The 43,561-nt window shown below is 33.4% G+C and carries 43 protein-coding genes (1 of these 43 running past the window's edge); 27 read left to right on the forward strand and 16 right to left on the reverse strand.

The features are described 5' to 3' along the window. From NAT47_RS10570 to NAT47_RS10605, 8 genes are all read left to right on the forward strand, one after another. Positions 1-348: the 3' portion of a fumarylacetoacetate hydrolase family protein gene (locus NAT47_RS10570; RefSeq protein ID WP_250582569.1), read on the forward strand. 264 nt of this gene lie to the left of the window's left edge; the window shows 348 of its 612 coding nt (coding positions 265-612); its start codon lies off the left edge, out of view; it ends in the stop codon at positions 346-348. Positions 349-350: 2 nt separating this feature from the next. Beyond that, positions 351-695, forward strand: a complete 345-nt coding sequence (locus NAT47_RS10575) for an Hpt domain-containing protein (protein ID WP_250582571.1) — start codon at positions 351-353, stop codon at positions 693-695. Between the two features lie 23 nt (positions 696-718). Further along, complete coding sequence (locus NAT47_RS10580) at positions 719-1,966, forward strand: CinA family nicotinamide mononucleotide deamidase-related protein (protein ID WP_250582572.1); 1,248 nt, start codon at positions 719-721, stop codon at positions 1,964-1,966. 79 nt (positions 1,967-2,045) lie between these two features. Beyond that, positions 2,046-2,288 carry a 50S ribosomal protein L28 gene (rpmB, locus tag NAT47_RS10585; protein WP_008253904.1) on the forward strand — a complete coding sequence of 81 codons (243 nt, stop codon included), beginning with the start codon at positions 2,046-2,048 and terminating at the stop codon, positions 2,286-2,288. A gap of 20 nt (positions 2,289-2,308) precedes the next feature. Continuing rightward, the gene (gene rpmG, locus NAT47_RS10590) at positions 2,309-2,491 is read left to right on the forward strand and encodes a 50S ribosomal protein L33 (RefSeq protein WP_008253902.1); all 183 of its coding nucleotides are present in this window, start codon (positions 2,309-2,311) and stop codon (positions 2,489-2,491) included. 8 nt (positions 2,492-2,499) lie between these two features. Beyond that, positions 2,500-2,652, forward strand: a complete 153-nt coding sequence (locus tag NAT47_RS10595; protein ID WP_250582574.1) for a DUF4295 domain-containing protein — start codon at positions 2,500-2,502, stop codon at positions 2,650-2,652. Positions 2,653-2,777: 125 nt separating this feature from the next. After that, positions 2,778-3,758: a signal recognition particle-docking protein FtsY gene (gene ftsY, locus NAT47_RS10600; protein ID WP_250582576.1), complete on the forward strand. Its 981-nt coding sequence runs from the start codon at positions 2,778-2,780 to the stop codon at positions 3,756-3,758. An 11-nt stretch (positions 3,759-3,769) separates the two neighbouring features. Then, entirely contained in the window at positions 3,770-3,952 is a 183-nt protein-coding gene (locus NAT47_RS10605; RefSeq protein ID WP_250582578.1) for a hypothetical protein, read from the forward strand. A 21-nt stretch (positions 3,953-3,973) separates the two neighbouring features. On the opposite strand, the gene NAT47_RS10610 is transcribed toward NAT47_RS10605, so the two are convergent. Continuing rightward, the gene (locus tag NAT47_RS10610) at positions 3,974-5,035 is read right to left on the reverse strand and encodes a serine hydrolase domain-containing protein (RefSeq protein WP_250582581.1); all 1,062 of its coding nucleotides are present in this window, start codon (positions 5,033-5,035) and stop codon (positions 3,974-3,976) included. A gap of 108 nt (positions 5,036-5,143) precedes the next feature. On the opposite strand from NAT47_RS10610, the gene NAT47_RS10615 reads away from it, so the two are divergent. Beyond that, on the forward strand, positions 5,144-5,560 hold the full coding sequence (locus NAT47_RS10615) for a lipocalin-like domain-containing protein (protein WP_250582582.1): 417 nt from the start codon (positions 5,144-5,146) through the stop codon (positions 5,558-5,560). A gap of 1 nt (position 5,561) precedes the next feature. Further along, positions 5,562-5,858 carry a DUF721 domain-containing protein gene (locus NAT47_RS10620; RefSeq protein ID WP_250582584.1) on the forward strand — a complete coding sequence of 99 codons (297 nt, stop codon included), beginning with the start codon at positions 5,562-5,564 and terminating at the stop codon, positions 5,856-5,858. Positions 5,859-5,942: 84 nt separating this feature from the next. On the opposite strand, the gene NAT47_RS10625 is transcribed toward NAT47_RS10620, so the two are convergent. Then, a complete protein-coding gene (locus NAT47_RS10625) occupies positions 5,943-6,362 on the reverse strand; it encodes a nucleoside-diphosphate kinase (RefSeq protein ID WP_250582586.1) in 420 nt (139 codons plus the stop codon). A 188-nt stretch (positions 6,363-6,550) separates the two neighbouring features. Continuing rightward, on the reverse strand, positions 6,551-8,140 hold the full coding sequence (gene bshC, locus NAT47_RS10630) for a bacillithiol biosynthesis cysteine-adding enzyme BshC (RefSeq protein WP_250582588.1): 1,590 nt from the start codon (positions 8,138-8,140) through the stop codon (positions 6,551-6,553). A gap of 107 nt (positions 8,141-8,247) precedes the next feature. Here bshC and NAT47_RS10635 point away from each other — a divergent pair, with 107 nt between their 5' ends. The 4 genes from NAT47_RS10635 to NAT47_RS10650 all read left to right on the forward strand — a co-directional run bounded on the left by NAT47_RS10635 (position 8,248) and on the right by NAT47_RS10650 (position 14,078). Further along, entirely contained in the window at positions 8,248-10,467 is a 2,220-nt protein-coding gene (locus NAT47_RS10635; protein WP_250582590.1) for a B12-binding domain-containing radical SAM protein, read from the forward strand. 91 nt (positions 10,468-10,558) lie between these two features. Next, a complete protein-coding gene (locus NAT47_RS10640) occupies positions 10,559-11,044 on the forward strand; it encodes a biotin/lipoyl-containing protein (RefSeq protein ID WP_250582591.1) in 486 nt (161 codons plus the stop codon). Positions 11,045-11,054: 10 nt separating this feature from the next. After that, positions 11,055-12,494 (forward strand): acetyl-CoA carboxylase biotin carboxylase subunit, encoded by a 1,440-nt coding sequence (locus NAT47_RS10645; protein ID WP_250582646.1) that lies wholly within the window; start codon positions 11,055-11,057, stop codon positions 12,492-12,494. 42 nt (positions 12,495-12,536) lie between these two features. After that, a complete protein-coding gene (locus NAT47_RS10650; protein WP_250582592.1) occupies positions 12,537-14,078 on the forward strand; it encodes an acyl-CoA carboxylase subunit beta in 1,542 nt (513 codons plus the stop codon). Between the two features lie 12 nt (positions 14,079-14,090). On the opposite strand, the gene NAT47_RS10655 is transcribed toward NAT47_RS10650, so the two are convergent. The 5 genes from NAT47_RS10655 to NAT47_RS10675 all read right to left on the reverse strand — a co-directional run bounded on the left by NAT47_RS10655 (position 14,091) and on the right by NAT47_RS10675 (position 18,210). Then, the gene (locus NAT47_RS10655) at positions 14,091-14,429 is read right to left on the reverse strand and encodes a DUF6787 family protein (RefSeq protein ID WP_250582593.1); all 339 of its coding nucleotides are present in this window, start codon (positions 14,427-14,429) and stop codon (positions 14,091-14,093) included. A gap of 4 nt (positions 14,430-14,433) precedes the next feature. Further along, positions 14,434-14,865 (reverse strand): DUF6146 family protein, encoded by a 432-nt coding sequence (locus tag NAT47_RS10660; RefSeq protein WP_250582594.1) that lies wholly within the window; start codon positions 14,863-14,865, stop codon positions 14,434-14,436. Between the two features lie 75 nt (positions 14,866-14,940). Next, positions 14,941-15,897, reverse strand: a complete 957-nt coding sequence (locus NAT47_RS10665; protein ID WP_250582596.1) for a D-2-hydroxyacid dehydrogenase — start codon at positions 15,895-15,897, stop codon at positions 14,941-14,943. A 56-nt stretch (positions 15,898-15,953) separates the two neighbouring features. Then, on the reverse strand, positions 15,954-17,024 hold the full coding sequence (serC, locus tag NAT47_RS10670; RefSeq protein WP_250582598.1) for a 3-phosphoserine/phosphohydroxythreonine transaminase: 1,071 nt from the start codon (positions 17,022-17,024) through the stop codon (positions 15,954-15,956). Positions 17,025-17,136: 112 nt separating this feature from the next. Further along, a complete protein-coding gene (locus tag NAT47_RS10675) occupies positions 17,137-18,210 on the reverse strand; it encodes an acyl-CoA reductase (RefSeq protein WP_250582600.1) in 1,074 nt (357 codons plus the stop codon). A gap of 110 nt (positions 18,211-18,320) precedes the next feature. Here NAT47_RS10675 and NAT47_RS10680 point away from each other — a divergent pair, with 110 nt between their 5' ends. From NAT47_RS10680 to NAT47_RS10725, 10 genes are all read left to right on the forward strand, one after another. After that, positions 18,321-18,671 carry a 4Fe-4S dicluster domain-containing protein gene (locus NAT47_RS10680; RefSeq protein WP_250582602.1) on the forward strand — a complete coding sequence of 117 codons (351 nt, stop codon included), beginning with the start codon at positions 18,321-18,323 and terminating at the stop codon, positions 18,669-18,671. Positions 18,672-18,793: 122 nt separating this feature from the next. Continuing rightward, the gene (locus NAT47_RS10685) at positions 18,794-19,993 is read left to right on the forward strand and encodes a hypothetical protein (protein WP_250582604.1); all 1,200 of its coding nucleotides are present in this window, start codon (positions 18,794-18,796) and stop codon (positions 19,991-19,993) included. A 141-nt stretch (positions 19,994-20,134) separates the two neighbouring features. Continuing rightward, positions 20,135-21,229: a redox-regulated ATPase YchF gene (gene ychF / locus NAT47_RS10690; protein ID WP_250582606.1), complete on the forward strand. Its 1,095-nt coding sequence runs from the start codon at positions 20,135-20,137 to the stop codon at positions 21,227-21,229. A 108-nt stretch (positions 21,230-21,337) separates the two neighbouring features. Further along, complete coding sequence (locus tag NAT47_RS10695; RefSeq protein WP_250582608.1) at positions 21,338-22,006, forward strand: hypothetical protein; 669 nt, start codon at positions 21,338-21,340, stop codon at positions 22,004-22,006. After that, entirely contained in the window at positions 22,003-22,674 is a 672-nt protein-coding gene (locus NAT47_RS10700) for a TIGR02117 family protein (protein WP_250582610.1), read from the forward strand. The genes NAT47_RS10695 and NAT47_RS10700 overlap by 4 nt, the downstream gene beginning before the upstream one ends. A gap of 159 nt (positions 22,675-22,833) precedes the next feature. Next, positions 22,834-24,687, forward strand: a complete 1,854-nt coding sequence (locus NAT47_RS10705) for a DNA topoisomerase IV subunit B (protein ID WP_250582612.1) — start codon at positions 22,834-22,836, stop codon at positions 24,685-24,687. 41 nt (positions 24,688-24,728) lie between these two features. Next, positions 24,729-25,829, forward strand: a complete 1,101-nt coding sequence (locus NAT47_RS10710; protein ID WP_250582614.1) for a PDDEXK nuclease domain-containing protein — start codon at positions 24,729-24,731, stop codon at positions 25,827-25,829. A gap of 45 nt (positions 25,830-25,874) precedes the next feature. Next, on the forward strand, positions 25,875-26,369 hold the full coding sequence (locus tag NAT47_RS10715; protein WP_250582616.1) for a hypothetical protein: 495 nt from the start codon (positions 25,875-25,877) through the stop codon (positions 26,367-26,369). A gap of 28 nt (positions 26,370-26,397) precedes the next feature. Beyond that, positions 26,398-29,106 (forward strand): DNA gyrase/topoisomerase IV subunit A, encoded by a 2,709-nt coding sequence (locus NAT47_RS10720; protein ID WP_250582618.1) that lies wholly within the window; start codon positions 26,398-26,400, stop codon positions 29,104-29,106. 108 nt (positions 29,107-29,214) lie between these two features. After that, positions 29,215-30,888: a formate--tetrahydrofolate ligase gene (locus NAT47_RS10725; protein ID WP_250582620.1), complete on the forward strand. Its 1,674-nt coding sequence runs from the start codon at positions 29,215-29,217 to the stop codon at positions 30,886-30,888. A gap of 155 nt (positions 30,889-31,043) precedes the next feature. Here the strand turns inward: NAT47_RS10725 and NAT47_RS10730 are convergent, their stop codons facing one another. The 7 genes from NAT47_RS10730 to NAT47_RS10760 all read right to left on the reverse strand — a co-directional run bounded on the left by NAT47_RS10730 (position 31,044) and on the right by NAT47_RS10760 (position 35,274). Next, the gene (locus NAT47_RS10730) at positions 31,044-31,817 is read right to left on the reverse strand and encodes a TerC family protein (protein ID WP_250582622.1); all 774 of its coding nucleotides are present in this window, start codon (positions 31,815-31,817) and stop codon (positions 31,044-31,046) included. A 34-nt stretch (positions 31,818-31,851) separates the two neighbouring features. Beyond that, complete coding sequence (locus NAT47_RS10735) at positions 31,852-32,238, reverse strand: DNA topoisomerase IV (RefSeq protein WP_250582624.1); 387 nt, start codon at positions 32,236-32,238, stop codon at positions 31,852-31,854. A 30-nt stretch (positions 32,239-32,268) separates the two neighbouring features. Next, entirely contained in the window at positions 32,269-32,505 is a 237-nt protein-coding gene (locus NAT47_RS10740) for a DUF6095 family protein (protein ID WP_250582626.1), read from the reverse strand. After that, positions 32,506-33,324, reverse strand: a complete 819-nt coding sequence (murQ, locus tag NAT47_RS10745) for an N-acetylmuramic acid 6-phosphate etherase (protein ID WP_250582628.1) — start codon at positions 33,322-33,324, stop codon at positions 32,506-32,508. A 4-nt stretch (positions 33,325-33,328) separates the two neighbouring features. Then, on the reverse strand, positions 33,329-33,709 hold the full coding sequence (locus NAT47_RS10750) for a PH domain-containing protein (RefSeq protein ID WP_250582630.1): 381 nt from the start codon (positions 33,707-33,709) through the stop codon (positions 33,329-33,331). 66 nt (positions 33,710-33,775) lie between these two features. Beyond that, positions 33,776-34,510 (reverse strand): ZIP family metal transporter, encoded by a 735-nt coding sequence (locus NAT47_RS10755; RefSeq protein ID WP_250582632.1) that lies wholly within the window; start codon positions 34,508-34,510, stop codon positions 33,776-33,778. Further along, positions 34,510-35,274, reverse strand: a complete 765-nt coding sequence (locus tag NAT47_RS10760) for a class I SAM-dependent methyltransferase (RefSeq protein ID WP_250582634.1) — start codon at positions 35,272-35,274, stop codon at positions 34,510-34,512. The genes NAT47_RS10755 and NAT47_RS10760 overlap by 1 nt, the downstream gene beginning before the upstream one ends. 145 nt (positions 35,275-35,419) lie before the next feature. Here NAT47_RS10760 and NAT47_RS10765 point away from each other — a divergent pair, with 145 nt between their 5' ends. Together NAT47_RS10765 and NAT47_RS10770 are read left to right on the forward strand one after the other, a co-directional pair. Then, the gene (locus NAT47_RS10765; RefSeq protein WP_250582636.1) at positions 35,420-36,583 is read left to right on the forward strand and encodes a THUMP domain-containing class I SAM-dependent RNA methyltransferase; all 1,164 of its coding nucleotides are present in this window, start codon (positions 35,420-35,422) and stop codon (positions 36,581-36,583) included. A 60-nt stretch (positions 36,584-36,643) separates the two neighbouring features. Beyond that, on the forward strand, positions 36,644-36,877 hold the full coding sequence (locus NAT47_RS10770) for a hypothetical protein (RefSeq protein WP_250582638.1): 234 nt from the start codon (positions 36,644-36,646) through the stop codon (positions 36,875-36,877). Positions 36,878-36,960: 83 nt separating this feature from the next. On the opposite strand, the gene NAT47_RS10775 is transcribed toward NAT47_RS10770, so the two are convergent. Beyond that, the gene (locus NAT47_RS10775) at positions 36,961-37,500 is read right to left on the reverse strand and encodes a PsbP-related protein (protein ID WP_250582640.1); all 540 of its coding nucleotides are present in this window, start codon (positions 37,498-37,500) and stop codon (positions 36,961-36,963) included. Positions 37,501-38,234: 734 nt separating this feature from the next. On the opposite strand from NAT47_RS10775, the gene NAT47_RS10780 reads away from it, so the two are divergent. Next, positions 38,235-43,561, forward strand: a 5,327-nt coding sequence (locus NAT47_RS10780; protein WP_408610609.1) for a beta strand repeat-containing protein, incomplete at its 3' end; no start/stop codon positions are given.

The following is a 43,561-nucleotide window of genomic DNA, read 5'->3' on the forward strand; positions in this document are numbered from 1 at the left end:
CGAGATGTTCAAAATAAGTTGAAAGAAAAAGGCTTGCCTTGGGAAAAAGCAAAAGCATTTGATCATTCTGCTGTAATTGGAAAGTTTGTCTCAAAAAATGATTTTACTTCATTAGATAATATTAACTTTGAGTTAAAATCCAATGGGACTACTGTTCAAGAAGGTAATACTAGTTTAATGTTGTGGAAAATTGATGAGTTAATAGCCTATGTTTCTCAATATTTTACTTTAAAAATTGGAGATATTATTTTTACAGGAACACCAAAAGGTGTTGCTAAAGTTGCTGAAGGAGATGTTTTAGAAGGATTTATTGAGGGTAAGTCTATGTTTAAAATTCAAATTAGATAGTTATGGCCTTACAATATAACCTAGCTAAAGTTTATGAAATTTCACACAATGATTTTCAATTTGCGCAGCAAATTGTTACTTTGTTTATTGAGGAAATTCCTGCAGAAATAAAAATTATCAAAGACGCAATTGAGGATAAAGATTATGAAACTACCTATTCTTCCTCTCATAAAATAAAGCCAACATTGGATTTATTGGGCATGGATTTAGCATATGAAGAAAATATAGAAATTATGAATTGGGCTAAAGCGAAAGGGAAACGTAAAGAAATTAAAGAAGTTTTTAAATCATTGAAAGATCGAATCGACTTAACCGTAAAAGAAATTAAGAAAGATTTTAAACTTTAACCCCAAAAAAATCCCAAATTAAAATGAAAGCTGCTATAGTTACCATTGGCGATGAAATTCTTATAGGCCAAATTGTAGATACGAATTCTTCTTACATTGCAAAAGCGTTGGATAAAGTAGGAATTGCTACACATGAAATGTTGTCAATTTCTGACGACAAACAGCATATCTTAGATACTTTTCATACACTACAAAATAAAGTAGAAGTAGTTATTGTTACGGGTGGATTAGGTCCAACAAAAGACGATATCACAAAGAAAACGTTTTGCGATTATTTTGAAGATAATTTAGTTGAAAATGAATCAGTATTGGTGCATGTGAAATCTATTATCGAAGGAATTTACAAGCGTCCCATAACTCAAATGAATAGAGATCAAGCGCTAGTTCCAACTAAGGCAAAAGTGCTTTTCAATCAAGTTGGAACGGCGCCAGGAATGTGGATGGAGAAAGAAAATACCGTTTTTATTTCGTTGCCAGGAGTTCCTTATGAAATGAAATATTTGATTGATAATGAGGTGGTTCCAAATTTAGTTCAAAAATTTGAGCGTCCTTACATCGTGCATCAAACCATTATGACTTATGGTCGAGGTGAGAGTATGATTGCGGAGCAAATTGAAGCGTGGGAAAATAATTTACCTGATTTTATTAAATTAGCCTATTTACCAAGTCCTGGAAAAGTTCGTCTGCGTCTAACAGCAAGAGGAACTAATGAAGAAGTTTTAAAATCTGAAATTAAAAGTCAAGTTGAAAAATTAGATTTGTTAATTCATGATATTATCGTTGGATACAATGAAGACGAACCTATTGAAGTGGTTCTAGGGCGACTTCTGACGGAGAAAAAAGCAACTATTTCAACAGCTGAAAGTTGCACTGGTGGAAAAATTGCTTCGATGTTGTCATCCGTTCCAGGAGCTTCAAATTATTTTAAAGGGAGCGTGGTGAGTTACGCAACCCAAACTAAAATTGATGTTTTAGAGATTGATGAAAATTTGATTGCTAAACATGGAGTTGTTAGTGCAGAAGTGGCTAAAGAAATGGTAATATCAGTTCAAAAACTAATGAATTCTGATTTTGCAATAGCTACTACTGGAAATGCGGGTCCAACGAAAGGTGATGAGGATGCAGAATTAGGGACTGTTTTTATAGGAATTGCGACACCTAATGAAGTTTTTGTAGAAGAATTTAACTTTGGTCAACCTCGTGAAAAAGTTATTGATAGAGCGCTTAGCAAAGGACTTGAACTAATTTACAAAGAAATTTTAAAAAAATAGTAAAAGATAGTTGTGTATTTGAAATGGATTTTGTTTCTTTGCACCCTGATTTTAGATAACGAAATAAAGATTAGAAATAATGTCAAGAGTTTGTGAACTTACAGGTAAAAGAGCGATGGTAGGAAACAATGTTTCTCACGCTATGAATAAAACAAAGAGAAAATTCTCTGTTAACTTAGTTAAGAAACGTTTTTATATTCCTGAAGAAGATAGATGGGTAACGTTGAAAATTTCAACTGCTGCTTTAAAAACGATTAATAAAAATGGAATTGCTGCTGTATTAAAAAATGCAAAAGCTAACGGATTTGTTAAATCTGTATAATCCTTAAAACATAGATCAAAATGGCAAAGAAAGGTAATAGAATCCAAGTTATTTTAGAGTGTACAGAGCACAAAACTTCAGGAGTTCCTGGAACATCTCGTTACATCACTACTAAAAATAAAAAAAACACTCCAGATAGATTAGAGATTAAAAAGTTTAATCCAATCTTAAAAAGGGTAACTGTTCACAAAGAAATTAAATAAGATAAGTCATGGCAAAGAAAACCGTAGCAACTTTACAAACCTCTTCTAAAAGATTAACTAAGGCTATTAAAATGGTTAAGTCTCCAAAAACTGGTGCTTATACTTTCGTTGAAGCAGTTATGTCTCCAGAAGAAGTTGATGAATTCTTGAAAAAGAAATAATTCATTTTACATTATATAGATGAGCTACTTTCGTTTGAAAGTAGCTTTTTTATTTTTACATTTGTAAGACAAATCAATTTTATTACAAATTGATAACTGTTAAAAACTTAAACCCTAATTTTAGTATGAGTTTTTTTAAAAAAATATTTTCTTCTGATAAAAAAGAGCAAAGCTTAAGTGAGGAAGCTAAACAGACTTTAGATAAAGGATTAGAGAAAACAAAAACATCTTTTTTTTCTAAGCTTACTAAAGCCGTAGCTGGAAAATCTAAAGTGGATGCTGAGGTTTTGGATAATTTAGAAGAAATTTTAGTTTCTTCTGATGTTGGTGTGAATACCACCTTGAAAATCATCGAACGAATTGAAGAACGCGTTTCAAGAGATAAATATCTAGGGACTGATGAATTAAATGGTATTCTAAGAGAAGAAATAGCAGGTTTGTTATCTGAAACTAATTCAGGTAATGCTACTCAATTTGAAATCCCAATAGGTACAAAACCATATGTTATAATGGTGGTTGGTGTGAATGGAGTTGGTAAAACCACTACAATTGGTAAATTAGCGTATCAATTTAAAAAATCAGGATATAATGTTGTTTTAGGTGCAGCAGATACTTTTAGAGCTGCAGCTATAGACCAGTTACAAATTTGGGCAGACAGAGTAGGGGTGCCAATCGTAAAACAACAAATGGGAAGTGATCCTGCATCTGTTGCTTTTGATACTTTGCAAAGTGCTGTGGCTCAAAATGCAGATGTGGTAATAATTGATACTGCGGGTCGTTTGCATAATAAAGTAGGTTTAATGAACGAGCTTTCTAAGGTGAAAAAAGTTATGCAAAAAGTGGTTGAAAATACGCCAAATGATGTACTTTTGGTTTTAGATGGTTCTACAGGTCAAAATGCTTTTGAACAAGCTAAACAATTTACTGCAGCCACTGAAGTTTCTTGCTTGGCTGTTACCAAGTTGGATGGAACTGCAAAAGGTGGTGTTGTAATTGGAATTTCTGATCAATTTCAAATTCCTGTTAAATATATTGGTGTTGGTGAAGGTATTGAAGATTTACAAGTGTTTAATAAATTCGAATTTGTAGATTCGTTTTTTAAATAAAATTTATTGTAGTGAAAGAACTTTTAAAATATAAAACAGTTCAGCTCTTTTTAGTTGCTGTTGTTATGGCTTTAGTAGCAATACCTTTTGAAGGTTATGATTTTGTTTTTCTTACCCTTAGATTAGCCTCTTTTGCTATTTTTATGTACTTGCTAATTAAATTTACAAGTAGTAAAAATAAAGTAAAGAAATAAAAGAAAATGAATGAAATGCTGTTAATTAATAACAGCATTTATTTTTTCCCAAAGTTCAGTGTCAAATCCAGATACGGCAAAGCTGGGATTGGCAGGATTAGAAGCTTCTCCCATTCTAACAATAACTAGTTTTTTGCTCGGAACCACGTATATTCTTTGGTCTGCAGCTCCCATGGCGGCATACATTTCAGCAGGAGCGTTGGGAACTATCGAACCAGTAAATGAAGTTTGACTTCCAGGTAACATAAAGTTTGATTTTCCATTTAACCACCACAAATATCCGTAAGATGGATTAATATTTTGTGAGGTTGAAATACTCTCGTTGAAATATGTTTGATTTATGATTTGTTCGTTACTCCATTTTCCTTTATTTAAGGCTAACAATCCAAAACGCGCCATACTTCTAGTATTGCTATGATAAATTTTGTAGATCACTCCGTTGTTCCAAAAGCCATCCATTCCAATTTTATTTTTCAATTTGACATTAAAATAATTTTCAAATGTTTGACCGCTAGAAGTAGCTACAACATCCATTAATTTTTGAAAAACATTGTGATACGACCATCGAGTTCCTGCATCTGCTAAATAAGTTAGATTTGGAGTAATTATCAATTCGCTTTCATCATTTATGCCCGATGTCATAGTTAATAAATGGCGAGAAGTGATTAAATTTTCTTTAAGTAAAGGTTCACTTGTCCATCCAGTACCAAGATATTGAGAAACTTTTGTGTTAATATTCAAGAGGTTTTCTTGCTGGGCTATTCCTATAATACTTGCTGTAAGTGTTTTACCGGCGCTGTTCCATTGCCACGTATCATTTGCTGTATGGCCGTTAAAATACTCCTCCATTACAATTTTACCATGATGTAAAATGATAAATCCTTTTGTGTTTTTGAGTTCTAAATAATCGAATAGAGGTTGTACTTGCGATTGATTCCATCCTAATGATGATATACTTTTAGTTTCCCAAGTGTTAGTATTTGTAGGCGGGAAATATAAAGTGTCTGAAATAACCTCGTTATCTTCATTTGAACTACAGCTTGAAATAAAAATTAGAAGGATTAGATTGAAAAATTTCTTCATTGATGATTCTTTTTTAGAACATTTTTAAATTAGACCATAAATGTAACGAATAGTTTAAACAGTTTAAATTTTAGTTGTAATTTTAGACTTCAATTTGAATGTACTAATATGAAAAGAATACTTTTATTAATTGTTTTAAGCTCAATACTTTCCTGCAAGCAAAAAATCAAAGAGGCTGATATTTCTTATTTGAATGGCTATTGGGAAATTGAAAAAGTAGAACTTCCTGATGGCGATAAAAAAGAATATAAAGTTAATGAAACGATTGATTTTTTTAAAATTGAAAACAAGAAAGGTTTTAGAAAAAAAGTAATGCCTCAATTAGATGGAACGTATTTGACTAACGACCTTCAAGAAAATGTATCTATACTATTAGAAGACGGTGATGCTACACTTCAATATAAAACGAATTATGCTTCTTGGAAAGAAGAAATAATTGAACTAACTAAAGATAAATTAGTTGTGAAAAATCAACAAGACATGGAGTACCATTACAAACGACCTGCTAAATTTTCTGTTAAATAATATGGCAAAGCGATTTAACGAAGAAAGTCCTATTAGCGATGTTTTAAAACAATTTATTTCTCAAAATAAGTTGGAGGCTGGTATGGATATTGTCAACGTTCGTGATGCATGGAAAAATGTAATGGGACCCGGAGTTAATAATTATACTACCGAAATTCAATTAAAAGGAACTACACTTTATGTAGCTTTGTCTTCTGCTGTACTAAGAGAAGAATTAAGTTATGGAAAAGAGAAAATCATCAAAATGATTAATGAAGAGGTTCGGAAAGATTTGATTACCCAATTAATTTTAAGATAAAAAAAATCTCGTTTCACAATAGAAACGAGATTTTTTTATTATTTACAACCGACTATACTGTCAACTGCGACTGAACACTGAATACTAAAATTGCTCTCTTCCAGCAAAATGGAAAGCACCTTCAATAGCAGCATTTTCATCAGAATCTGAACCGTGAACTGCATTTTCTCCAATAGAAGTTGCGTATTTTTTACGGATAGTTCCTTCGGCAGCCTCAGCTGGATTAGTAGCACCAATCAATTTTCTAAAATCCTCAACAGCGTTGTCTTTTTCTAAAATAGCCGCCACAATTGGACCTCTAGTCATAAATTCTACTAACTCACCAAAAAATGGTCTTTCGCTGTGAACTGCGTAAAATTTCTGAGCATCAGCAACAGTTAATTGTGTTAATTTCATTGCTACAATTCTGAAACCACCTTCAGTAATCATATTTAAAATTCCACCGATGTGTCCTTTTTCAACAGCATCTGGCTTAATCATAGTAAATGTTCTATTTGTTGCCATTTTAATTTATTTATTTAATTTGGGTGCAAAAGTACGCTTTTTGTTTGAAATAGAGTTTCTGATTCTAAAAAATTTCAGGATCGAATCGTTCGGGAGTTTTTGTAATCCATATTCCTGCTTTCCGCACTACACGGTAGTTCGCTCCCATCAGGGCTAAAAGTGATTTTCGGCATTCTTGCAATTCTGATTTACAAAGAAATAATCGTAAATTCGTGTTCCAAAGGTTTTAATTTCTTAAATAGAACTGAAATTAATGTGTCTCCATAAGACTCATAAAAATCGGCAAAGTTATTTTTTCGCTCCTGTAAACTTTTCGATGGAAAAAGCGCATTTTGAATCGAAATGATTTGCTCTAAACGCGTATTTAAATTTCTTTTTTCAGCTTTTAATAAACGCTTTTCTAAAGTATCTAATCCCTTCAATTGTTTTATTTCCTGAGCTTTTACGGCTCCTATAAAAGATTTATCAGTTTGATTTGCTATGGTGTACAAATTTTCAAATTGTTTTTTTAGAAATGTTTTTTGTTCGCTAAAATCAATAGTAAAACTGGAATATTCTTTTGTTTTTTTATTGATTAAATCTTCTTGCTTTTGGAAAACATCTGCCCAATTCAAACCTAATTTATCTAATTTTTCATGCTGCTTTTCGGTAGCTAGTAAAACAGAATTTCGAAGTAATAAAATTGGAAACGTAACGTGATTCGCTTCAAAATTAGATTTCAATTCTAACCAATAGGCCAATTCACCTCCGCCGCCAATGTAGCAAAGATTAGGTAAAATTACTTCTTGGTACAAAGGGCGTAAAATTACATTCGGACTAAAACTCTTAGGATTGTTTTCTAGTTCGGTTAGTATTTCACTTTCTGAAAATGATAATTGCGTGTTATTGATTTTGTAATTTCCATTTTCAAAAACAATACGTTCTCTCAAATTATCTTGAATGTAAAACAAGTTAATTTCTCTTGGATTTACCTGAACATTATATTGTTCTAATATCGGAAGTGTTTCGTTTACCTTTTTAAAAGAAGTTTGCTGTAATAATTCTTTTTTAGCATACGGAATGAATAGATTTTTTAGTTCCAAATCATCACCATCAACTATAATCAAGCCTTCATTTTTGAATAATTCATTCGCTAAAAAACGAGTGGCATCTGCTAAATTAGTATGCTCTAAATAGGATTTTTTAAATAATTCACGAAGATAATTCGCATTGTTTCCTAAACCTAATTCACTTGAAAATTGTTCGAATACTACTTCTAATCCAGAAGTATTTAATCTACCAACCGGACCTTTACTCTCCTTTTTCCACTGGATTTTCTTGCCTTTGAAATTGAAAAAATTGATTTCATCAAAATCATGATCTTCAGTCGCCATCCAATACACAGGAACAAAATTATGTTTTGGATAAGCCGTTTTTAATTCTTTCGCTAAATTAATTACCGAAACAATTTTATATATAAAATACAAAGGACCAGTAAACAAATTCAACTGATGACCAGTGGTAATGGTAAAGGTTTTTGAATCTTTTAAAAGTTCAAGATTAGTTGAAGTAGTTTTAGAAATATCAATTTTTTCATATTGATTTGCTAATGCTTTTACTAAAATTTCACGGTTTTCAATTGGGAAATTATTACTTTTTTCCTCTATTTGAAGTCCAAAATTTTCCATTGTTGGAAACCGATTGTACAACGTTTTTAATTCAGCCTTTTGGTCTAAATAATCTACGATTAGTTTTGAAAAATATCCCGAATTTTGATACGTAATACAGTCGCTTGGCATTTTGACAATTTTTTTGCTAAAATAGTAAATTTCTACATTTTCTAATCGTATTTAACAAGGAGTTAGGATTTGATAAAAAGCCTTACTTTTGCAAAAACAAATCAACTTTGAAAGACATTCTTTTAATCACACCGCCTTTTACCCAACTGAATACACCGTATCCAGCAACGGCTTATTTGAAAGGTTTTCTGAATACCAAAAATATTTTGGCTTACCAAACGGATTTAGGTATTGAAGTGATTTTAGATATGTTCTCCAAAAAAGGTCTAACCGAGATTTTTTGTCACATCGAGCGTAGTCGAGATGCAGATTCTCCCAACTCCCAACTTCTAACTTCTAACTCCCAAAGAATTTATTCGCTAAAATACGATTACATCAAAACAATCGATGTTGTAATTGCTTTTCTTCAAGGGAAAAATCCATCATTGGCAAGACAAATCTGTTCAGGGAATTTTTTACCTGAAGCGTCTCGTTTTGATCAATTAGATGACATGGAATTTGCTTTTGGTTCGATGGGAATGCAAGATAAAGCGAAACATTTAGCCACTTTATATCTTGAAGATTTATCTGATTTTATTGTAGAATGTGTCGATGAAAATTTCGGATTTAGTCGCTATGCAGAACGTTTGGGACGAAGTGCAAATTCGTTTGATGAGTTGTATGATCATTTACAAAATGAACTGACTTTCATTGACGAAATCACCATCCAAATTCTTAAGCAACGAATTGAAAATGTACAACCTAAATTAATCTGTTTTTCCGTTCCATTTCCCGGGAATTTATATAGTGCATTCCGTTGTGCTCAATTCATAAAAGCTAATTTTACAAATATCAAAACCGCAATGGGCGGCGGTTTTCCAAATACAGAACTTCGTGAATTAAAAGACAAACGCGTTTTTGAGTTCTTCGATTTTATTACTTTAGATGATGGAGAATTACCTATCGAACTATTAATTAATCACGTTTTAAATTCCCCTCCTTTGGAGGGGTTAGGGGAGGCTAAACGAACTTTTCTTTTAGAAAATAACCAAGTCGTCTATAAAAACAATTCCACTCGCCACGATTACAAACAAAGTGAAGTAGGAACTCCGGATTATACCGATTTATTGTTAGACAAATACATTTCTGTAATCGAAGTAGCCAATCCTATGCACAGTTTGTGGAGCGATGGTCGTTGGAATAAGCTTACTATGGCGCATGGTTGTTATTGGGGGAAATGTACTTTTTGTGATATTTCTCTCGATTACATTAAGTTGTATGAACCTATCGCAGCCAAAATTTTAGTAGATAGAATGGAAGAGCTAATCACTCAAACGGGCGAAAACGGATTCCATTTTGTAGATGAAGCGGCTCCTCCAGCTTTAATGCGAGAAGTGGCTTTGGAAATTATCAAACGAAAATTAGTGGTGACCTGGTGGACCAACATTCGTTTTGAGAAAAGTTTCACTGCTGATTTGTGTTTGTTACTAAAAGAATCGGGTTGTATTGCGGTTTCAGGTGGATTGGAAGTTGCTTCAGACCGACTTTTAGAGCTAATCAAAAAAGGAGTAACTGTCGAACAAGTAGCGCAAGTAACCCGAAATTTCACCGAATCCGGAATTATGGTTCATGCCTATTTGATGTACGGTTATCCAACACAAACCATTCAAGAAACGGTGGATAGTTTGGAAATGGTGCGTCAATTATTTGAATTGGGTGTTTTACAAAGTGGTTTTTGGCATCAATTTGCTATGACTGCACATTCACCTGTGGGAATGTTTCCTGAAGAATTCGGAGTAATTCCGGAGCAAAATGAAATTATGTTTGCTAATAACGACATTAATTTCAAAGATAAAACGGGTATCAATCACGATAAATTCAGCTTCGGATTAAAAAAATCGTTATTCAATTACATGCACGGAATCTGTTTTGATTACGACTTGCAAGATTGGTTCGATTTCAAAATTCCAAAAACTAAAATTCCTTCTGATTTTATTTATAATTGCCTGGAAAAAGAACAAAATTTCACCACTAAACCCAATGCAAAAATAGTTTGGCTAGGAGGAACACCTCAAGCCGAAATCTTTACTAAATCTAAAAAAGGAAAAAGCTGGGAAATGATGAAATTAACATTTTATAATAAAACTCAAACCTTTGATATTTCGGTAAATGCCGAAGAGGGGAAATGGTTGGTCATAACTTTAGAGAGAATTTCAGTTTATTCCGATAATAAAGTAACTTTTGCTCAATTGAAAACCGATTTTGAACAAAAATGGGAGGATTTTGAATTGTTTTGGTATTCAAAACCCATTTTGACCTTAAGACAATTTGGTTTATTAACCTTGTAAAACCTATAGTATTTTTACAAATTTTATGAGATTTGGTATTCACGAAAACGTTTTCTTTTCGTAAGTTTACAACCACTAAAAAAAATCTCATATGAGCGCAAATTATAAACTTTTAGTTAACAATTCTGCTTCGTTTGAAGTTACTGAAAATGATCTTCAAAAATTAGATGCCGTAAAGGTAGAAGCAACAAAGTTTCATGTACTAAAAGATAATACACCTTACAAAGCTGAACTTGTATCGGCCGATTTTATTTCCAAAAAATATACCGTTAAAGTAAACAACAACACCTATGAAGTGGCGATTTCAGATGCTTTACATGAATTAATCAAAAGTATGGGTATTGAAACGGGTAAAGCAAAAGTAGTGAACGCTATTAAAGCGCCAATGCCAGGTTTGATTTTAGAAATCAATGTTTCGGTTGGACAAGAAGTAAAAGAAAACGATCCTTTATTGATTTTGGAAGCCATGAAGATGGAGAATTCTTTCCTATCGCCTAGAGATGGGGTTATCAAATCAATCGCAGTTGAAAAAGGAAATGCTGTAGATAAAGGACAATTGTTAATTGAATTCGAATAAGATGAAAGAAATTAAGAAAATATTAGTTGCTAATCGTGGTGAAATTGCTATTAGAGTAATGAAAACCGCAAAAAAAATGGGAATCAAAACGGTGGCGGTTTATTCTTCTGCCGATAGAAATGCATTACATGTTAAATATGCGGATGAAGCGGTTTTAATTGGAGAAGCAGCGTCAAGCCAATCCTATTTGCGTGGTGATAAAATCATTGAAGTTTGTAAAGAATTAGGAGTTGATGCCGTGCATCCGGGTTACGGATTTTTAAGTGAAAACTCATCTTTCGCAGAAGCTTGTGAAAAAAACAACATCATTTTTATCGGACCAAAGTCGAAAGCGATTGAGATGATGGGAAGTAAGTTAGCAGCAAAAGATGCGGTCAAGGCTTACGGAATCCCTATGGTTCCTGGAACTGAAGATGCTATTACTGATATCGAAGCAGCAAAGAAAATTGCAACAGACATTGGTTTCCCAATTCTAATCAAAGCATCAGCTGGTGGTGGAGGAAAAGGAATGCGTGTGGTGGAAAAAGCAGAAGATTTCGTTTCACAAATGGACAGAGCGATTTCAGAAGCAACAAACGCTTTTGGAGACGGTTCGGTTTTTATTGAGAAATATGTTACCAAACCACGTCACATCGAAATTCAAGTAATGGCAGACAGTCATGGAAATATTATTTATGTTTTCGAAAGAGAATGTAGTATCCAACGCCGTCACCAAAAAGTGGTGGAAGAAGCACCATCTGCTATTTTAACTCCAGAAAAACGAAAAGAAATGGGTGAGGCTGCGGTTAAAGTAGCAAAAGCTTGTGATTATTTAGGAGCAGGAACAGTTGAGTTTCTGATGGATGGGGATCATAATTTCTACTTCTTAGAAATGAATACCCGTTTGCAAGTAGAACACCCAGTTTCAGAATTAATTTCAGGATTGGATTTAGTGGAATTGCAAATTCGCGTAGCTCGTGGTGAAGCGTTGCCAATGAAACAAGAAGACTTACAAATTAAAGGTCACGCTATGGAACTTCGTGTATATGCCGAAGATCCAATGAATGATTTCTTACCTAATGTTGGTACTTTAGTTAAATATCAATTACCTGTTGGAGAAGGAATTCGTGTAGATAACGGAATCGAAGAAGGAATGGATGTACCGATTTATTACGATCCAATGCTGTCAAAATTGATTACCTACGGAAATACGCGCGAAGAATCTATTGAATTGATGATTAAAGCAATTGATAATTATTTGGTGGAAGGTGTAGCGACCACTTTACCTTTCGGGAAATTTGTTATGGAGCACGAAGCCTTCCGTTCAGGAGATTTCGATACCGGATTTGTGAAAGCGTATTACGATGCTGAAAAACTAAAATCAAAATTAGATACCGAAGCCGAAATCGCCGCTATGATTGCATTTCAACAATACGTAGAAGATCAAAAAGTATTACGATTACCAAATTAATTGGCACATCGACAAATTGTCTAATTGACTCATTGAAAGAAAATGGAAGATAAAATCAAAATATTAAATGATAAAATCGCTTTAGCCAAATTAGGTGGAGGCGAAAAAAGAATAGCAGCACTTCACGCTAAAAAACGATTAACAGCAAGAGAACGCGTCGAATATTTGTTAGACGAAGGTTCGTTTGAAGAAATCGGAATGTTGGTAACACACCGTACTACCGATTTCGGAATGGAAAAAGAAATCATTTATGGAGATGGAGTAGTAACAGGATACGGAACCATCAACGGAAGATTAGTATATGTTTTTGCTCAAGATTTCACGGTTTTCGGAGGTTCATTATCAGAAACTCATGCCGAGAAAATCTGTAAAGTAATGGATATGGCAGTGAAGAATGGCGCTCCAATGATTGGATTAAACGATTCGGGTGGAGCTCGTATTCAGGAAGGGGTTCGTTCCCTTGGTGGATATGCCGATATTTTCTACAGAAATGTTCAAGCTTCTGGAGTAATTCCTCAAATCTCAGCTATTATGGGACCATGTGCTGGTGGAGCCGTTTATTCTCCAGCGATGACCGATTTTACCATGATGGTAGAAAACAACAGTTACATGTTCGTAACCGGACCAAACGTTGTGAAAACCGTTACAAATGAAGAAGTAACTTCAGAAGAATTAGGTGGAGCAGCTACTCACGCCTCAAAATCGGGAGTTTGTCATATTACGTCTCCAAATGGTGTAGAATGTTTGGAAGATATTAAACGATTACTGAGTTATATTCCTCAAAATAATAGAGAAACAACTCCAAAATTACCTTATGAGTTTCAAGATGAGATTCGAGAACAATTAGACACACTTGTGCCTGACAGCGCCAATAAACCATACGATATGCACGAAGTAATCAGCGGAATTATCGATGAAGATTCGTTCTTTGAAATTCATAAAGATTTTGCTGAAAATATTATTGTTGGTTTTGCTCGTTTAGGTGGTAGAAGTATCGGAATTGTTGCCAACCAACCAATGGTTTTAGCTGGTTGTTTAGATGTAAACAGTTCGATTAAAGCAGCTCGTTTTGTTCGTTTTTGTGATTGTTTTAATATTCCTTTATTAGTATTGGAAGATGTACCAGGTTTCTTACCTGGAACCGATCAAGAATGGAACGGAATCATCACGCATGGAGCAAAATTATTATACGCATTTAGCGAGGCGACAGTTCCAAGAGTTACTGTAATTACTCGTAAAGCATATGGTGGAGCTTATGACGTAATGAATTCAAAACATATTGGTGCTGATATGAATTTTGCTTGGCCAAGTGCCGAAATTGCCGTAATGGGAGCAAAAGGCGCATCAGAAATTATCTTCAAAAAAGAAATTAGCGAAGCAGCTGACCCGGTAGCAAAATTAGCAGAAAAAGAAGCAGAATATGCGGAATTATTTGCAAATCCTTACACAGCAGCACAACGTGGTTTTATTGACGAAGTAATTTTACCAAGAGATACAAGAAGAAAATTAATAAAAGCGTTTAGTATGTTAGAAAACAAAGTTGTTGATACACCAAAACGTAAACACGGAAATATTCCTTTGTAATAAAAAGGCCGACTAAATGTCGGTCTTTTTATTTAATTTTGAATCAATATATTCTCCAATGAAGCCTAACTTCATTCGGTCAAGCATTTTCTTTTCAAAATCCCAAAAGAAATTAAATTGCCCGAAAAGCGCACCTATCAAAACAAGTAATACTTGATAAGCTGGAAATATAATTATCAACCTCACTGGCCAATAAATCCAAAGCGATAGATTTTCTTTGGTTATGTGAAGAAAATCTGTTAATGGCTTAGACAAGTAAGCTGCGGTAGAACCTGTTATTGCAAATACAATGAAAATTATGGTTAATTGCCAGTTTGAAGTTACCTTCCAACGTTCTTTAAGTTTTTTCATAAAATTAAATTCTTGGGGTAAACCCTCCTAATTTTTGATTATGGGTAAGTTGAAAGTAGACTAAATAATTGTATAACATGTAGTTAACTTCATATCCGTAATCTACATTTTGTTGATAATCAATTGTCATTCCATATAAATTAGGGTCATATTGAAATGAAAGCGTGGCTCTTCTGTTCCATTCTGTAACCCAAACTCTATTTCTTGATTCTAAGAAAGATTGAGAATAATAATTTCTTGGTTTTGCAAAACTATTAAACCAAGAAGTAAAACCACTATCTATGATTAGAATTTCATATTCGATTTTGTCATTAGCAATACGAATTGTATCGCTTTCTAATTTTGGTTTATCCTTGAATTTGTTTTCATTGTGCATACTAGTACAAGCTGTTAAAGCAGAAAATCCAACGAATAATAGCAAAACAATTTGTTTCATAGTCCAAAAATAAAGTATAAAGATAAAAAAAAGCACCGATTAAATCGATGCTTTTAACATTTTCAAGTATTTCGATTAGCTATTTTTTAATAAACTAATGATTTGTTCTGCCAATTCAGTTCCTATTCTGTCTTGTGCTTCTAAAGTTGCAGCACCAATATGAGGAGTTAACGAAATTTTAGGATGCATTAAAATTCTGATTTCAGGTGTTGGTTCATTTTCAAAGACATCTAACCCCGCAAATAAGACTTTATCTTCGTCTAAAGCTTCAATTAGTGCTACTTCATCTATAACGCCACCACGAGCACAATTGATAATTCCCACATTGTCTTTCATTAATTGTAATTCTTCTTTGCCAATAACATAACTATCTTGAGCAGGAACATGTAACGTAATAAAATCAGCATGTTTAATAACTTCTTCTAGGGGTTCTGTAATAATTTCTACATTGATGAATTGGCCGTTATAAAAATCTACACGAATAACAGCTTCATGAACATATTTATCCGCAGCAATAACTTTCATTCCTAATCCTAAAGCCATTTTTGCTACAGCTTGACCAATACGCCCAAAACCAATGATTCCTAAAGTTTTTCCTCGAAGTTCGATACCATTTGCATAGGCTTTTTTCAATCCATCGAAATTTGTATCTCCCTCCAAAGGCATATTTCTGTTAGCATCATGTAAGAATCGTACTCCTGTGAATAAATGCGCAAATACCAATTCTGCTACACTTTCTGATGACGATGCAGGTGTATTAATTACATGTAATCCTTTTTCACGAGCGTAAGCAACATCAATATTATCCATTCCAACGCCACCACGACCAATTATTTTCAAGCCTGGACACGCATCAATAATATCTTTTCTAACTTTAGTTGCACTTCGAACTAATAACACTTTTACGTCATGTGTGTTAATAAAGTTTGCTACTTGTTCTTGTGCTACTTTTGTTGTTATTACTTCAAAACCTCCTTTTTCTAAAGCTTTAATGCTGCTTTTTGAAATTCCGTCGTTTGCTAAAACTTTCATTTTTATGTTTATGAGTTTATAGTTTAAAATTGTAAAAAATCTAAACTGAAATTGTATTAAATATTTTTCTCTAATTCTTGCATTACATCCACCAAAACTTGAACGCTTTCAATTGGTAACGCATTATACATCGAAGCTCTGTATCCACCAACCGAACGATGTCCGGCTAACCCAGAAATACCAGTGGCTTTCCACATTGTATCAAATTTTTCTTGATGTGCTTCGTTTTCTAATAAGAAAGTCACATTCATATTACTTCTATCTTCTTTAGCGGCTGTTCCTTTAAATAATGGATTTCTATCGATTTCAGTGTAAAGTAAATTGGCTTTTGCTTCGTTGATTTTTTCAATTGCTGCAATTCCTCCCATTTTTTTTAACCATTGTAAGGTTAAAAGTGATGCATAAACAGGGAAAACAGGTGGCGTATTGTACATACTTTCTTTCGAAACGTGTTGTTGGTAATCTAACATGCTTGGAATAGTTCTACCTGTTTTTCCTAGGATTTCTTTTTTTACTACTACTAATGTTGCACCTGCTGGTCCCATATTTTTTTGAGCTCCGGCATAGATTAAATCAAATTTTGAGAAATCCAAAACACGCGAAAAAATATCCGAACTCATATCGCATACTAATGGAACATTTACTTCAGGAAATGATTTCATTTGAGTTCCAAAAATAGTGTTATTACTAGTGCAATGGAAATAATCTACATCAGATGGAATAGTATAACCTTTTGGGATATGATTATAGTTTTCAGCTTTTGAAGAAGCTACTAGAACTGTTTCTCCAAAAAGTTTTGCTTCTTTAATGGCACCACTTGCCCAAGTTCCCGTATCTAAATAAGCGGCTTTTCCATTTACTTTCATTAAGTTGTATGGTACCATTAAAAATTGCATGCTTGCACCGCCACCTAAAAATAAGACTTCATATCCTTTACCTTCTAGCCCTAAAAGTTCTAAAACTAAGGCTCTCGCTTCATCCATTACGGCTACGAAATCTTTACTGCGGTGTGAAATTTCTAAAATAGATAATCCTGAGTTGTTGAAATCTAAAATAGCTTGTGCTGATTTTTCAAATACTTCTTGAGGAAGAATACATGGACCAGCGCTGTAGTTGTGTTTTTTCATTTGGAATGATAATTAAACTACAAATTTCGGAATTATTGAAGAAATAAAGGCTTAAAAATCAATAATAATTAAAACAGATTAGTAATAAATATGTTTTTTTTAGTCCTTTTTTTTATGAATTTTTTAATCCAATTTCAACTAAAAATTTAAGAGTATCTACATTATCTGCATAATCCCAAAGTTTAGGTTGTTGGGTTTGACCAAAAGCTACTGAGTTTGGAATCAAATTATTAGAAACAATACATTGAATCTGCTCTGCATCATTTTGTAATCGGTTTTTGACATCTTCTAAATTCTCATAGAATTCATAAAATACAGAAGAAATAGGAGAGGAATAACTCGAATCTTCTTTAATTGTCATGAATTCATTGTCTAAAATTTGGAAATTACTCATCAAGAAAACCGCTTTGTTGTAATCGTAATTGTTGGCGTATTTTTCGTAGTGAATCACATCGCGGTATTCGTACATCGCTTTAAAAAAGTTATCAAAATTGTAGCCTTTTGGAACAAAAAGTTTAGAAACATTTCTACATCCCAAACCAAAATAGCGGAAAATATCTTCACCTAAAACTACTAAATTCTCTAAACTTTCAGTTCCATCTAGAACCGCAACCGAATTTCTATTTTTGCGAATGATACTCGGTTTGTCTTTGAAATAATATTCGAAATAGCGAGCTGTGTTGTTACTTCCTGTAGCAATTACGGCATCAAAACCTTCTAATTTGCCTTCAACAAAAGTTATTTTTGAGTTAAGTTTGGGTTCGACAGCAATCAAATAATTTGCTAAAAATTTTAATAAATGTTGGTCGTTTGATGAGGTTTTTACCAATACATCATGACCTGAAATCAAAACCGAAAGAAAATCATGAAAACCCACTAACGGAATATTTCCAGCTAGAATTAAGCCTACTTTTTTAGGTTCAATTTTTGAAAAATCGTATTTGGAAAGCCACTGATTTAGGTTGTCTTCAGTTAAAGCTTTCGCCCAAGATTGAATGCTATATAAAACTTGTTCTGGAGTAAACCAACCGTTGTGCGATTGTGAAAGTTCAATTAATGAAGCAAAGTTATCAAAGAACAAATCGTTTTGTAAAACCGATGCCGATTTAACATTTCCTTCTTCAGAAAATTGACGTAAGAAATTCCCTAATTCAACAAAACTCGATTTTATTTCACTTTGTAACATTTGTAACTTGTTTATGTTTGGTTTACATTGTATTTTTGTAGCGCAAAATTAATCATAATATTAGAATATCACGTTTTTCTGAATTCTAATTTCTAAATACAAAAGGAATCATGGCAATTATAATAACAGACGAATGTATTAATTGTGGGGCTTGTGAGCCAGAATGTCCAAATACAGCAATTTATGAAGGTGCTGATGATTGGAGATGGAAAGATGGTACAAAATTAAGTGGTAAGGTAATTTTACCAGACGGAACTGAAGTAGATGCTGATGCAGCACAACGACCAATTTCGGACGATATTTATTACATTGTTCCTGGAAAATGTACAGAATGTAAAGGTTTTCACGAAGAACCTCAATGTGCTGCTGTTTGTCCTGTTGATTGTTGTGTTCCCGATGACAATCATGTAGAAAGTGAGGAAACCTTATTAAACAGACAATCATTTTTGCACAACGAATAAGTATTTTTTTTTCTTATCATGAAGAGAACTATCAAAAATAGTTCTCTTTTTTTGTTTATTCTCCACTAAAAAACGTTTTTTTTAATTATAATTTTATAAATTTGATTGAAAATCAGTTTTTTATGATAAAAAAACTTACTTTTTTTATTTGTTTGTTTTCTTCTTTCGTTTTTTCACAAAACCTTGAATTTACTGTGTTTGTGAAAGATTTTGATACGGATTTACCTATTGAGGATGTTACTATAACAGCAGTTAAATCAAATCAAGGGTTTTTAACCAATAAAGAAGGCATAGCTATAATCAGTCTCAAAAAATCATCAGATTTAGAATTTGTTCATACTTCCTATAAAAAATTAAATGTAAAAAATTCCGCTTTCAATCAAAAAGAGATTACCATTTATCTGGAACCAATTACACAGCAATTAGAGGATATTATAATTACTAAAGACCATCCTCAGGAAATTTTAATGCGTATTATAGAAAGTTCCAAAAGAAGGCTTACCTTACCTATAAGTTTGAAAGTTTATTTACATGAATTTTATAAGCGCGATGATAAAATTATCTTTTTCAATGATGGTTTAATTAATTTTCAAATTTTAGGGAATGATAAAAACATTAAAACAGATATTTTAGTAGAACAAAATAGAGCTGTCGGATTTTTAGATAATGATTTTGATACTACTATTTTAGGATACGATTTGAATAATATCATCGAAAATTATTACCAATTCAAATATTTGGATGAAGTACTAGATAATAGAGCTAGAAAAAATTATGATTTCACCTTAAAAACTTATCCACCTAATGAAAATTATTTAGTTTTAAAAATTACTCCACTTCCTGATTCTAAAGGAATTTTATCAAACTTTAGGATTCTATATGATACAAAAGAAAAGATAATTTTAGAATTAAGCTCCTTTGTAGATCAAGATCGATTGGAAATGTATAAAGAAGGATTGCTAGCTTCTCGAAAAGTGTACAAGTTAGAGTTTAAAAACACATTCAGAAAAGATGGAAATTACTATTATCTAGCCAATTCAAAAGAGGTTATTGGATTTGAAAAGCGCTATAAAAATAAAGAGCGTAAAATTGAAGTAAAAAATCACATGGTCATTACCGATTTCAATAAAAAAACTTTTGAATATGGGGATAGAAATGTTTTCAAAGGTAAGTCTCTAATAAATAAAAATACTTCTTTTTTTACGAATTATTGGGATGTAGCATCGGGTTTCGTTTCAACAGATGAAGAAAAAAATATCATTGAACAACTGGGTAAGCCTGATACTGAAATTCTTAATGAAGAAGAAAACTCAAACGAATAGTTGACCAACCATAATTTTATTCAAATTATTTAATACTTTGATACTAATTTGGATTAAAGTATATTTGCGCACTTTTAAAAATTACATTCAGAATGAAACGCTTTGCGTTACATATCACTTAATAAAAAATATCAAATAGATATGAAAGCAGGAATTGTAGGATTACCAAACGTTGGAAAATCAACTTTATTTAATTGTTTATCAAACGCAAAAGCGCAAAGTGCTAACTTTCCGTTTTGTACTATAGAACCTAATATTGGAGTAGTAAACGTTCCAGATCCACGTATTGCTCGTTTGGAGGAATTGGTAAAACCAGAGCGTGTTCAAATGGCAACAGTGGATATCGTAGATATTGCAGGTTTGGTAAAAGGAGCAAGTAAAGGAGAAGGTTTAGGAAATCAATTCCTTGGAAACATTAGAGAATGTAACGCTATTATTCACGTTTTGCGTTGTTTTGATAATGATAATATTGTTCATGTGGATGGAAATGTAAATCCAATTCGCGATAAAGAAACGATTGATATTGAATTACAATTAAAAGACTTAGAAACGGTTGAAAAACGTTTGGAAAAAACCAATCGTGCAGCAAAAACAGGAAATAAAGAAGCGCAAGCTGAAAAAGCATTACTAGATAGAATTCGCGAAACTTTATTAGCAGGAAAATCAGCTCGTACCGTAGTTCCTCAGAATCAAGATGAGGAAGAAATGTTAGAAAGCTTCCAATTAATCACCACAAAACCAGTTTTATATGTTTGTAATGTGGACGAAGCTTCAGCAGTTAATGGAAACAAATATGTAGACCAAGTTCGAGAATTAGTAAAAGACGAACAAGCGGAAGTAATTATTCTTTCAGTAGGAGCAGAAGCTGATATTACCGAATTAGAAAGCTACGAAGAGCGTCAAGTATTCTTAGAAGATATGGGATTAACAGAGCCAGGTTCGGCAGTTTTAATTCGCGCGGCTTACAAATTATTAAAATTACAAACGTATTTCACAGCTGGAGTTAAAGAAGTTCGCGCTTGGACTATCAACATCGGAGATACAGCGCCAAAAGCAGCAGGAGTAATCCATACCGATTTTGAAAAAGGATTCATCCGTGCAGAAGTTATTGCATTCGAAGATTTTTCACATTATGGCTCAGAAGCAAAAGTAAAAGAAGCTGGAAAATTAAGAGTAGAAGGAAAAGAATACATTGTGAAAGACGGCGATGTGATGCATTTCCGTTTTAATGTGTAATTCCTGAGAACATAGAAAACAGAATATAGAAAAATAGAAAACCGTTGAAGCAATTCAGCGGTTTTTTTGTGGCATAACATTTGCAATGGCAAAACAAAACAAACTATCATGAAAAACTTTTTAATTTTATTAGCTTCAATGCTCTTATTTTTTTCTTGCAAAGAACGAGCAGCACACCCTATTGGTAACACATATTATTATCAAGAACCACAGCCTATAAATGATTCAGAGTTAAATTCAATTCCAAATAAATATTTAGGATTGTATGTAAATGAAGATTCTATTTATTTGAATGTTTCAAAAAGAATGATTAAAGAAGAAAGTTTTTTTAAATTCCGAATTCATAAAAATAGTTTAGATTCCATTGCTGATAAATTAGTGAAAGTTAATGGTAAATATAAGTTCAAAGATGAAGCTACTTTTTTAGAAGATAAAGTAATAGGTGATTCTATCGAATTCTCTCAAAAACAGATTGATACTTTTTTTGTCTTTTCGGATAAACAAAAAGCAAAACGAATCAACGGTAAGTTGGTTTTGAGTGAAAAAGATTCTATTTATTGGCAAACAAAATTAGTTTATTTGGGTAAAAATGAATTGGTAATCAAATATTTATATTCTGATGATGATTTAAGAAAAATGGATTCGATTACTAAAATAAAATCCAAGCAATTAGATTCTACAACGTATCTGATTTCTCCATCAAGGTCTGAATTTAAGAGATTTTTTGAAATTAAAAACTTTGGTTATGAATCAAAATACAAGAAAATTTCAAAATGAAAATCCTTAAAAAACTACTAAAGTATTTCGCCATTTTCATTTTATCATTATTTGCGTATTTGTTAATCGTAACCTTATTGTCTTTTGTTTCTGTAAATGAAGATGTGACTGTAAATCAAGAAGAAATCCCAATTTACATTCTAACAAACGGTGTGCATACCGATATCGTTTTGCCAATTAAAAATGAACATCACGATTGGTCAACCCAACTCAAATTTGAACATACGAAATCAAAAGATACCACATATCAATATGTAGCTTTAGGCTGGGGCGATAAAGGTTTTTATTTAGAAACTCCCACTTGGGCTGACTTAAAAGCAAGTACAGCTATAAAAGCGGCTTCAGGTTTGAGTTCGTCAGCAATGCATGTGACTTTTTATAAACATTTGAAAGAGAACCAATCTTGTAAAAAGCTTCAAATTTCGTTAGAAAATTATAAAAAGTTAATTGCATTTATTAATGAATCTTTCCAAACTAAATCAGGTAAATTCCTGAAAATTGAAACCAATGCCGTTTATGGAAAACACGATGTTTTTTATGAAGCCAACGGAAGCTATTCGCTTTTTTACACCTGCAATTCTTGGGCAAACCAAGCCTTAAAAGCAGCCAATCAAAAAGCCGCCCTTTGGACAATTTCAGATAGTGGGATTTTTAGGCATTATAAGTAGTTAAAAAGTCTTTCCTCTTTCCTCTTTTGTTCTTGAACTTGAATTTATTTTTGCTCTTGAACTTGCTCTTGTCAACCGCATTTTGTCAATAACTTATTGGTTTTTCGCTTCTAAATTTTGGAGATAAATGCTATATTGCACAAAATCCAAAATCTGTCTATGTTAGAGCAAAATCAATATACCGAAGACAACATACGTTCGCTCGATTGGAAAGAGCACATTCGTATGCGTCCGGGTATGTATATCGGAAAATTAGGTGACGGTTCATCGCCTGATGATGGTATTTACATTCTGTTAAAGGAAGTTATGGACAACTGTATCGATGAATTCGTTATGGGTGCCGGAAAAACCATTGAAGTGACTATCAAAGATAAATTGGTAACCGTTCGTGATTATGGTCGAGGAATTCCGTTAGGAAAAGTCGTTGATGTTGTTTCCAAAATGAACACAGGAGGAAAATACGATTCCAAAGCATTCAAAAAATCAGTTGGTTTAAATGGTGTCGGAACAAAAGCTGTAAATGCACTTTCGAATTACTTCCGAGTAGAATCGGTTCGTGATAACCAACAAAAAGCAGCAGAGTTTTCAGCAGGAAATTTGACGCTGGAAGAGGATATTCAAGAAACTACAAAACGTAAAGGAACCAAAGTTTCTTTCGTTGCCGATGATACGATTTTCAAAAACTACAAATACCGAAACGAGTACATCATCAAAATGCTCAAAAACTATTGTTATTTAAATCGCGGTTTAACGATTTATTACAATGGTGAAAAATACGTTTCGGATTATGGATTGAAAGATTTATTGGAGGAAAATATCTCGGCTGAAGATATGGTGTATCCAATCATTCACTTGGAAGGTGATGATATCGAAGTTGCTATTACGCACAGTAAATCACAATATTCAGAAGAATACCATTCGTTTGTAAACGGACAAAATACCACACAAGGAGGAACGCATTTAGGGGCTTTCCGTGAGGCGATTGTAAAAACCATCAAAGAATTTTACAACAAACCGTTCGAAGCTTCTGATATTCGTAAATCGATTGTTTCTGCGGTTTCTGTAAAAGTGGAGGAACCGGTTTTCGAATCACAAACGAAAACCAAATTAGGTTCCACAGATGTTGGTCCGAATGGTCCAACGGTTCGTACGTTCGTAAATGATTTCATTAAAACGAATTTAGATAACTTCTTACATAAAAATCCAGAAGTAGCCGATGCGTTATTGCGTAAGATTTTACAAGCCGAGCGAGAACGTAAAGAGCTTTCAGGAATTCGAAAATTAGCCAAAGAACGTGCTAAAAAAGCAAGTTTACACAATAAAAAATTACGTGATTGCCGTGTGCATTTAACCGATGCTAAAAATCCTAGAAGTTTAGAAAGTACGCTTTTTATTACCGAGGGAGATTCGGCTTCAGGTTCGATTACGAAGAGTCGTGATGTAAATACACAAGCGGTGTTCAGTTTACGTGGAAAGCCTCTGAATTCTTATGGAATGACGAAAAAAATCGTGTACGAGAACGAAGAATTCAACTTATTGCAAGCCGCATTAGACATTGAAGAATCGATGGAAGATTTGCGCTATAACAATATCGTAATCGCAACCGATGCCGATGTGGATGGTATGCACATTCGCTTGTTGTTGATTACGTTTTTCTTGCAGTTTTTCCCAGAGTTGATCAAAGACGGACATTTGTATATTCTACAAACGCCATTATTCCGTGTACGAAACAAAAAAGAAACGATATATTGTTACAGCGAAGAAGAACGAGTTAACGCCATCGAAAAACTAAAACCAAAACCAGAAATCACCCGATTCAAAGGATTAGGAGAAATTTCGCCAGATGAGTTTAAGCACTTCATAGGGCAAGACATTCGTTTAGATCCCGTCATGTTAGATAAAGCCACTACGATTGAAACCTTGTTAGAGTTTTATATGGGTAAAAACACCCCAGACCGACAAGATTTTATCATCAACAATTTGAAAGTGGAGTTGGATGTTGTTGAGAAGTAATGGTAACACGAAGTTTCATAATCTGAGAAAAAAATAAACATTTGTCAAAAGAAGTTCAAAATACCAATTTATTCCAACAAGTTGCTGTTTTATTAAAAAATGCACAGCAACAAGTCTTGCGTACCGTAAATTCAACAATGGTTTTTACCTATTTCGAAATAGGAAGAATGATTGTTGAAGAAGAACAAAACGGAAAAGTAAGAGCAGATTACGGTAAACAAGTTTTAAAAGGACTCTCGCAGCAATTGACTAAGGAATTTGGGAAAGGTTTTTCTTTAAGTAATTTGGAACAAATTCGTAAATTTTACATGATTTATTCGAAATCTGAGACATTGTTGCGGATTTCACAAATTCAAAATTCGCAATCAGTGATTGTGGAATCTGAATCTACAATTCCACAATCACTGATTGTGGAATTCAAAAAGTTTGATCATCATACTCTTATCTCATTTTTTAAGCTCACCTGGACGCATTATCTTTTTCTAATGCGAATCGTAGATGAAAATGAGCGAAGTTTTTATGAAATTGAAACCGAGAAGAATAATTGGAGTGTTAGAGAATTAAAACGTCAATACGACTCCGCTTTATATGCACGATTGGCTTTGAGTAGAGACAAAGAAGGAATTTTGAAATTAGCCAAAGAAGGTCAAATCATTGAAAAACCAAAAGATATCATCAAAGACCCATATATTTTGGAATTTTTAGGTTTGCCTGAAATGCATCAGTATTCAGAATCTGATTTAGAAGAACAAATCATTAATAAATTAGAACATTTTTTATTAGAATTAGGTCACGGATTTGCTTTTGTAGCTAGACAACAACGAATTTCATTCGATGAAAAACATTTCAGAGTAGATTTGGTATTTTATAATCGTGTTTTGAGAAGTTTTGTGCTAATTGATTTAAAAATTGGCGATTTAAAACATCAAGATTTAGGTCAAATGCAAATGTATGTGAATTATTACGACCGAGAAATGCGTTTGGAAGGCGAAAACAAAACTATTGGAATTGTACTTTGTCAAAACAAAAGCGATTTATTAGTAGAATATACTTTACCCGAAGATAACGAACAAATTTTCGCCAGTAAATACAAAACCATTTTACCAAGTAAGGAAGATTTTAAACGAGTGATTGAAGGATAGATTACAATGAGGAAAAAGATTTTAAAATTTATCTTAGTTTTTATATTGATATTACTTTTAGTAATACTTTTTCTCATTGGAAAATATCAGTGTGATCAAAATCAAAAAGTAGATGATTTTTTCTCTAAAGTAAAAAGGGTTGAAATAGTATCTTATCCAAGTAGAACAAATTGGCAGGAAAAGGATAGATTTAAAACGAGTGAATTGCATTTAATCATAGAAAGAATCAGTTTTAAAGAAAAATATATTAAAGATAGAATTCGATTAAATGAAGAGCAAAAAAATAAATTAATTGATGCATTCAAAGAAATTAATTTAGGAATTGCCACTCAAGCTGCTTGTTATGAACCAAGACATTTGATTGTTTGTTTTGATGAAAATAATAAGGTTTATGGCTACTTTGAATTATGCATCGAATGTGGAACTTATGATTCTTCTAAAAACATGGAAGGAATTTTAAATTTTTCATTGGAAAAAGGAGTAGAATTTGAAGTACTGTTTAAAGAATTTGGAATAAAACATTTTACAGATAATAATTAGCAATAACTATAAATAGTTAATTGTAAATATGAAAGACGAAGAAGATAACATCATCCCAGAGGACGACAATTTAGAAAATCAAGACCAACCTCAAAAAGAGGAAGGTTTTGAGGATATTCACGTGTCAACGGGACATCATTTTTACGAAAACAACGAAAATCCAGAAGATACCATTACCAAAGTTACAGGAATGTACAAGGATTGGTTCTTGGATTACGCTTCCTATGTGATTTTAGAGCGTGCCGTTCCTGCGATTGAAGACGGTTTCAAACCCGTACAACGTCGTATTATGCACTCTATGAAAGAGTTAGATGACGGTCGTTACAACAAAGTAGCGAATATCATTGGGCACACCATGCAGTATCATCCTCACGGAGATGCGAGTATTGGTGACGCTATGGTGAACATCGGGCAAAAAGATTTATTGATTGATTGTCAAGGAAACTGGGGAAATATTCTAACTGGTGACGGAGCCGCAGCACCTCGTTACATCGAAGCGCGAATTTCAAAATTTGGTCACGATGTGTTGTTCTCGCCAAAAGTTACCCAATGGCAATTGAGCTACGATGGTCGTAAAAACGAACCGATTCATTTACCTGTAAAATTCCCATTATTGTTAGCGCAAGGTGGCGAAGGAATTGCGGTAGGTTTATCAACTAAAATTTTGCCTCACAATTTCAATGAGTTAATCGATGCGTCTATTAAAATTTTAAAAGGAAAACCTTTCACACTTTTTCCAGATTTCCCAACTGCTGGAATTGCCGATGTTTCAAATTACAACGATGGAATGCGAGGTTCTCGTGTACGCGTGAGGGCTAAAATCGCGCCACTAGATAAAAATACCTTGGTGATAACCCAAATTCCGTTTTCAACCGATACCACGAAATTGATTGATAGTATCTTGAAAGCCAACGAAAAAGGGAAAATCAAAATCAAGAAAATTGAAGATAATACGGCGGCTGAGGTTGAAATCGTAATTCATTTACAACCGGGAACTTCGCCAGACAAAATGATTGATGCGCTATATGCGTTTACCGATTGTGAATTGTCCATTGCGCCTTTAGGCTGTGTTATCGAAAATTGTAACAAGCCATTGTTTATTGGTGTTTCCGATATTTTGAAGATTTCTACGAATCGTACGTTGAATATTTTAAAACGAGAATTAGAAATTCAATTGGACGAACTCGAAGCGAAATGGCATTTTGCTAATTTAGAGAAGATTTTCATTCGCGAAGAAATGTACATCGACTTTAAATTGTATTCAGATAGAGAATCGCTTTACAAATACATGTACGATCGATTTGAGCCTTTCAAAACCATTCTAATTCGAGAAATTGAAGATGAAGATTTACAAAGATTGACGCAAATTCCAATGATTCGTATTACACGATTTGACTCGGATAAAGCGGATGATGCAATTGCGAAATTAGAAGCTGAAATTGAGCAAGTGAAACATCATTTGGATCACTTGATTGATTATGCGGTGGATTACTTCACCAATTTAAAAGACAAATACGGAAAAGGAAGAGAACGTTTAACTGAATTACGTAATTTCGACAATATTCAAGCTACGAAAGTGGTGTTGCGTAACCAAAAATTCTATGTGAATAGAGAAGAAGGTTTCGTAGGAATGGGCTTGAAAAAAGATGAATACGTTGGCGAATGTTCCGACATAGATGACATTATCGTTTTCTTACGCGATGGAAAAATGATGGTTACCAAAATTGATGACAAAAAGTTCATTGGTAAAGATATTATTCATGTTGCCGTATTCGATAAAAACGACAAACGTACCATTTACAACATGATGTATCGTGATGGTAAAAACGGTTCTACGTTTATCAAGCGATTCAATGTTTCTGGAGTTACTCGTGATAAATTTTATGATTTGACGCAAGAAAAACCTGGTTCTATGGTATCGTATTTTTCAGCCAATCCAAATGGAGAAGCAGAAGTTGTTACAATTTTATTACGCCAAGTAGGAAGCGTTAAAAAACTGAAATGGGATGTCGATTTTTCCGATATTGCTATCAAAGGAAGAGCTTCTCGTGGAAATACCGTTACGAAATACCCAATCAAAAAAATCGAACTAAAAGAAAAAGGAATTTCCACTTTACGTCCGAGAAAAGTTTGGTTTGATGATACGGTGCAACGTTTAAATGTTGATGGAAGAGGAGAATTGTTAGGCGAATTTAAACCAAACGACCGCTTGTTGATTATCAACCAGTCAGGAAAAGTAAAAACCATTATTCCAGAACTTTCTACCCATTTTGAAGAAGACATGATTGTGTTGGAAAAATGGAATCCAAACAAACCGATTTCGTGTATTTATTTTGATGGCGAAAAAGAACGTTACTTTGTAAAACGTTTCTTAATTGAAAACGAAAACAAAGAAGAAATCTTTATTTCCGAACACGAAAAATCACAATTGGAAATCGTTTCTACCGATTGGCGACCAGTTGCCGAAGTTATTTTTGCTAAAGTGAAAGGCGTTCAAAAAGAAAACCAAGTGGTAGATTTAGAACAATTCATTGCAGTAAAAGGAATCAAAGCGTTAGGAAATCAGTTAACTACAGATAAAATAAAACAGATTAATCTTTTGGATCCGCTTCCGTATGAAGAAGTGTTAGAGGAACCAGAAACTACAACTAATGAAGCTTCAGAGGAAGGAAACGATATTCAAGATTTCAACATTGAATTAGACGATGACGGACAAATTACGTTGTCTTTAGAATAAAATTCTGACCTGCAAGGTTTTTTACTTTGCAGGTTTTTTTTATTGATTTTTATCATTTTTCATACCAAATAAAACCCTTAATTTCGCTCCAAATTAAAACACAACAACATGTCAACATTTCCATCAGATATTGAAATTGCTCAAAATGCAACGATGTCTCACATTAAAGATATTGCCAAAAAAATCAACATATCAGAAGACGATTTAGAATTTTACGGCAAGTACAAAGCCAAATTACCTTTACACTTACAACAAGAAAATCCAAAAGGCAAACTGATCTTAGTTTCTGCTATGTCACCAACGAAATATGGTGAAGGAAAAACTACGATGTCAATCGGTTTGACGGATGGTTTGAATTACATCGGTAAAAAAGCCATTGCCGTTTTACGTGAACCTTCACTTGGACCTGTTTTTGGATTAAAAGGTGGCGCTGCTGGTGGTGGTTATGTGCAAGTGTTACCCATGGAAGACATCAATTTGCATTTCACAGGTGATTTTTCTGCCATTGAAAAAGCGAATAATCTACTTTCGGCGGTGATTGATAACAATTTACAAAATAAGAAATATTCTTTAAATCTTGACCCAAAATCTATTGCGTGGAAACGTGTAATGGACATGAATGACCGTTCGTTGCGTCAAATTATTATTGGAGTAGGAGCAAAAGCGAATGGTACCATGCGTGAAGATGGTTTCAATATTACACCCGCTTCGGAAGTGATGGCGATTTTATGCTTGGCAAAAGATTTAGAAGATTTGAAATTCCGTTTAGGAAATATATTTGTTGGGAAAACGTTAGATGGAAAAGCTATTTTCGCTCGCGATTTGAATGTATTAGGAGCCATGGCAACGTTATTGAAAGACGCGATTAAACCTAACTTAGTGCAAACGATCGACGGAAATCCAGCGATTTTACACGGTGGACCATTTGCGAGTATTGCACAAGGAACGAATACAGCGATTGCAACCAAAATGGGATTGTCACTTGGTGATTACGTAGTAACAGAAGCAGGTTTTGGTGCCGATTTAGGTGCTGAAAAATTCCTTCATATCAAATGTGAACAAAGTGGTTTAAAACCAGATGCTGTGGTTTTAGTAGCAACAATTCGTGCCATCAAACATCATGCGGGATTAGCAGCGGAAGATTTTAAAACGGAAAACGTAAGTGCCATTGAAAAAGGCTTTTGCAATTTGGAAAAACACATTGAAAACATGCAGCAATTTGGATTGAATCCTGTGGTTTGCATCAACGCTTTTCCAGATGATACGCAAGCGGAATATGACAAATTAAAAGAATTGTGTGCTACAAAAGGAGTAACCGCTATTGTAAGTACTGCGTTTGCTCATGGTGGAAAAGGTTCGGCAGAAGTAGCGCAAAAAGTAGTTGAAGAAATTGAAAAAGGCACGGCTAATTACCAACCGTTGTACCAGCCTTCGGATAGTATTGAACATAAAATTAATGTAGTTGCTAAAAATATTTATGGTGCGAATTCAGTTGAGTTTTCTCCAAAATCGAAAGCTCAATTGAAAATGATTAACGATTTAGGATTTGGTCACTTCTCTATTTGTATGGCGAAAACACCAGCGAGTTTTTCCGATAATGAAAAATTAATTGGTCGTCCTGCGAATTTTGATATTACGGTTCGTGAGTTTGAAATCGCTAGTGGTGCTGGATTTATTGTACCGCTTTTAGGTGAAGTAATGCGAATGCCAGGTTTACCAGCGGTTCCAAACGCAGAACGAATTGATATTGATAACGAAGGAAGAATTACGGGATTGTCTTAGTGTTTTGACACAAGTAAACAATACAATTCCTGTCTAACCCAGATAGGAATGAAAATAAAAAATGGTCACTGAGTTTCTCGAAGTGACCATTTTTTATTGTAATGTATAGCAGGAATATGGTATTCTGATAAGTCCCGAACCATTCGTTCCTAATCTTAATTCGCTTTTTTACGCATTTTCATATTTAAAAATTCCACTCCTAATGAGAAAGCAATAGCGAAGTATAAATATCCTTTTGGAACCGCGCCTACATGTTGTCCTACTAATTCGGCATGTGATAAGTGCATACTTTCGGTGATTAACATAAATCCGATAAGGATTAAGAAAGCTAAACCTAAGATTTGGATAGATGGGTTTGCATTTACGAAATTTCCAACTGGAACAGCAAATAACATCATAACTCCAACCGAAATTACTACTGCGGTGATCATAATCGTTAAAGCGCCTTCGACACCGTTAGTCATTCCTACAGCAGTTAAGATACTGTCTACTGAGAAAATTAAATCGATAAGTAGAATTTGACCAATTACGCTTCCGAATGATTTTGCGGCAGAGGTTTTTAATTCTTTTTCTTCTTCACCTTTGTGGTCTACTTTTTCGTGGATTTCTTTGGTACTTTTATAAATTAAGAACAATCCTCCAAGCAATAAAATTAAGGCTTGACCTGTAATTTCAGCTTTGAACCAACCAAAATCGAAACCAAACCAAGGTTCTTTCATGGCAATTAATAAGGTAATTCCGAAAAGTAAAGCAATACGCATGAACATAGCTAAACCTAAACCTAATCGAGTAGCTCTTTTTCGATCTGCTTCGGGTAATTTTCCTGTTACGATTGAGATAAAGATAATGTTGTCAATACCTAAAATAATCTCTAAAAAAGTTAGGGTTAAAAGTGCTATCCAGGCATCTGGATTTAAAAATACTTCCATTTTATTTTGTGTTTTTAAAGCTTGTTATACGTGACTAATTTGTTTTTGTTACAGTACCGCGTTGTTTTTTTGAATCGCCCACAAACGAATATTCAAAAGTATAAGTATTGTCTTTGGTAGTCAAGATTTTCATTTGAACTGCTTTTTTCTCTTCGCGGTTTTTGGGATTGATGTTTTGAATCACATATTCGCAATCGTTTGTCCAACGTACCTTGAAAGTATCTATTTTTCCTTCGTAGGTTTCAATTTGAATAGAATCGTTGCGTTCAAAAGTACTTGTATATTTTTTACCTTCGATTTCGGTTTCTGAAATGAATTTACCCGTTTTAAAATCAGTACAATTACGCTCTTGATTGTAACAAGAAGTTAGCAAAGTAAGTAATAATAAACTGCAAATAGAATATTGTATTTTGAATTTCATAATTAATTTTTGAAATTGATATTGAACTTGTTATTGATTGTTTTTATCACCATCAAACATGCTTTTTACCATGGTATTAACGCCTTTATAAATTAAGTACATGGCGGCTATTGCTACAATAATCCCTAATGCTAAAACGTAAGGATAGAGGGGATTTTTTTCGTTTTTGAAAGCACTATTTATGATTATGGGTCCCAAAAACAATAGCGGTAAAGCACCGGCCAAAAGTTTGATTCCTTTCACTAATACATTTTTATCGGTTGCCATTTATTTTGAATTTAGGTAAAATTGAATTGCATTTCTAACACTGCCGTGCGTTTTTAAGAGTTCGTTGGCTTCTTCATAATTAACTGGAATTTCCTCCATAATCATTCGAGTTCCTCTATCAATTAATTTGGTATTACTTAATTGCATATCCACCATTTTGTTCCCCTTAACACGTCCTAACTGAATCATGGTCGCGGTTGAAATCATATTCAATACTAACTTTTGAGCTGTTCCAGCTTTCATTCGTGAACTTCCAGTTACGAATTCTGGACCTACTACCACATCAATAGGAAATTTTGCCGCTTTTGATAACGGACTTTCCGCATTGCAACTGATACTTCCGGTGCTGATATTATTTTGATTGCACATTTCTAATCCACCAATAACATAAGGCGTAGTTCCCGAAGCGGCAATTCCAACCACAACATCGTTTTCATTGATGTTCCATTGTTGTAAGTCTTTCCAAGCTTGTTCTCGGTCGTCTTCAGCAAATTCTACCGCTTTTCTTATGGCTGTATCGCCACCTGCAATAATTCCGATTACCAAATCAAATGGAACACCAAAAGTTGGCGGACATTCCGATGCATCTACAATTCCTAAACGTCCTGAAGTTCCTGCTCCAATATAAAACAAGCGACCACCTTGTTTCATTTTCGAAACGATTTCAGTCACTAATTTTTCAATTTGTGGCAACGCTTTTTCAACAGCTAGCGGTATAGTTTTGTCTTCGTTGTTGATATTCGTTAACAAATCGGTAACCGACATTTTTTCTAAATGTTCGTATTTGGATGCTTGTTCGGTGGTTTTGGTAAAGTTCATGCGATTATTTTAAAACGTGATGCGCCAAAACATTCTGCACATCATACACATTAACTGATTTATTAAATTGTTTCACCACACTTGGATGCGCTTCACTAGAAACCCAGATTTTCAATTCGGCTTCTAAGTCGAAAGTTCCTGCAGTTTCTATACTAAAACGTGATATACTTTTATAGGTGATGGATTTGTACTCGATTTTACTACCTGTAATTCCTTGTTTTTCAACTAATATTAATCGTTTGTTGGTAAAAATAAAGGTGTCGCGAATCAGTTTGAAACCTAACTCGATTTCTTCACTTGTAATTAAAAGTTTGCCGTAATCTTTTACTAAAGTTTCTTGATTTACAGCGCCTGCATTTCCAAGTAAGGCAGAAAAAATTCCCATATTGATTGTTTTAAATGTTCTTCAAATTTAATTAAAAACTACTAATGTTATTATGATTAAGTAAGATTAATGCGAATGTCCCATTTCAATTACAAATGCCAATAAAAATCCAATCACAATCATGGTTATCTTGGCCAAATTGAACTTGTGTCCTTCGTTACTTTCAAAAATGATAGTAGAAGAAATATGAAAAAGAATTCCTACTACGATAGCTGATATTTCTTTAGCGTAATGTTGGGCAAAATGCATTTTTTCGGCTAAAAATGTTCCCATTGGAGTCATTAAAGCGAATGTAAACATAAAACCAAAAATCATCATTTTGTTCATTTTGGCATTCACGAAAAACAAAGTTAAAATAATAGCGATAGGTAAGTGGTGAACCGCAATTCCGTATGCTAAATTTTGATTATTGTGAATTGGAAATCCCTCTAATAAAGCATGTATACACAAACTAATAAACAACAACCACGGAATATGGTGCAATTCGTTATGTTCATCGGTATGCACGTGAACGTGACCGTGTTCGGCTCCTTTTGAGAAAAATTCTAATAAGATTTGGAATAAAATTCCAATCATGATGAAAACGCCAACAGGTAAAGTGGTATGTGCTTCTTCGCCTTCGTGAACATGGCTGTGTCCTTCGCTAAATAATTCAGGAAGTAAGTGTAAAACCGTTAGTGATAATAAAAATGCACCACTAAAAGCCAACAACAATTTGATGTTTTTCTTTTTTTGTGGTTTTAGAAGTAATGCGAACAAAAAGCCAATAATTACGGCTGAAAAGGTGATAATATATTGCATTATTTGAAAATCATGATTAAACGTTCTGATTGGTTTTTATAGAATTTTCGCAATTTATAATCGCCAAAAATGTCTAAAAGATAAATGCCTGCTTCTTCCATCATTTTTTCAAAATCTTCTAAACGAAGGGCTTGTACTCTTTCTGTGAAATGATATTGCTGACCTTGGTCTTCAAATGAAATTTCTTTGAAAATATGACCGTCTTTGTAATAGCGTTTGATGTGGAAATCAATTCCGTCTACCGATTTTACTTCATCGGCCACTAAGTTTTCAATTACATAGTCCACATTCATAAAATCAATTACTGCAAAACCGGTTTCCGTTAAACTATTATGGATGGCTTTGATGGTTTTGTAATTGTCGGCATCATCTTCAAAATAGCCAAAACTGGTAAATAAATTAAAAATGGCATCGTATTTTTCATTACACATTTCGCGCATGTCGTGCACCTTGAAATGTAGTTTTTCATTGGTAAATTTTGACGCTTCTTTGATGCTGTTTTCCGATAAATCTATTCCGGTTACATCGAATCCTAACGAATTTAAATATATGGCATGACGTCCTTTTCCACAAGCTAAGTCTAAAATTCTAGCATCTTCAGGAAGGTTTAAATAATGCGTTAGATTGTCCATTAGTAACTGAGCTTCTTCGTCGTTACGTTCCTTATATAAAATGTGGTAGTACTTGGTATCAAACCAAGATTCGAACCAGTTAGAAGTATTTTGGTTCTCTGATGAATGAGTTGTATTATTCTTTTCTGACATTTTAAACGATATTGATATCTTTGAACTTGCAAATTTAATGTATTTTTGTACGATAATTCAATAAATAGGAATATTGATTTCTAATTTGGGAATCAATGATTAACAATAGTAAGGAAAAGGAAATTACTATTTTAAAGAAAAGAAAATGGAAAATTTTAAAATGACGGCTAAAACGTTCTTTGGTTTTGAAGAAATATTAGCTAAAGAATTACAGGTTTTAGGCGCTCAAAAAGTAGAAGTTGGTACGCGAGTAGTCAGTTTTATGGGCGATAAAGGTTTCATGTATAAAGCCAATTTAGCTTTAAGAACAGCATTAAAAATCTTGAAACCCATTAAAACCTTCAAAGCTTTCAACGATAAAAGTTTATATGAAGGCATTAAAAAAATTGATTGGTCGGATTATTTAAACGAACATCAAACGTTTTTAGTAGAAACTACTTTGCATTCGGATTATTTCAATCACAGTCAGTTTGTGGCTTTAAAGACAAAAGATGCGATTGTGGACCAATTTCGTGAAGTAAAAGGAAAACGTCCTAGTATTGACAAAGATTTTCCTGATTTACAAATTCACGTGCATATTGATAGAGACACCGTAACGGTTTCTTTGGATACTTCTGGTGCGTCGCTGCATCACAGAGGATATAGAAGTGCTACCAACATTGCGCCTATCAATGAAGTTTTGGCTGCTGGTATGTTGATTTTATCCGGTTGGGAAGGAAAGAGTCATTTTCTAGATCCTATGTGCGGTTCTGGAACTATTTTGGCGGAAGCAGCGATGATTGCTTGTAATATTCCGGCAAACATTAACAGAAAAGAATTTGCTTTTGAAAAATGGAAAGATTGGGATGCCGAATTATTTGATGATATTTTGGAATCCTTATTAAAGAAAACACGCGAATTTCATTATACAATAAAAGGTTATGACAAAGCACCAAGTGCTGTAGCTAAAGCTAAAGATAATGTTCGTAATGCCAATTTAGACGAATACATAACCATTACTAATGAAAACTTCTTCGATTCTAAAAAAGAAACCGAAGGACCACTACACATGGTATTCAATCCGCCTTATGGAGAGCGTTTGGATATTGATATGGAACGTTTTTACAGAGAAATTGGGGATACGCTAAAACAACACTATCCAAATACCAATGCTTGGTTTATTACTGCAAATTTAGAAGCATTAAAATTTGTAGGCTTGAAACCGAGTAGAAAAATTAAACTTTTCAATGGAAAGTTAGAAGCCCGTTTGGTGAAATACGAAATGTACGAAGGCAGTAAGAAAGGAAAATACATGAATACGGAAGAATAAGTATTCAGTGTTCAGTTTTTAGTGTTCAGAAATTAGTTCAACAATTAAATAACATAAACAATGAGCAAGAAAGTTAAAGCATTTTTATACAACTTCTTTGGTTTTGTGGTGATTTATTTACCTACTTTATATTTGGTAGATGAGTTTACCCATTTGAATGGTTTTTGGATACCTATGACGGGATTTATGGTGGCATTGATTTTAGCTCCAAAATTCCAAGCGATGAAAACTCAAGGTGGTGAAAAAATCTTTATGAAATGGTTGTTTCTTAAAGATGTAAAAGAGGTAGGCTAATAAAATTTATTACAAATATAATCTTACAGATTAAAGAATTTTATTCTTTATTACCTTGTACATGAGCTCGATGATATTCGAGCTTATTTTTTTAATAAGAATGAATTTAAAATTTTTTCACCTGTAACCCTATAGGTTTCAAATTTTTCTTTTTCACTTGTGAAAGTTAAAACGTATGCTTTATCATCGGAAACCCTGAAGTATTGTTCAAATTGTAATAAATAAAACCCATTATCTACAACATAAATTACTTTGTGAAACTCGTCATTGTTTTTGTTAATTCTTTTGTTTTCAATCAAAGTGTAATTCGTAAACATGCTTTTCATTTGATCTTCTGATATTTTGGTGTATTGATCAAGATCAATATCGAGTCCGGTTAAATCTTGAATTAGAAGGTTTACGTTTTCTCTAAATGTGTCTTTTTCTGATTCTAACGGAGAAAGTATGATAAGACTGGTTCCCATCTCTCCACTTTCGTTCAATTCCCAATGAGAAGGATATTTGATAGAATAGCTATGATGGTCTAGTGATTTCCAATTGGTTGTATTTGATGTTTGTTCTACATTATTTTGACCTACAGCTACATAAGAAATTAGCAATAAAGAAGTTAATGTTTTTATCATGTTTTAATTAGTTATTGTTTTATTCAGTTTAAGGTATCTGTAATATTGTGATGTTTTGAATATATACAAATATAATGAAAAGTTTTAGAGATACGCTAACTATGAGCACTTGTAAATTTGTAATATAAATTTTGAATTTTTTATTGTTTTTTGTCATAGAATTTAGGTATTGGCTATGACCAAGACCAAGCCTATCCTAAAAGCAGAACACGTAAAGACGGTTGGGTAATTACAGAAATGCTATCCATTAACAAACACCATAATAATAACTAGTGATTAAAGGGTTTTTAGTTTGAGAAAAATTCAAATTATTTGTAAAAAAATAAGAAAGATTTTATTTTTTTAGATGAAATCATTAGATTTCATTGGTTTACAATCGCTTAATTTAATTTAGATTAGTTCTATTTATTTAAGAATTAATCAAATCTTAAGATATTGTTAATTAATTTGTGTTAAAAAATTATAAATTTGTACTAAATAATTAAATATTAAAATTTTATATACTTTTAAATGAGGTGTTTAGCCTTTTTACCTAACCTAATTGTTGTAAAATTTTTTAAATCATAAGTATTTTACTTTTACATATAAGTAATTGATAATTACTTTTTTACATATTTTTTTATTTATATTTTAACTAACATTTGATTTCACATTTTTAATCACAAACCAGAATCTTTCTTTAGATTATTTGATTTTGTTTTAAGCACTATGTGAAATTTAACTCTTTCTGTAATATGATAGAAAATTATTTTACTTCTTCATTGATTAAATCAAACGGTAAATTAAGAGAATGGTTCGTTGCTAATGTAAAATTAGTATTGGTTTATCTTTTGGTTTTACATTCAGGTGCTTCTTTTTCACAATGTAATTCGGAAACACCGGTTCCATTTATTGATTCAACTTTTGGAAATTTAACTGCTACTGGTTCTACAAGTGGTATTTGTTTATTTTGCTCGGCTTCTAATCCTGGAAGACTTGTAGATAGTGATTTAAATAATTTTGCTACAGCTTCACTTCCAATAGGAGTTGGCGGTTCGGTTGAGTTTAGAGTTACCGATACGAATACTGATTATTCCGCTGGTAAATTTGTAGGTTACAGAATTGCTCCAACAGGTGCATTAACGTTAGATGTTCTAGGCTCTATTTCTATTAGAACTTACTTAAATGGCGCTTTGAAAGAAACTAGCTCAGGCAGTTCGCTTTTAGGAGTTGGGCTGTTGAATGGTACGGGAGATTATGTTGTAGGATTTACCACTACTCAAGATTTTGATGCGATAGAGATTTCGGTTGGTGGTTTAGTAGGATTGTTAAATTCTATAGATGTTTATTATCCAGTAATTAGAGAATATTGTGCGGGTCCTGCATTGGATTGTAATACGTATACGGCACTAAATTTGCCGTTATTTCCAGTTAGTATTGAGCCTTCACATACAGGTGTTTCAGGGGTTAGTGTTGCTACAATTTCTGACGTAGATAATGTTATTTCATCAAGCGTATCAGACTTTGCTACTATTAGTTTTACGTTGGGAGTGGCAGGCTCGGCTAGTATATCGGTTAAAGATCAACTTACGAATTATCCTGCGGGAACTTATGCTGGTTATGAGATTGAAAATTCTAGTTTGGTTAATCTTTCGGCACTAGGAAACTTTTCCTTAACCACTTACTTAGAAGGGGTTCAACAAGAAGTTTTTTCTGGGAATAATCTTTTGGTTAATGTACCCTTATTGAATAATACTGGGCGTTTTAAAGTAGGTTTTGTATCTTCACAATCTTTTGATGAAGTGCGATTTTCAATTAATCAAGTTGTTGGTTTAAATTTAGGTGATACAAAAGTTTATGGATCAATATTTGAGAAATTTTGTGCGGGTCCAGCATTGGATTGTAATACTCAAACGGCAGTATCAGCGCCTACCTATCCTGTATTTATTGATGGTGCTAACACAGGAATTGATGGTTTAGTATGTGCTTCGTGTAGCGTTACTGATACAGAAAATATAATTGATGAAAATCCTTCTAATTACGCTCAAATTAATTTACTTCTAAGTGTCGGCAATAGTGGAAGTATCGCAGTAAAAGATCAAATTACAGATTATCCAGCAGGAACCTTTGCTGGATTTACGATAGAAAATCCTGCTTTATTAAATGTTAATGCATTGGATGCCATTACGATTCGTACTTATCTGAACGGTGTATTGCAGGAAACTAAGTCTGGAACTTCTGGATTGGCAACTGTAGGGACTGACTTGTTGGTAGGAACTAGTAAGCAGACCATCGGTTTTATTTCCTCAACTGCATTTGATGAGGTTAAAATAACGGTTACTAATTTGCTAACTGTTAGTTTAGGAAGTGTAAATGTATATGAAGCGGTATTTCAAAAATATTGTCCAGCTACAATAGAATGTAACAAATCGTATGCTTTAATAAATCCTGCTTTTCCAGTTACTATTGATGGAACTAAAACAGGTATTGAGGGAGCAGTTTGTGTAGCTTGTGCTGTAAATAATGCGAATAATGTATTGACTCCTAATACAACCGATTATGCTTCAATTGCTATAACGGCTGGAGTTGCTTCTACTGCTTCATTAGCTGTAGTTGATCAACTTTCTACTTATCCAGCTGGAACATTTGCCGGTTTTACCATTAATAACGTAAGTAATTTAGTTGAATTGGATTTGTTAAATTCTATCACTATATCGACATATTTGGATGGTATTTTAAGAGAGACTAAAAATGGATCTCAATTATTAGGACTTACATTAGCTATTCCTATTTTGGGAACAGGTACGGGAGTTTACAACGTAGGTTTTAAAACCGCTTTGCCTTTTGATGAAGTTAGAATTACGGTGGGTTCACTTGTTGGAGTTATTAATAATATTGATGTTTATGGTGCTTTTATAGAGACATCTGCAACTAGCGGAGGTTCGTTAGTATGTGCCACAATTGTTGCTAATGATGAAAATGGAGTACCTGCTAATGGAACAACAGGCGCAACGGCGTATTCTAATATTTTAGCTAATGACACTTTAAATGGTGTTGCAGTTGATCCAAACGAAGTAGTAATTACTCAAGTTTCATCTAGCAGTCCTAATATTTATTTATTGGGAACTGATGTTATGGTAGCTCCTAATACTCCTATAGGAAATTACACGTTGACTTATAGAATATGTGAGGTTATCAATCCATCGAATTGTAGTACCGCTACTGTAAATGTTTTGGTTTCTTCAGGAACGTTAGAATGTAATAGTGAGGTTCCAATTCCTTTTACCTCTAATACTTTTGATGCTATTTCAGCTACCACCTCTACAACAGGTATTTGTGTTCCTGGAGTTTGTGGTGTTTCTAATATTAATGCTATTGCTGATGCTAATTTGATTAATTATGCAACTGTGACTACTGCTATAGGGCTAGGTGTTACTCATAATTTAAGAGTTACAGATGCCAATACTGATTACGATGCAGGCTTATTTGTTGGATACAGAATTGCTCCAACGAATGGCTTATTATCTTTAGACTTGATTAATAGCATGACGATGCGTACTTATCTTGATGGAGTTTTAAGAGAAACATCAGCAGGAGCCGATTTATTAAATTTAAATTTACTTGGTGACCCTACTAATTTTGTTGTAGGATTTAATACCACTCAATCCTTTGATGCAATAGAAATCAGTTTTAGTAGTTTAGCTGGAGTAATTACTTCTACCAATGTTTATTATCCAGTTATAAGAAATTATTGCGCGGGTCCTGCATTGGATTGTAATACCAATACGGCACTAAATTTACCAGTTTTCCCTGTTAGTATTGAGGGTAATCGTACGGGTATATCTGGTATTGGTTTAGGTACTGTAAGTAATACTGAGAATGTAATTAGTGCAGATGCAAGTGATTATGCAACCATAAATTTAACAGCAGGTGTTTTAGCATCGGGTAGTATTTCGGTTAAAGATCAAATCACAAATTATCCTTCAGGTACTTTTGCAGGTTTTGAAGTTGAGAACCCTTTATTTGTAGACCTATCTTTACTTGGTAATATTACATTAACCACTTACTTAGATGGCGTACAAGCCGAACAATTTTCGGGTAATAATTTACTTTTGAATGCACCCGTCTTAAGTACGGCCGGACGTCATAAAGTAGGATTTGTTTCTACACAATCTTTTGATGAGGTAAGACTTTCAATTAATCAAGTAGTTGGAGTAGATTTAGGTTCTACAAAAGTATTTAACACTGTTTTTCAAAAATTTTGTGTAGGTTCAGATTTGTCTTGTAACACTCCTGCGGTACTAAGTTCTCCAGCCTATCCTTTATATATTAATGGAAAAAATACAGGATACGATGGTTTGATTTGTGCTTTATGTTCGGTTACAAATACAGAAAATCTTATCGATTCTAATCCAAACAACTTTGCAACTATTAATTTAACTGCGAGCGTTGGTTCAACGGGAAGTATTTCGGTTAAAGATCAAATTACAGATTATCCAGCTGGATATTTTGCTGGATTTGATATTGAGAACCCTTCATTACTTAGTGTAGATGCTTTAAATGCAATTCAGGTTGTAACTTATTTAAACGGAACACTTCAAGAATCTAAGTCTGGTTCAGGAGCTTTAATTGCTGTTGGAACCGATTTATTGCAAGGAGGCAGCAGAAGAACAATAGGATTTGTTACTACCCAATCTTTTGATGAGATTCAACTTGTTTTAACGAATACAGCTTTAGTTACCTTAGGTTCTACTCAAGTATATGCGCCAATTTTTGAAAAATTTTGTGCTGCTACTATAACGTGTGATCAAACTTATGCTTGGACAAATCCAAACTTTCCAGTAACTATTGATACTGCTCAATCAGGAATTTTTGGTGTAGCGTGTGTAGATTGTAAAGTGGATAATGCTCAAAATGTATTGTCTTCTAATACTACAGATTATGCAAATATATATTTGAGTGTTGGTGTAGCTGCTACAGGTTCTATAGCGGTACATGATAATTTATATACTTATCCAGTTGGAACATTTGCTGGTTTTACCATTAAAGATTTAAATAATATAATTGAATTAGATTTATTAAATTCTATTACTATTTCTACTTATGATAATGGTGTATTAAAAGAGACAAAATCTGGGGCGCAATTGTTAAATCTTTCATTAATTGCTCCAATTCTAGGCAATGAACCCGGACTTTATAATATTGGATTCTATGCCACTTCGTCTTTTGATGAAATAAGAATATCTGTTATTTCTTTAGTTGGTGCCATCAATAACATTAATGTTTATGGAGCGTTTGTTGATACCACAAACAGTAATGATGGTCCTGGTGGAACTCTTAACTGTTTGAGTTTAATTGATGCGGTTGCGGACATTGCAGGTCCGATTAATGGTACTTCAGGTTCAATAAATGTGGTGAACGTACTTACCAATGACACTCTAAATGGAGTAGCGGTAGTTCCTTCAGATGTTATATTAACAACAGTAACACCAAATTCTAACTTAGTACTTAACCCAGATGGTAGTGTTGATGTTTTACCAAACACACCAGCGGGAACTTATACGTTAACTTACCAGATTTGTGAGGTATTAAATTCAACTAATTGCGATACAGCAGTGGTAACGGTTACGGTAACCTCAGGAACAATTGATGCGGTTAATGATGCTGGTACACCAGTTAATGGTTTTGTAGGAGGAACGGCAGTAGCCAATGTACTTGCAAACGATACTTTAAACGGAACGCCAGTTAACTCGTCAGATGTTACTACAACGTTTGTTTCTTCTACTAATGTAGGAGTCACTTTATCTGGTACAAGTGTTCAAGTTGCACCAGGTACGCCAGCAGGAACTTACACTTTAACTTACCAAATTTGTGAGGTATTAAATCCAACGAATTGTGATACTGCGACTGTAAGTGTAACAGTAACAACAGCTCCAATTGATGCTATTAATGATGCTGGTACACTAATTAATGGTTTTGTAGGAGGTACGGCGGTAGCCAATGTACTTGCAAACGATACTTTAAACGGAACGCCAGTTAATTCATCAGATGTTACTACAACGTTTGTTTCTTCTACTAATGT

Source organism: Flavobacterium fragile (assembly GCF_023634865.1).
GTDB lineage: Bacteria > Bacteroidota > Bacteroidia > Flavobacteriales > Flavobacteriaceae > Flavobacterium > Flavobacterium fragile.

What these genes read in the sequence shown, in the direction of transcription:
- NAT47_RS10760 (WP_250582634.1), bottom strand. Translation starts at nt 35,274, where the DNA reads ATGTCAGAAAAGAATAATACAACTCATTCATCAGAGAACCAAAATACT.
- NAT47_RS10620 (WP_250582584.1), top strand. Translation starts at nt 5,562, where the DNA reads ATGGCAAAGCGATTTAACGAAGAAAGTCCTATTAGCGATGTTTTAAAA.
- rpmG (WP_008253902.1), top strand. Translation starts at nt 2,309, where the DNA reads ATGGCAAAGAAAGGTAATAGAATCCAAGTTATTTTAGAGTGTACAGAG.
- NAT47_RS10580 (WP_250582572.1), top strand. Translation starts at nt 719, where the DNA reads ATGAAAGCTGCTATAGTTACCATTGGCGATGAAATTCTTATAGGCCAA.
- NAT47_RS10575 (WP_250582571.1), top strand. Translation starts at nt 351, where the DNA reads ATGGCCTTACAATATAACCTAGCTAAAGTTTATGAAATTTCACACAAT.
- NAT47_RS10705 (WP_250582612.1), top strand. Translation starts at nt 22,834, where the DNA reads ATGTTAGAGCAAAATCAATATACCGAAGACAACATACGTTCGCTCGAT.
- ftsY (WP_250582576.1), top strand. Translation starts at nt 2,778, where the DNA reads ATGAGTTTTTTTAAAAAAATATTTTCTTCTGATAAAAAAGAGCAAAGC.
- rpmB (WP_008253904.1), top strand. Translation starts at nt 2,046, where the DNA reads ATGTCAAGAGTTTGTGAACTTACAGGTAAAAGAGCGATGGTAGGAAAC.
- NAT47_RS10615 (WP_250582582.1), top strand. Translation starts at nt 5,144, where the DNA reads ATGAAAAGAATACTTTTATTAATTGTTTTAAGCTCAATACTTTCCTGC.
- NAT47_RS10770 (WP_250582638.1), top strand. Translation starts at nt 36,644, where the DNA reads ATGAGCAAGAAAGTTAAAGCATTTTTATACAACTTCTTTGGTTTTGTG.
- NAT47_RS10595 (WP_250582574.1), top strand. Translation starts at nt 2,500, where the DNA reads ATGGCAAAGAAAACCGTAGCAACTTTACAAACCTCTTCTAAAAGATTA.
- NAT47_RS10665 (WP_250582596.1), bottom strand. Translation starts at nt 15,897, where the DNA reads ATGAAAGTTTTAGCAAACGACGGAATTTCAAAAAGCAGCATTAAAGCT.
- NAT47_RS10700 (WP_250582610.1), top strand. Translation starts at nt 22,003, where the DNA reads ATGAAAATCCTTAAAAAACTACTAAAGTATTTCGCCATTTTCATTTTA.
- NAT47_RS10755 (WP_250582632.1), bottom strand. Translation starts at nt 34,510, where the DNA reads ATGCAATATATTATCACCTTTTCAGCCGTAATTATTGGCTTTTTGTTC.
- NAT47_RS10655 (WP_250582593.1), bottom strand. Translation starts at nt 14,429, where the DNA reads ATGAAAAAACTTAAAGAACGTTGGAAGGTAACTTCAAACTGGCAATTA.
- NAT47_RS10735 (WP_250582624.1), bottom strand. Translation starts at nt 32,238, where the DNA reads ATGAAATTCAAAATACAATATTCTATTTGCAGTTTATTATTACTTACT.
- NAT47_RS10685 (WP_250582604.1), top strand. Translation starts at nt 18,794, where the DNA reads ATGATAAAAAAACTTACTTTTTTTATTTGTTTGTTTTCTTCTTTCGTT.
- NAT47_RS10750 (WP_250582630.1), bottom strand. Translation starts at nt 33,709, where the DNA reads ATGGGAATTTTTTCTGCCTTACTTGGAAATGCAGGCGCTGTAAATCAA.
- NAT47_RS10725 (WP_250582620.1), top strand. Translation starts at nt 29,215, where the DNA reads ATGTCAACATTTCCATCAGATATTGAAATTGCTCAAAATGCAACGATG.
- NAT47_RS10625 (WP_250582586.1), bottom strand. Translation starts at nt 6,362, where the DNA reads ATGGCAACAAATAGAACATTTACTATGATTAAGCCAGATGCTGTTGAA.
- NAT47_RS10730 (WP_250582622.1), bottom strand. Translation starts at nt 31,817, where the DNA reads ATGGAAGTATTTTTAAATCCAGATGCCTGGATAGCACTTTTAACCCTA.
- NAT47_RS10720 (WP_250582618.1), top strand. Translation starts at nt 26,398, where the DNA reads ATGAAAGACGAAGAAGATAACATCATCCCAGAGGACGACAATTTAGAA.
- NAT47_RS10765 (WP_250582636.1), top strand. Translation starts at nt 35,420, where the DNA reads ATGGAAAATTTTAAAATGACGGCTAAAACGTTCTTTGGTTTTGAAGAA.
- NAT47_RS10640 (WP_250582591.1), top strand. Translation starts at nt 10,559, where the DNA reads ATGAGCGCAAATTATAAACTTTTAGTTAACAATTCTGCTTCGTTTGAA.
- bshC (WP_250582588.1), bottom strand. Translation starts at nt 8,140, where the DNA reads ATGCCAAGCGACTGTATTACGTATCAAAATTCGGGATATTTTTCAAAA.
- NAT47_RS10695 (WP_250582608.1), top strand. Translation starts at nt 21,338, where the DNA reads ATGAAAAACTTTTTAATTTTATTAGCTTCAATGCTCTTATTTTTTTCT.
- NAT47_RS10660 (WP_250582594.1), bottom strand. Translation starts at nt 14,865, where the DNA reads ATGAAACAAATTGTTTTGCTATTATTCGTTGGATTTTCTGCTTTAACA.
- murQ (WP_250582628.1), bottom strand. Translation starts at nt 33,324, where the DNA reads ATGAACTTTACCAAAACCACCGAACAAGCATCCAAATACGAACATTTA.
- serC (WP_250582598.1), bottom strand. Translation starts at nt 17,024, where the DNA reads ATGAAAAAACACAACTACAGCGCTGGTCCATGTATTCTTCCTCAAGAA.
- NAT47_RS10675 (WP_250582600.1), bottom strand. Translation starts at nt 18,210, where the DNA reads ATGTTACAAAGTGAAATAAAATCGAGTTTTGTTGAATTAGGGAATTTC.
- NAT47_RS10650 (WP_250582592.1), top strand. Translation starts at nt 12,537, where the DNA reads ATGGAAGATAAAATCAAAATATTAAATGATAAAATCGCTTTAGCCAAA.
- NAT47_RS10740 (WP_250582626.1), bottom strand. Translation starts at nt 32,505, where the DNA reads ATGGCAACCGATAAAAATGTATTAGTGAAAGGAATCAAACTTTTGGCC.
- ychF (WP_250582606.1), top strand. Translation starts at nt 20,135, where the DNA reads ATGAAAGCAGGAATTGTAGGATTACCAAACGTTGGAAAATCAACTTTA.
- NAT47_RS10610 (WP_250582581.1), bottom strand. Translation starts at nt 5,035, where the DNA reads ATGAAGAAATTTTTCAATCTAATCCTTCTAATTTTTATTTCAAGCTGT.
- NAT47_RS10775 (WP_250582640.1), bottom strand. Translation starts at nt 37,500, where the DNA reads ATGATAAAAACATTAACTTCTTTATTGCTAATTTCTTATGTAGCTGTA.
- NAT47_RS10680 (WP_250582602.1), top strand. Translation starts at nt 18,321, where the DNA reads ATGGCAATTATAATAACAGACGAATGTATTAATTGTGGGGCTTGTGAG.